50 protein-coding genes and 1 tRNA gene (1 of these 51 only partly in view) are annotated in these 57,012 nt (G+C 60.1%); 31 read left to right on the top strand and 20 right to left on the bottom strand.

Features of this window, described 5'->3' with window-relative positions; translation table 11 throughout:
- Positions 1–129: 129 nt before the first annotated feature.
- The 6 genes from ACQRBV_RS16575 to ACQRBV_RS16600 form a co-directional block, all read right to left on the bottom strand.
- Positions 130–501 (bottom strand): glutathione S-transferase N-terminal domain-containing protein, encoded by a 372-nt coding sequence (locus ACQRBV_RS16575; RefSeq protein ID WP_060755959.1) that lies wholly within the window; start codon positions 499–501, stop codon positions 130–132.
- A 102-nt stretch (positions 502–603) separates the two neighbouring features.
- Positions 604–1,149: a GTP cyclohydrolase I FolE gene (gene folE / locus ACQRBV_RS16580; RefSeq protein ID WP_003175229.1), complete on the bottom strand. Its 546-nt coding sequence runs from the start codon at positions 1,147–1,149 to the stop codon at positions 604–606.
- A 302-nt stretch (positions 1,150–1,451) separates the two neighbouring features.
- The gene (locus tag ACQRBV_RS16585) at positions 1,452–1,832 is read right to left on the bottom strand and encodes a DUF1090 family protein (RefSeq protein WP_411984946.1); all 381 of its coding nucleotides are present in this window, start codon (positions 1,830–1,832) and stop codon (positions 1,452–1,454) included.
- A gap of 204 nt (positions 1,833–2,036) precedes the next feature.
- A complete protein-coding gene (locus tag ACQRBV_RS16590; protein WP_090369615.1) occupies positions 2,037–2,594 on the bottom strand; it encodes a Smr/MutS family protein in 558 nt (185 codons plus the stop codon).
- A gap of 75 nt (positions 2,595–2,669) precedes the next feature.
- Entirely contained in the window at positions 2,670–2,990 is a 321-nt protein-coding gene (locus ACQRBV_RS16595; protein ID WP_060755956.1) for a hypothetical protein, read from the bottom strand.
- Between the two features lie 140 nt (positions 2,991–3,130).
- A complete protein-coding gene (locus ACQRBV_RS16600; protein WP_060755955.1) occupies positions 3,131–3,721 on the bottom strand; it encodes a cysteine hydrolase family protein in 591 nt (196 codons plus the stop codon).
- A 238-nt stretch (positions 3,722–3,959) separates the two neighbouring features.
- Between ACQRBV_RS16600 and prmB the strand changes: the two genes are divergently transcribed.
- Positions 3,960–4,868, top strand: coding sequence for a 50S ribosomal protein L3 N(5)-glutamine methyltransferase (gene prmB, locus ACQRBV_RS16605; protein ID WP_060755954.1), 909 nt, complete (start codon positions 3,960–3,962; stop codon positions 4,866–4,868).
- A 75-nt stretch (positions 4,869–4,943) separates the two neighbouring features.
- On the opposite strand, the gene ACQRBV_RS16610 is transcribed toward prmB, so the two are convergent.
- Both ACQRBV_RS16610 and ACQRBV_RS16615 read right to left on the bottom strand, forming a co-directional pair.
- The gene (locus tag ACQRBV_RS16610) at positions 4,944–5,750 is read right to left on the bottom strand and encodes a hypothetical protein (RefSeq protein ID WP_060755953.1); all 807 of its coding nucleotides are present in this window, start codon (positions 5,748–5,750) and stop codon (positions 4,944–4,946) included.
- Positions 5,751–5,849: 99 nt separating this feature from the next.
- Positions 5,850–6,812 carry an alpha/beta hydrolase gene (locus tag ACQRBV_RS16615; RefSeq protein ID WP_090369623.1) on the bottom strand — a complete coding sequence of 321 codons (963 nt, stop codon included), beginning with the start codon at positions 6,810–6,812 and terminating at the stop codon, positions 5,850–5,852.
- A gap of 143 nt (positions 6,813–6,955) precedes the next feature.
- On the opposite strand from ACQRBV_RS16615, the gene aroC reads away from it, so the two are divergent.
- The 4 genes from aroC (at position 6,956) to ACQRBV_RS16635 (ending at position 10,288) form a co-directional block, all read left to right on the top strand.
- Positions 6,956–8,047, top strand: a complete 1,092-nt coding sequence (gene aroC / locus ACQRBV_RS16620) for a chorismate synthase (RefSeq protein ID WP_060755951.1) — start codon at positions 6,956–6,958, stop codon at positions 8,045–8,047.
- A 73-nt stretch (positions 8,048–8,120) separates the two neighbouring features.
- Positions 8,121–9,284: an MFS transporter gene (locus ACQRBV_RS16625; RefSeq protein WP_411984947.1), complete on the top strand. Its 1,164-nt coding sequence runs from the start codon at positions 8,121–8,123 to the stop codon at positions 9,282–9,284.
- The gene (locus ACQRBV_RS16630; RefSeq protein ID WP_411984948.1) at positions 9,281–9,811 is read left to right on the top strand and encodes a 1,2-dihydroxy-3-keto-5-methylthiopentene dioxygenase; all 531 of its coding nucleotides are present in this window, start codon (positions 9,281–9,283) and stop codon (positions 9,809–9,811) included. The genes ACQRBV_RS16625 and ACQRBV_RS16630 overlap by 4 nt, the downstream gene beginning before the upstream one ends.
- A gap of 207 nt (positions 9,812–10,018) precedes the next feature.
- Positions 10,019–10,288 carry a response regulator transcription factor gene (locus ACQRBV_RS16635; RefSeq protein ID WP_060755948.1) on the top strand — a complete coding sequence of 90 codons (270 nt, stop codon included), beginning with the start codon at positions 10,019–10,021 and terminating at the stop codon, positions 10,286–10,288.
- A gap of 60 nt (positions 10,289–10,348) precedes the next feature.
- On the opposite strand, the gene ACQRBV_RS16640 is transcribed toward ACQRBV_RS16635, so the two are convergent.
- Positions 10,349–10,627, bottom strand: coding sequence for a DUF3509 domain-containing protein (locus ACQRBV_RS16640; RefSeq protein WP_060755947.1), 279 nt, complete (start codon positions 10,625–10,627; stop codon positions 10,349–10,351).
- Between the two features lie 393 nt (positions 10,628–11,020).
- On the opposite strand from ACQRBV_RS16640, the gene ACQRBV_RS16645 reads away from it, so the two are divergent.
- The 5 genes from ACQRBV_RS16645 (at position 11,021) to ACQRBV_RS16665 (ending at position 16,756) form a co-directional block, all read left to right on the top strand.
- Complete coding sequence (locus ACQRBV_RS16645; protein ID WP_411984949.1) at positions 11,021–12,847, top strand: long-chain-acyl-CoA synthetase; 1,827 nt, start codon at positions 11,021–11,023, stop codon at positions 12,845–12,847.
- A gap of 96 nt (positions 12,848–12,943) precedes the next feature.
- Entirely contained in the window at positions 12,944–13,459 is a 516-nt protein-coding gene (locus ACQRBV_RS16650; protein WP_060755945.1) for an ankyrin repeat domain-containing protein, read from the top strand.
- A 41-nt stretch (positions 13,460–13,500) separates the two neighbouring features.
- Positions 13,501–14,031 (top strand): hypothetical protein, encoded by a 531-nt coding sequence (locus tag ACQRBV_RS16655; protein WP_090369635.1) that lies wholly within the window; start codon positions 13,501–13,503, stop codon positions 14,029–14,031.
- 67 nt (positions 14,032–14,098) lie between these two features.
- A complete protein-coding gene (locus ACQRBV_RS16660; protein ID WP_003172956.1) occupies positions 14,099–14,290 on the top strand; it encodes a PLDc N-terminal domain-containing protein in 192 nt (63 codons plus the stop codon).
- Positions 14,291–14,665: 375 nt separating this feature from the next.
- Positions 14,666–16,756 (top strand): LTA synthase family protein, encoded by a 2,091-nt coding sequence (locus tag ACQRBV_RS16665; RefSeq protein WP_205343449.1) that lies wholly within the window; start codon positions 14,666–14,668, stop codon positions 16,754–16,756.
- A gap of 57 nt (positions 16,757–16,813) precedes the next feature.
- Here ACQRBV_RS16665 and ACQRBV_RS16670 read toward each other — a convergent pair whose 3' ends face one another.
- Positions 16,814–16,966 (bottom strand): DUF3309 family protein, encoded by a 153-nt coding sequence (locus tag ACQRBV_RS16670; protein WP_015885095.1) that lies wholly within the window; start codon positions 16,964–16,966, stop codon positions 16,814–16,816.
- 327 nt (positions 16,967–17,293) lie between these two features.
- Between ACQRBV_RS16670 and ACQRBV_RS16675 the strand changes: the two genes are divergently transcribed.
- Together ACQRBV_RS16675 and csrA are read left to right on the top strand one after the other, a co-directional pair.
- On the top strand, positions 17,294–18,109 hold the full coding sequence (locus ACQRBV_RS16675) for an SDR family oxidoreductase (protein ID WP_411984950.1): 816 nt from the start codon (positions 17,294–17,296) through the stop codon (positions 18,107–18,109).
- A gap of 127 nt (positions 18,110–18,236) precedes the next feature.
- Positions 18,237–18,434, top strand: a complete 198-nt coding sequence (gene csrA / locus ACQRBV_RS16680) for a carbon storage regulator CsrA (protein WP_411984951.1) — start codon at positions 18,237–18,239, stop codon at positions 18,432–18,434.
- A 7-nt stretch (positions 18,435–18,441) separates the two neighbouring features.
- On the opposite strand, the gene ACQRBV_RS16685 is transcribed toward csrA, so the two are convergent.
- The 4 genes from ACQRBV_RS16685 to ACQRBV_RS16700 form a co-directional block, all read right to left on the bottom strand.
- The gene (locus tag ACQRBV_RS16685; RefSeq protein WP_411984952.1) at positions 18,442–18,669 is read right to left on the bottom strand and encodes a YheU family protein; all 228 of its coding nucleotides are present in this window, start codon (positions 18,667–18,669) and stop codon (positions 18,442–18,444) included.
- A 62-nt stretch (positions 18,670–18,731) separates the two neighbouring features.
- Positions 18,732–19,916: an osmoprotectant NAGGN system M42 family peptidase gene (locus ACQRBV_RS16690; protein WP_090369643.1), complete on the bottom strand. Its 1,185-nt coding sequence runs from the start codon at positions 19,914–19,916 to the stop codon at positions 18,732–18,734.
- A gap of 23 nt (positions 19,917–19,939) precedes the next feature.
- Positions 19,940–21,673 (bottom strand): N-acetylglutaminylglutamine synthetase, encoded by a 1,734-nt coding sequence (gene ngg, locus ACQRBV_RS16695; protein ID WP_060755939.1) that lies wholly within the window; start codon positions 21,671–21,673, stop codon positions 19,940–19,942.
- 3 nt (positions 21,674–21,676) lie between these two features.
- Positions 21,677–23,449: an N-acetylglutaminylglutamine amidotransferase gene (locus ACQRBV_RS16700; protein WP_411984953.1), complete on the bottom strand. Its 1,773-nt coding sequence runs from the start codon at positions 23,447–23,449 to the stop codon at positions 21,677–21,679.
- Between the two features lie 308 nt (positions 23,450–23,757).
- Here ACQRBV_RS16700 and ACQRBV_RS16705 point away from each other — a divergent pair, with 308 nt between their 5' ends.
- Positions 23,758–28,584, top strand: coding sequence for an NEL-type E3 ubiquitin ligase domain-containing protein (locus ACQRBV_RS16705; RefSeq protein WP_411984954.1), 4,827 nt, complete (start codon positions 23,758–23,760; stop codon positions 28,582–28,584).
- A gap of 7 nt (positions 28,585–28,591) precedes the next feature.
- Here the strand turns inward: ACQRBV_RS16705 and mnmC are convergent, their stop codons facing one another.
- A complete protein-coding gene (gene mnmC, locus ACQRBV_RS16710) occupies positions 28,592–30,565 on the bottom strand; it encodes a bifunctional tRNA (5-methylaminomethyl-2-thiouridine)(34)-methyltransferase MnmD/FAD-dependent 5-carboxymethylaminomethyl-2-thiouridine(34) oxidoreductase MnmC (RefSeq protein WP_411984955.1) in 1,974 nt (657 codons plus the stop codon).
- A gap of 156 nt (positions 30,566–30,721) precedes the next feature.
- On the opposite strand from mnmC, the gene pap reads away from it, so the two are divergent.
- The 3 genes from pap to ACQRBV_RS16725 all read left to right on the top strand — a co-directional run bounded on the left by pap (position 30,722) and on the right by ACQRBV_RS16725 (position 34,798).
- Entirely contained in the window at positions 30,722–32,230 is a 1,509-nt protein-coding gene (gene pap / locus ACQRBV_RS16715) for a polyphosphate:AMP phosphotransferase (protein ID WP_205343456.1), read from the top strand.
- A 356-nt stretch (positions 32,231–32,586) separates the two neighbouring features.
- Positions 32,587–33,771 carry a thiolase family protein gene (locus ACQRBV_RS16720; protein ID WP_411984956.1) on the top strand — a complete coding sequence of 395 codons (1,185 nt, stop codon included), beginning with the start codon at positions 32,587–32,589 and terminating at the stop codon, positions 33,769–33,771.
- A gap of 70 nt (positions 33,772–33,841) precedes the next feature.
- Complete coding sequence (locus ACQRBV_RS16725; protein ID WP_104994376.1) at positions 33,842–34,798, top strand: DMT family transporter; 957 nt, start codon at positions 33,842–33,844, stop codon at positions 34,796–34,798.
- Here ACQRBV_RS16725 and ACQRBV_RS16730 read toward each other — a convergent pair.
- The gene (locus ACQRBV_RS16730; protein WP_411984957.1) at positions 34,795–36,177 is read right to left on the bottom strand and encodes a class II fumarate hydratase; all 1,383 of its coding nucleotides are present in this window, start codon (positions 36,175–36,177) and stop codon (positions 34,795–34,797) included. The genes ACQRBV_RS16725 and ACQRBV_RS16730 overlap by 4 nt on opposite strands.
- Positions 36,178–36,358: 181 nt before the next feature.
- Between ACQRBV_RS16730 and ACQRBV_RS16735 the strand changes: the two genes are divergently transcribed.
- From ACQRBV_RS16735 to ACQRBV_RS16765, 7 genes are all read left to right on the top strand, one after another.
- A complete protein-coding gene (locus ACQRBV_RS16735; protein WP_060755932.1) occupies positions 36,359–36,877 on the top strand; it encodes a DUF2059 domain-containing protein in 519 nt (172 codons plus the stop codon).
- Between the two features lie 6 nt (positions 36,878–36,883).
- Positions 36,884–37,180: a BolA family protein gene (locus ACQRBV_RS16740; protein ID WP_060755931.1), complete on the top strand. Its 297-nt coding sequence runs from the start codon at positions 36,884–36,886 to the stop codon at positions 37,178–37,180.
- 118 nt (positions 37,181–37,298) lie between these two features.
- On the top strand, positions 37,299–38,240 hold the full coding sequence (locus tag ACQRBV_RS16745) for a rhodanese-related sulfurtransferase (RefSeq protein WP_104994374.1): 942 nt from the start codon (positions 37,299–37,301) through the stop codon (positions 38,238–38,240).
- A 36-nt stretch (positions 38,241–38,276) separates the two neighbouring features.
- Positions 38,277–38,879, top strand: a complete 603-nt coding sequence (locus tag ACQRBV_RS16750) for a DsbA family protein (RefSeq protein WP_178126907.1) — start codon at positions 38,277–38,279, stop codon at positions 38,877–38,879.
- Positions 38,872–40,689, top strand: a complete 1,818-nt coding sequence (locus ACQRBV_RS16755; RefSeq protein ID WP_411984958.1) for an ABC transporter ATP-binding protein — start codon at positions 38,872–38,874, stop codon at positions 40,687–40,689. The genes ACQRBV_RS16750 and ACQRBV_RS16755 overlap by 8 nt, the downstream gene beginning before the upstream one ends.
- 71 nt (positions 40,690–40,760) lie before the next feature.
- Complete coding sequence (locus tag ACQRBV_RS16760) at positions 40,761–43,223, top strand: EAL domain-containing protein (RefSeq protein WP_411984959.1); 2,463 nt, start codon at positions 40,761–40,763, stop codon at positions 43,221–43,223.
- Positions 43,224–43,301: 78 nt separating this feature from the next.
- Positions 43,302–44,075 (top strand): TenA family transcriptional regulator, encoded by a 774-nt coding sequence (locus ACQRBV_RS16765; RefSeq protein ID WP_218580644.1) that lies wholly within the window; start codon positions 43,302–43,304, stop codon positions 44,073–44,075.
- 21 nt (positions 44,076–44,096) lie between these two features.
- Here the strand turns inward: ACQRBV_RS16765 and ACQRBV_RS16770 are convergent, their stop codons facing one another.
- Entirely contained in the window at positions 44,097–45,023 is a 927-nt protein-coding gene (locus ACQRBV_RS16770) for a GGDEF domain-containing protein (protein ID WP_411984960.1), read from the bottom strand.
- Between the two features lie 303 nt (positions 45,024–45,326).
- Complete coding sequence (gene lldD, locus ACQRBV_RS16775) at positions 45,327–46,457, bottom strand: FMN-dependent L-lactate dehydrogenase LldD (protein WP_060755924.1); 1,131 nt, start codon at positions 46,455–46,457, stop codon at positions 45,327–45,329.
- A gap of 101 nt (positions 46,458–46,558) precedes the next feature.
- Between lldD and ACQRBV_RS16780 the strand changes: the two genes are divergently transcribed.
- The 5 genes from ACQRBV_RS16780 to ACQRBV_RS16800 all read left to right on the top strand — a co-directional run bounded on the left by ACQRBV_RS16780 (position 46,559) and on the right by ACQRBV_RS16800 (position 52,742).
- The gene (locus ACQRBV_RS16780) at positions 46,559–47,443 is read left to right on the top strand and encodes a LysR family transcriptional regulator (RefSeq protein ID WP_090369672.1); all 885 of its coding nucleotides are present in this window, start codon (positions 46,559–46,561) and stop codon (positions 47,441–47,443) included.
- 85 nt (positions 47,444–47,528) lie between these two features.
- Positions 47,529–47,604 (top strand) — tRNA-Asn (locus ACQRBV_RS16785).
- Positions 47,605–48,253: 649 nt separating this feature from the next.
- Positions 48,254–50,941, top strand: coding sequence for a phosphoenolpyruvate carboxylase (locus tag ACQRBV_RS16790; RefSeq protein WP_411984961.1), 2,688 nt, complete (start codon positions 48,254–48,256; stop codon positions 50,939–50,941).
- Between the two features lie 64 nt (positions 50,942–51,005).
- Positions 51,006–52,061, top strand: coding sequence for an NAD(P)-dependent oxidoreductase (locus ACQRBV_RS16795; RefSeq protein ID WP_411984962.1), 1,056 nt, complete (start codon positions 51,006–51,008; stop codon positions 52,059–52,061).
- A gap of 27 nt (positions 52,062–52,088) precedes the next feature.
- Positions 52,089–52,742: an RraA family protein gene (locus tag ACQRBV_RS16800; protein ID WP_060755848.1), complete on the top strand. Its 654-nt coding sequence runs from the start codon at positions 52,089–52,091 to the stop codon at positions 52,740–52,742.
- Positions 52,743–53,372: 630 nt separating this feature from the next.
- Here ACQRBV_RS16800 and ACQRBV_RS16805 read toward each other — a convergent pair.
- Positions 53,373–54,377, bottom strand: coding sequence for a GlxA family transcriptional regulator (locus tag ACQRBV_RS16805; protein ID WP_411984963.1), 1,005 nt, complete (start codon positions 54,375–54,377; stop codon positions 53,373–53,375).
- A 122-nt stretch (positions 54,378–54,499) separates the two neighbouring features.
- Between ACQRBV_RS16805 and ACQRBV_RS16810 the strand changes: the two genes are divergently transcribed.
- The 3 genes from ACQRBV_RS16810 to ACQRBV_RS16820 are packed head-to-tail and all read left to right on the top strand — an operon-like array spanning position 54,500 to position 56,339.
- Positions 54,500–55,321, top strand: coding sequence for an alpha/beta fold hydrolase (locus ACQRBV_RS16810; RefSeq protein ID WP_411984964.1), 822 nt, complete (start codon positions 54,500–54,502; stop codon positions 55,319–55,321).
- Positions 55,322–55,362: 41 nt separating this feature from the next.
- Positions 55,363–55,995, top strand: a complete 633-nt coding sequence (locus ACQRBV_RS16815; protein WP_104994367.1) for an FMN-dependent NADH-azoreductase — start codon at positions 55,363–55,365, stop codon at positions 55,993–55,995.
- Between the two features lie 26 nt (positions 55,996–56,021).
- Positions 56,022–56,339, top strand: a complete 318-nt coding sequence (locus ACQRBV_RS16820; RefSeq protein WP_244699848.1) for a YciI family protein — start codon at positions 56,022–56,024, stop codon at positions 56,337–56,339.
- A gap of 154 nt (positions 56,340–56,493) precedes the next feature.
- Here ACQRBV_RS16820 and ACQRBV_RS16825 read toward each other — a convergent pair whose 3' ends face one another.
- A protein-coding gene (locus ACQRBV_RS16825; protein WP_161550002.1) for a protein-glutamate methylesterase/protein-glutamine glutaminase crosses the window boundary here: on the bottom strand, positions 56,494–57,012 show its end. 564 nt of this gene lie beyond the right edge of the window; the window shows 519 of its 1,083 coding nt (coding positions 565–1,083); its start codon lies beyond the right edge, outside the window — the gene reads right to left on this strand; its stop codon occupies positions 56,494–56,496.

Genomic DNA, 57,012 nt, shown 5'->3' on the forward strand with positions numbered 1-57,012 from the left:
GTCAGGTTCAGAAACCGTGACTGACACACCGCCATCGGGAGCAAGCCCCCTCCCACAGTGACAGCGTTAAGCTTTAACTGACTGGTGTTAGGGCAAGCCCTCTCCCACTATTTGATCGGTATCGGTCAGTCAGATCGCGGCGAAACGCTTGTCCAGGTAATCGATGATCACCTTGGAGTCATACATCCAGGTGGTCTCGCCGTTTTCTTCAATGCGCAGGCACGGCACTTTGATCTTGCCCCCTTGTTCCAGCAAGGTCTGGCGGTCGTGCTCGTTATTCTTCGCGTCCTTCAACGCCACCGGCACATTCAGGCGGTGCAGGGTGCGACGGGTCTTCACGCAGAACGGGCAGGCATGGAACTGATACAGGGTCAGGTCCTTGGCGGCGGCGTTGACCTTGGCCTGTTGTTCGGCAGGGCGCTGCTTTTTGCGCGGACGGGTAAGCAAGTCACCCGCGATGATGACGTGGCCGAGGCCCACTCGAAGTGCTTTGACGAACATGGCTGAAACCTCTTGCCCGATACAGAAGGGGCCGCAGCTTACCTGAATTTCGCGGGCGAAAAAAAACCGGCGATGAATGCCGGTTTTTTCTTACCCAACCTGTTATTTAATCAGGCTGAGGAATTCGCTGCGGGTGGCCGCGTTTTCGCGGAATTCACCGAGCATCACCGAAGTGATCATCGAGGAATTCTGTTTCTCCACACCGCGCATCATCATGCACATGTGCTTGGCCTCGATCACCACCGCCACGCCAAGGGCGCCTGTGACTTGCAACACGGCATCGGCGATCTGGCGGCTGAGGTTTTCCTGGATCTGCAGGCGACGCGCATACATGTCGACAATCCGCGCGACCTTCGACAGGCCCAGCACTTTGCCGCTCGGGATGTAGGCAACATGGGCCTTGCCGATAAACGGCAACAGGTGGTGTTCGCACAGCGAGTACAACTCGATGTCCTTGACCAGCACCATTTCGCTGTTGTCAGAGCTGAACAAGGCACCGTTGGTGACTTCTTCCAGGGTCTGTTCATAGCCGCGGCAAAGGTACTGCATCGCCTTGGCGGCACGCTTTGGCGTGTCGAGCAGGCCCTCGCGGGAAACGTCCTCGCCGAGCTGGCCGAGGATCGCGGTGTAATTCTGTTCCAATGTCACAGAGCTTTATTCCGTATGGGTTCTAGAAGGGTACGGTTTCTGCCTGTACCAAAAATGTTTACCAATCAAGCGTTGGTTCATACCTGCCATTGGGCACATGGTAGCGTAAGTGTGGCGGCAGTTGTATTGCCCTTCAATGCGACGAGCGTCGCGTGCAGGGTTTGTCGGTCCGAAAACCCCTTCTGCATGCGTCCGGATGCCCGTTTTTCGGTGCGGTAGCGTGACGCACCTGCTGCTCGTGACCAGCCAGTTTGCAGTTGAAAAAAAGCCCGCAATCGCGGGCTTTTCAGATGACTCAGGGCTTATTTGAAAAGGCCGCCGATGGCATTGATCGCATCGGCGGCCTTATTCACGTTTTGCTGTCGCTGTGGGTCGGTGTTCACTTGGGCTTGGGCGTTATAGCCGGTATTGCTGCAGGTTTTGTTTGTCTGCGTCAGCGCGGCTTGAAATGCGCTGGCGCGCAACGTATCGCCCTTGGCATTCGCCGCGTTGAGGTTCGCCTGCAGGTCGCGGATCTGTTGTTGGCAGGAGGCGACATTGGCGTTGTTGGTGTTGCTGTTGGTGTTTGCTCCACCCAGAGCAGACGAGAGCGCGCCCGTCAGTGCGGTCAAGTCAGCGGCATGGATGGGGAGGCAGATCAGACTCAGCAGTGCTGCGGATGGAGCGAGCTTGGAAAGACGCATGGCAAACCTCAATGTTTAATCGTCCGCACAAGCCTGGGCACCGAGCGGGTGCAGGACGATATCCATAAGGTGAGCGCTCGGTTGGAGCGAAATACTATTTGGTCAATTTTTGAGCTTCAACATTCGATTTTCGTAAATGTGCGGCCTTTCACGTTATCCGGCCGCTATGAAAAACGAACAACTCAGGGTTTTCGCCTTATCCGGTTACTCGTCGCGCCCTTCCATCATGGTGCGCTTGAGCATCACATACACCGCGCCGGCGCCGCCGTGGCGGGCCTGGCATGAGGTAAAACCGAGTACTTGGGGGTGCTGGCGCAACCAGGTGTTGACGTGGCTCTTGATCATCGGACGCTTGCCGTCGAGCCGCACCGCCTTGCCGTGGGTGACGCGCACGCAACGGATTTCGAATTTCGTTGCTTCGGCCAGGAAGGCCCAGAGGGTTTCGCGAGCTTTTTCGACGTTCATGCCGTGCAGGTCAAGGCTGCCTTCGAACGGGATCTGCCCGACCTTGAGCTTGCGCATCTGGCTTTCCTGCACGCCGTCGCGGGCCCACATCAACTCGTCTTCGGGGCCGACATCGATCACGAACTGGTCAGACAGACCGTCGACGGTAGTGGCATCGGTGCGCACGGTCGCGGCCTGGCGCAACTTGGCAATCTGCGCCCGGTCGGTCTTGGGTTTGCCGGTGTCGGCGCGGTCGTGCTTGATCGGCTTGACGCCGCGCAGCTCGTTTTTGAACAGGGAAAAATCGTCGTCTTGCATGTCGGCCTCCGCGAAGGGCGGGCAGTTTACCTAAATCGCGGCGGCCAGGGCGCAGGAAACGCTATCCAAGCGCCATCAGTCGTGCTTTTTCATCAGGTGTGCAGCGATGTTCAGAGACAAGGGTTGGCGCATCCGTCGACGGCTGCGACGCCACAACCACACGCCCAACCACAGCACCAACAGGCCGGTGACCAACAAGATGGCCGAACCGCCAGGGCTGGTATTCAGCTCACCCAGGGCGGGTGAGTGCCCCGACAAACCGGCACCACCAGCGCCGGCCAACAGCAGACCTACTATCGCCAACAGCGCGGCAAAGCCGGCGACCAGGCGCAGACGCCAGTTGCTCGGGCCCTTGGGGCGCAAGCGACGAGCATCAAAACCATCGGATATCTTCATTCCGACCTTTCCTCCAGGGTATCGGCCCTTCGACCGGAAGATACACAACTTGTTCCTGGGAGAGAGGTAAATGCGCCAAATGAGAGGGCATTGCGGATGAGCGGGGCGATTAATACGCCACGCCGCTCATCAGATGTCGATCAGATCAGATCTTTGGTCAACGCCAAGGTCGCAAAGTTGTCGGCCATGATGGCCATTTCGGTCTGTTGCACGTGCTCGGCACTCAGGACGCCACCTTTGTAAGGCAGGTCGCGGGTGGCGCAGGCGTCTTCCACCAGGGTGCAGCGAAAGCCCAGGTTCTTGGCGGCGCGCACGGTGGTGCTGACGCTGGAGTGGCTCATGAAACCGCAGACGATCAAGTCCAGGGAGCCGAGGTCCTGCAGGTGTTTCTCCAGGCCGGTCCCGTGGAAGGCGCTGGGCAACAGCTTGCCGATAACGGTTTCGTCACCGAGCGGTTCCAGGCCCGGAATGAATTCGCCGCGCTCGCCTTGCGGGTCAAAGAGGCCGCCGACGGTACCCAGGTGGCGCACATGCACGATCGGGCGCCCGGCGTTGCGGGCTGATGACACCAGTTGCTTGATATGACTGACGGCTGCATCCATGCCGGAGAGGGCAAGCGGACCGCTGAGGTATTCCTTTTGGGCGTCGATGATCACGAGGGTCGCATGATTCAGGTTGGCTGCTGCATAACCACGACCGCTGAGTTGAAACATCGTCTTTGGAACGGACATTCTGGGGCTCCTGTGAGGGGGGCTTTTGTGACATTGTCCACTGGCTGAGCGGTTCTGTGAATCGCTACCATCGTAAGGTACGCCGTTGTTGACGTGCAGCGATGTCAAGAGGGTGGCTTGTTGAGTCCAATGATGGCAAATGGGATGAAATCCGACGGGTGGTGAGGTGTTTTCGTACATCGAAGGGACAGGCGAAGGCTGTTAGAATCGCCAGTCGTTTTTTCCAGGAGTCTGCCCCGTGATTACATCCCGCCTGCGCACTTTGCGCGACCATATCCGTTGGGCTGTCAGCCGTTTCCATGGGGAAGATCTGTTTTTCGGCCATGGCACCGACAATGCCTGGGACGAAGCCCGGCAATTGGTGCTCGGCGCTTTGCACCTGCCCTGGGAAATTGCCGACAGCTACCTGGACTGCAACCTCGAAGAAGAGGAAATCTCCCATGTGCAGCGTTTGTTGCATCGCCGCATCCACGAGCGTCTACCCACGGCTTACCTGCTGAAAGAGGCTTGGTTCTGTGGCCTGTCGTTTATTGTCGACGAGCGCGTGTTGATCCCGCGCTCGCCGATCGGCGAACTGATCGAAAACCGCTTCGAACCCTGGTTGGCCCAGCCACCGGCGCGCATTCTCGACCTGTGTACGGGCTCCGGCTGCATTGGTATTGCTTGTGCTTATGAATTCCAGGAGGCCGAGGTGGTGCTGGCCGACTTGTCTTTTGAGGCATTGGAAGTCGCCAACCAGAACATCGAGCGCCATGGCGTCGATGAGCGTGTCTACACCGTGCAAGGGGATGGCTTTGACGGCCTGCCGGGTCAGCGGTTCGACCTGATCGTGTCCAACCCACCGTATGTGGATGCTGAAGATTTTGCCGACATGCCGGAGGAATACCAGCACGAGCCGGAGCTGGGCCTGGCTTGCGGTGATGATGGCTTGAACCTGGTGCGGCGCATGCTGGCCGAGGCGGCGGACCACTTGACCGAGAAGGGCTTGCTGATCGTCGAGGTCGGCAACAGCCAGGTGCACGTCGAGGCGTTGTACCCGGAAGTGGACTTCGCCTGGCTGGATTTCCAGCGCGGTGGCCACGGCGTATTCATGCTCACGGCAGAACAGTGCCGGGCGCATCAGGCAGTGTTTGCTGCCAGGGTCTAAGCCGGTCAGTGTGAACCCGATCAATGTGGGAGGGGGAAAGCCCCCTCCCACTGTTTATTGCATTTCATCCCGCTGTCAGCGGTGCGTGGCAATCCAGATCAGCAAGCCCGCCTGAAACACGGTAAACGCAACCAGACAAGTGATGGTGAAGCGCAACCCGCTGTCCTCACGCTTGAACTTGGTGACCTTCTCCTCTTCCTTGCGCAACTTCACTTCATGCTCGGCCAGGTTGTGCTCGGCCTGTTGCAGCATCTGTGCGGCCTCGAGAATCTCCACGAACTGCACCTTCTCGGTGTTCCAGCTGTCGAGCACTTCGCTGACTTTGCCCGGCTGCACGTTACCTTTGAGGTGCTGTACGTCGGCATAGGCCACGTCAAAACCCTGGATGCGCAGGAAATGATCACGGCGCAGGCGCGTGGCTTCATTCAGGGCGTCTTTGTTGGCCAGGTCCACGCCGTCGACGCGGTAGTGTGACCACTTCTTTTTGGCCCATGCCGCGCCCTGGGCGACCAGGAAACGGCCGAGGCCACGGTTGGCCGGTTCGATTTCCAGGCTGTTGCCCGGGCCGAAGTGCACGCGGTGGGTATCGTGATCGACCCAGATATCCAGGTGGTTCTGCTCACGGCGCACGCGTTGCGCCGGCAACTGGATGACCATGCGCAACAGGCTGCGATGTTTGTCGTGGCGCTCGGCATAACCGAACTGCACAAAGCGCAAGGGCCGTGCGCCGGTCGCGCGGTCCGTGGTCAGCGGCGCCAGGCGCAGCATCTTGAAATGTTCGGCCTGTACGTCCGCCCACGGCAGCGCCGCCGCCTCGACGGCCTCGGTTTTTTCAGCCGGGGTGTCGGCGGTAGGTTCTGGTGTAGCTTCGGTGGTTGTCATGCGGTGCGATCCTGTCCAAGCCTTGCGAGTCGGCAGTCTTTTTACTGTCGACTCTGGGCTTATCGGCCGCGTTCTTCAGGACTGGAGGCAAATAGTCGCTTAACGGGGCCCAAGTCCGTCGATAAAGCGCACGATGCGCTGGCCCAGCTCGGCCGCGAGGGGCAGTTGCGGGTCGTTGTAGGACTCCAGTTGTTCCTTCACATCCTTGGGGATGATGCGCATCACGTGGTTCATCCCCTCGATTACCGTGAGTTGCGCGTCCGGCTTGGCTTTTTTCAACAGTTGGGCATCGGCGACGCCGACCTGAATGTCGTGGGTGCCCTGGATGATCAGCGCCGGCATCTTCAATCTGGCGAACGCGGCCGAAGGATCGGCGCGGAACAGGCTGATCAGGTAAGGCTGCACGCTGGGTCGGAAAATACCTTCCAGCGGGCGAGGCACATCGGCATCCACTTGACCGGCCTTGAGGTGATCGAGGATCTCATTACTGCGCAGCAGCAGGGCCGGAGGTAGATGGTTGGCCAGTTGCTGGCGAATCACCTGGTCGACCGGCCGGGCGCTGCCGGAGAGGGAAATGACGCCCGCCGGGTCAAGTTGCGGCGCGGCGAGGGCGGCTACCAGTGCACCTTCGCTATGGCCCAGCACGATCAGCGGGCCCAGGCGGGTGTCGTGCTTGAGCAGCTTGCCCCAGGCCACGGCGTCGGCCACATAGGCGTCGAGGGTCAGGTTGCGCTCGTCCGGGGTTGCGGCGAGGCTGGCGGCCACCCCGCGCTTGTCGTAGCGCACGCTGGCAATGTTATTGCGGGCCAGCACCCAGGCCAGGCGCTTGAGGCTGTCGTTGCGTGCGCCGTCGGCGCTGTTGCCGTTGCGGTCAGTGGGGCCGGAGCCGGCGATGATCAGTACCACCGGCACCGGCTTGTCGGATTTGGGCAGCAGGAGCGAACCGAATAACTCGCCGCTGCCGGTGTCCAGGCTGATAGGCCGTTGCAGCACGACAGGGGAGGCGGCGAAGCCAAGGCTGGAAAACAGGGTGAGGGTCAAAAGCAAAACTCGTAGCATCATCGCGCCATTATCAGGAAGGTGCCGGTTGGACCAACGTCTACCGGTAAGGTTTCGAGGATGAACTAGTCCGATAGCCTGCGTATACTGGCCGCCTTAAGTTATTACGGTTGACTTGATTCAACTGATTTCACGGAGCGCCCTGCATGTCCGGCAATACCTTCGGCAAGCTGTTCACTGTCACCACCGCGGGCGAAAGCCATGGTCCGGCGTTGGTCGCCATTGTCGACGGCTGCCCGCCTGGCCTCGAGCTGTCCCTGGAGGACTTGCAGCGTGACCTGGACCGTCGCAAGCCCGGCACCAGCCGTCACACCACCCAGCGTCAAGAGCCCGACGAAGTCGAAATCCTTTCCGGCGTCTTCGAAGGCCGCACCACCGGTTGCGCCATCGGCCTGTTGATCCGCAACACCGACCAGAAGTCCAAGGACTACTCGGCGATCAAGGATCTGTTCCGCCCGGCCCACGCCGACTACACCTACCATCACAAATACGGCGAACGCGACTACCGCGGCGGTGGCCGCAGCTCGGCCCGCGAAACCGCAATGCGCGTGGCGGCCGGTGCCATCGCCAAGAAATACCTGGCCACCCAGGGCATCGTCATCCGTGGCTACATGAGCCAACTGGGCCCGATCGAAATCCCGTTCAAGACCTGGGACAGCGTTGAAGACAACGCCTTCTTCAGCCCCGACCCGGACAAGGTGCCGGAACTGGAAGCCTACATGGACCAGTTGCGCCGCGATCAGGACTCCGTCGGCGCCCGGATCACCGTGGTCGCCGAGGGCGTCAAGCCGGGCCTGGGCGAGCCGATCTTCGACCGCCTGGACGCCGAGCTGGCCCACGCCCTGATGAGCATCAACGCGGTGAAGGGCGTGGAAATCGGCGCCGGTTTCGCCTGCGTATCCCAGCGCGGCACCGAGCATCGTGATGAACTGACGCCGCAAGGTTTCCTGAGCAACAACGCAGGCGGCATCCTCGGCGGTATTTCTTCCGGCCAGCCGATTGTTGCGCACCTGGCGCTCAAGGCCACATCGAGCATCACCACGCCTGGCCGTTCGATCGACGTGCACGGCAACCCGGTGGACGTGATCACCAAGGGCCGTCATGACCCGTGCGTGGGCATCCGCGCCACACCGATCGCCGAGGCGATGATGGCCATCGTGCTGATGGACCACCTGCTGCGCAATCGTGGGCAGAACGCCGATGTACAGGTGAGTACCCCGGTGCTGGGCCAGCTGTGACGTCCAGTGCTGTTGAGCGAGCTTCCTGTGGCGAGCGAGCTTGCTCGCGCTGGGCCGCGAAGCAGCCCTACGCATGAGTCCCGTCCTCCCATACTGGCGCCTCTCCAGCTTCTACCTGTTCTATTTCGCCCTGCTTGGGGCGACGGCGCCATTCCTGGCGTTGTACTTCGATCACCTGGGGTTCCCCAGCGCACGGATCGGCGAATTGGTGGCCATCCCCATGTTGATGCGCTGCGTGGCGCCGAACCTGTGGGGCTGGCTCGGCGACTACAGTGGCCGGCGGCTGGCCATCGTGCGGTTTGGCGCGGTGTGCACCCTGGCGAGCTTTTCACTGATATTCGTCAGCAAGACCTACGCCTGGCTGGCCATGGTGATGGCGCTGCATGCGTTCTTCTGGCACGCGGTACTGCCGCAGTTTGAAGTGATCACCCTGGCCCACCTGCAAAAACAGACCTCGCGTTACAGTCAGATCCGCCTGTGGGGCTCCATCGGCTTCATCTTGACCGTGGTCATCATGGGGCGCCTGTTCGACTGGCTGAGCCTGGATATTTACCCGGTGGTGGTCGTGGTGATCATGGCCGGCATCATCGGCGCCAGCCTGTGGGTGCCCAACGCGCAGCCAGCCGCCCAGGGCAACCGCCTGGCCGGTGACGGGTTTCTCAGGCAATTGCGCAGTCCCGGGGTGCTGGCGTTTTATCTCTGCGTGGCCTTGATGCAAATGAGCCACGGGCCGTATTACACCTTCCTCACGCTGCACCTTGAACACTTGGGCTACAGCCGAGGTGTGATCGGCCTGCTGTGGGCGATGGGGGTGGTCGCCGAAGTACTGATGTTCCTGGCCATGAGCCGCATCCTCGCGCGCTTTTCGGTACGCCGGGTGCTGCTGGCCAGTTTCCTGTTGGCAGCGCTGCGCTGGTTGCTGCTGGGGACGCTGGCTGAGTTTTTCTGGGTTCTGTTGCTGGCGCAAGTGATGCATGCCGCCACGTTCGGCAGTTTTCATGCCGCGGCGATTGCCTTTGTGCAACGCAGCTTCGGCGACCGCCAGCAAGGCCAGGGCCAGGCGCTGTACGCAGCCTTGGCCGGCACGGGCGGGGCGGTCGGCGCGCTGTATTCCGGTTATAGCTGGAATCTGTTGGGGCCGACCTTCACCTTTAGTATTGCCAGCGTCGCGGCCCTGGCCGCTGCCGTTATCATGGGCCTTCGATTGCAAGAGCCGAACCAAGGAAGCGTGCAATGAGTTATGTAGCCGTCTACCCCGTCGCCACACCCGATACCCCGAACAAGGTGCTGACCCACTTTGACGATATCCGCTCGACCCTGGCTGAACACGGCGTGAGGTTCGAGCGCTGGCAACCTGGCGTCATTGAAAAGGGCGCCAGCGAAACGGCCATGATCGCGGCCTATCAGCCCCAGATCGACACCCTGGGCTATACGGGCGTAGAGGTGGTCAGCGTGACCCGTGACCACCCACAGAAGGATGAGTTGCGCGCCCAGTTCCTTGACGAGCGCCGTTACAGAGAAGATGAAGCGCGTTTCTTCATTGCGGGCCAAGGCCTGTTCAGCCTGCACATTGGCGACTACGTGTACGGTGTGCGCTGTGAAAAAAATGACCTGCTGGTGGTCCCCGCCGGCGTGCCCCATTGGTTCGACATGGGGGACAACCCGCACTGTGTGACGCTGCGCTTGTTCAACACGGTTGAAGGGCAAGTGCCTGATTTTACCGGTGACACCCTTGCGCGTCTTTTTCCAGGGCTGGATGACTAACCACCAGTATTTGAATGTTCAACCCCGGTAAGTTTGAAATTGCTGTGGGAACAAGCTTAATTACTTGTAAGGTTTGGCTGTTTATTTTGTGTTCTGCGCTTTCATTCCATTCGTTATGTAACTCTCTCCGGATTCGATGTTTATGTCGCCTGTCAATGGGAGGAATCCGAAGGGTGACAGGGATTCTGTAAACGAAAGGAGAGAGCAATGAGTGGCCCCGTCAAGTCAGGTCACCCGCTGGTCAGCCTGCCGACGGCGATCAGAAAGCGCATGAGTTTGTCCGGCAAACCTTTGACCCCAGCGGAACTGGAGATCCTGCGCTGGGCCTCGGAGGGCAAGACGGTCTGGGAGATCAGCCAGATCCGCGCCACTTCCGAAGCGACGGTGAAATTCCACCTGCGCAACATCTATGGCAAGTTGGACGTGACCAACCGGGTACAGGCGATGAACGAAGCCGCCCGCCAGGGCTTATGCTGACGCACAGCAAAAAGGGCCGCGACGCTGGATGGCGTCGCGGCCCTTTTTTATACGTGGGGTTTATGCCGAATGGTAAGTCGGCAGGGCAAAGCGGTTCTGGCTTTGCAGCATCGAAATCTGCGGCAGCTCACTGGCTTGTTCGGCCAGGTCACGGCGAATAGCGCTGATCACCCAGGTCAGTTGATCGGCGGTGTGCAGCTGCTGATAGGAAATCGAACGCTTGACCTGTTTGCCTTCGCTGTTGCGCAGGGTCAACAGGATACCGCCATCGGGACGCGGCTGAGTGGTGACTTCGTATTGGGAGAATACAGAGGCGAATTTGTCTTGGATCAGGCTCATGTCTATCAGCTCCGTTGGCTCAAGTGGGCAAGCATGGAGTGATAGGTGCAGTGATTGTGCCAGTATTGCGATGATTAAAAAGTCTTTATAAATCAATGATTTATAAAATTTATAGATTTTCGGTTTCGTGCAATTTGCATGAATGGCCATCGTGCATCCTGCATTTTGCGTTATCGAGGCCGAACATTTCGTACTGCGCTTACGGTTAATGACTGCTGGCTCGCCGCAAAATTCCGTTTTTGTGTCTTGCCTGGCCGGGATACAAAACTTTTCAAATCCTGCGTGTACACCCACAGAATCGCTGGCGTATTTTCCTGCAAGACGTTTGGGCTCCTGCCTACAGGAGCAGCGTTGTTGTGGGTCAGACCAAGAATAAGAAAAAGGACGTCCGCCATGAGCCATCAGCAAGACGACATGATCACCTGGGGCATGATGCTGCGTAAGGTGCCTGCCATTGTTCGAGCCCTGCCACGGGTGGTGCGGGGCATGCGTGCGGCGAATGTCACTGACCCCCGAAAGCCTTGCGGGCTCGGTTGGCATTTCGAACAGGCGGTGCTGCGCAATCCACACGGCGCCGCACTGTTGTACGGCGACAGTGTGCTCAGTTACAGCGAAACCAACCGGCGCGCCAACCGTATTGCGCACCACCTGCGCGCCCAGGGCGTCGCCAAGGGTGATGTGGTTGCCGTGTTTATCGAAAACCGTCCCGAATTGCTCCTGACCGTGCTGGCCGTGGCCAAGCTGGGCGGGGTTTGCGCCATGCTCAATACGTCCCAAACCCAGGCGACGCTGGTGCACAGCCTGAACCTGGTAAGCCCGGTGGCGATCGTCGTGGGCGCAGAGTTGGTGGCCGCTCACACGGCGGTGCGTGATCAGGTAGCGATCGAAGCGGCCAGGACCTGGTTTGTCGCGGATCAAGCCACGAGCGCGGTACCGGATGGCTATGTTGACCTGATGGCCGCCAGCGTCGGCTGTTCGGTGGACAACCCCGACAGCACCGGGCACATCTTCTGCAACGATCCCTGCTTCTATATCTACACCTCCGGGACCACCGGTTTACCCAAGGCCGGGATCATGAAACACGGGCGCTGGACCAAAACCGCCGTCAGCTTCGGCAGCATTGCCCTGGACATGGGCACGGACGACGTCCTGTATTGCACCTTGCCGCTGTATCACGGCACCGGCTTGTGTGTGTGCTGGGGTTCGGCGATCGTCGGGGCGTCGGGGTTCGCCATTCGCCGCAAATTCAGCGCCAGCCAGTTCTGGGACGATGCGCGCAAATTCAACGCGACCACCCTGGGCTATGTCGGTGAGCTGTGCCGTTACCTGCTCGACCAGCCGCCCAGCGCGCAAGACCGCGACAATCGGGTGACCAAGATGGTTGGCAACGGTTTGCGTCCGGGGGTGTGGGCGCAGTTCAAGCAACGCTACGGGGTTGAGCACGTCTGTGAACTGTATGCCGCCAGTGATGGCAACATCGGCTTCACCAATGTCTTGAATTTCGACAATACCATCGGTTTTTGCCTGCAGCACTGGGCGCTGGTGGACTACGCCCACGACTCGGGCGAGCCGCTGCGTGGCCACGATGGCTTGATGCGCAAGGTGCAAACGGGCGGGCAGGGGTTGCTGCTGGCCAGGATCGATGAAAAGTCGCCCTTCGACGGCTACACCGATCCGGAGAAAAACCGCAAGGTGGTGCTCACCGACGTGTTCGAGAAGGGTGACCGCTATTTCAACACGGGTGACTTGTTGCGCAGTATCGGCTTCGGCCATGCGCAATTCGTCGACCGCCTCGGCGATACCTATCGCTGGAAGGGCGAAAATGTGTCGACCACCGAAGTGGAGAACGTGCTGCTGCAGCACCCGCAGATCGCCGAAGTGGTGGCCTACGGCGTCGAGATCGAAAACACCAATGGCCGTGCGGGCATGGTCGCGATCACGCCCAGCGAGTCCTTGGCGTCATTGGATATGCGTGAGTTGCTGCAATTCGCCCACGGCCAGTTGCCACACTATGCAGTACCGTTGTTCCTGCGGATCAAGGTGCAGATGGAAACCACCGGCACTTTCAAATACCAGAAGGTCAAGCTCAAGGAAGAGGCCTTCGACCCTGGCAAGTCGGGCAATGATCCTGTCTACGCGTGGCTGCCGGGTTCGGACTGCTACGTGCCGATGACCGGGCAATTGCTGGCGCAGATTCAGGGTGGCCAGTTCCGCTATTGATTCTGCCTATGAGGGCTTTTGACAAAAAAGCCATGACCGTGAGGAACTCAGCCGCCACACTGGCACCCTATACAGCACCCCTTATGGAGCCCTCGCATGTCAGACCACGCCAAACAAATGACCGAAGACGAAGCCGCCGAATTTGCCGAACAGGTCTTCGATGTGGCCCGCAAAGGCGATGCCGCCATGCTCGCGGCGTTGCTGGCGAAAGGCTTGCCGGCCAACTTTCGCAACCATAACGGCGACACGTTGCTGATGCTCGCGGCCTACCATGGTCATGCCGAGGCGGTTAAGGTGCTGCTGGAATTCAAGGCTGACCCGCAGATCGCCAATGACAAGAACCAACTGCCGATCGCCGGCGCAGCGTTCAAGGGCAACCTGCCGGTGGTCAAGGCGCTGATCGAAGGCGGCACGCCAGTGGATGCCGCGTCCTCGGACGGCCGCACGGCGTTGATGATGGCGGCGATGTTCAATCGCGTTGAAATGGTCGATTACCTGCTCGGCCAGGGCGCTGACCCCAAGGCGGTCGATGCCCAGGGCGCGACCGCGCTGGCGGCGGCGCAGACCATGGGGGCGGTGGATACGGCGGCGCAGTTGCAGAAACTGGTGTAGGCTACGCGCCCTCGAAAACCCGCCCGCCACAGGATCCGCCCATGAAAACCGCCCTCGTCGAACTCATCAGCAAAATCAGCGCCGGCGTCATGGGCGAGGACGAAGTGGCGCGCATCGCCAACGAGGCGGCCCAGGCCTACGCCGACCCTGTGGCTTTTCTGGCCGCCAACCCGGATATCAACTACGACGATACGTTTCCTATCCCGTTGGGTGAGTGGGTGGTGGTCGGCAGCCTGCCGGAGACTGCACTGTTCCAGGCCGACACCTACGGCGACCTGTTTGCGCAGATCGTTGCCTCGTTCGGTCCGGGCGTGCCGTTCAACCTCAAACCCAAGCAACTGGCCAAGACCGACGATCTCACCGCGCTGAACCGCATTCAGATCCAGATGAGTGCCCTCAGCCAGGAAGAGGGCGGTTACGTGCTGATGAATTTCAGCCAATTGCTCGATGACGAAATCCAGGCGGTGCTGGTGTACGGCAACGACCTGCCACGGGTGCTGGAACTGTGCGCGCAAGTGGGGATCAAGGCCGAGCCGTCCCTGGAAGCCCTGCGCGTTGCCGTACACGTCTGAAATAAAACGGAACCCCTGCCAGGGCTGACTATCCTACAAGTGCATGCCCTCACTTAGGAGCGACACCATGGGTTCCACTTTTAATGGCCTGATCGGCCTGATCATTCTGGCGCTGGATATCTGGGCGATCATCAACGTGTTCAAAAGCGGCGCGAGCACGGGCGCCAAAGTGTTGTGGATCTTGTTGATCCTGTTGCTGCCGGTATTGGGCCTGATCATCTGGGCAATTGCCGGGCCGCGCGGCAACGTGCGGATCTGACAAGTCACTCCATTGGAGTGGCCACAGTCCATATATGGCTACAGTGAATAATGTGGGAGGGGGCTTGCTCCCGATGGCGGTGTTTCAGTTAACACATTCGTTGACTGTTACACCGCCATCGGGAGCAAGCCCCCTTTTGCTTTCCCAGTAGTTGGGAAATTTGTGTGTCGAAATATTCGGTGCACGAAATTTTCACATCTCATCCAAGACAATTCGCCGGCTTCATTTCCCATCCAAAGGCTCTATTTCGAGTGCCATTCACGGTGGGGCAGTGGTGCGCGTTCAGTAATTAATAGCCTTGCCGCCGTTGATCGGGCACCATTCGCGCCACTGCATTACTTCGAAACTTAAACTTCCAATGGGTCCTGAAACGACATGGCAAACCCGGACGCCCTGAATCAGCAGCGAGCTTCAAATCGCCTGCTGCAACCGACCGTCAAATCCCATCTGGCGTACACACTGCTTTGCGCACTGGTCATGATGGTGATGTTCTCCCTGCTGCGCCTGGCGCTGCTGGTCTACAACCGTGAGATGATCCTCGATACGCCGGCCTCGACCTTCCTCGAAGCGTTCGCCAACGGTACGCGCTTCGACATCCGCTTTGTGATGTATGCGCTGGTGCCGCTGCTGCTGGCGTTGTTCAGCGTGCGAGCCATGGCGGCGCGGGGGTTCTTCCGTTTGTGGCTGACCGTCGCGTCCAGCATTGCCCTGTTCCTGGGCCTGATGGAAATGGACTTCTATCGCGAATTCCACCAGCGCCTCAACGGCCTGGTCTTCCAATACGTGAAGGAAGACCCGAAAACCGTGATGAGCATGCTCTGGTACGGTTTCCCGGTGGTGCGTTACCTGCTGGCCTGGGCCGTGGGTACGCTGATCCTGAGCATGGCCTTTAAAGGTGCCGACCGCGCAACGCGCCCCCGTGGCCCGTTCAGCGGCGGCAGCATCGGCACGCGCCAGGTGGCGCCGTGGTACACCCGCATTGCGGTGTTCGTGGTCTGCCTGTTGATTGCTACCGTCGCCATTCGCGGCACCCTGCGCCAGGGCCCGCCGCTGCGTTGGGGGGATGTCTACACCACCGACTCGAATTTCGCCAACCAGCTGGGTTTGAACGGCACCCTGTCGCTGATTGCCGCCGCCAAGGCGCGTTTCTCCGAAGAGCGTACCAACATCTGGAAGGCCACCCTGGACCAGCCGCTGGCGACCCGGACCGTGCGCGACATGTTGCTGCTGCCGGCCCATGAGAAGCTGGTAGACACCGCCAGCGCCGCCGTGCGCCGTGACTTCACGCCACCGGCCGAGAAGACCCTGCCGATCAAGAACGTCGTGGTGATCCTGATGGAGAGCTTTGCCGGTCACTCGGTAGGCGCCTTGGGTCGTCCGGGCAATATCACGCCGTACTTCGACAAACTGTCCAAGGAAGGCTTGCTGTTCGATCGCTTCTTCTCTAACGGCACCCACACCCACCAGGGTATGTTCGCCACCATGGCCTGCTTCCCGAACCTGCCGGGTTTCGAATACCTGATGCAGACACCCGAAGGCAGCCACAAGCTATCGGGCCTGCCGCAGTTGCTCAGTGCCCGCAAGTTTGACGACGTGTATGTCTACAACGGCGATTTCGCCTGGGACAACCAGTCGGGCTTCTTCAGCAACCAGGGCATGACCAACTTCATCGGGCGTAACGACTTCGTCAACCCGGTGTTCTCCGACCCGACCTGGGGCGTGTCCGACCAGGACATGTTCAACCGTGGCCTGGAAGAGTTGAAAGCCCGCGAAGGCGGCAAGCCGTTCTACGCACTGCTGCAAACCCTGTCCAACCACACGCCGTACGCGTTGCCGACGCCATTGCCGGTAGAGAAAGTCACCGACCGTGGCAGCCTCAACGAGCATTTGACCGCCATGCGTTACTCCGACTGGGCCTTGGGCCAGTTCTTTGAAAAAGCCCGTAAAGAGCCGTACTTCAAGGAAACCCTGTTCGTAGTCGTGGGCGACCACGGTTTTGGTAACGAACAGCAGATCACCGAGATGGACCTGGGCCGCTTCAACGTGCCGATGCTGATGATTGCACCGGGCATGCAGGAGAAGTTCGGCGTGCGTGACCACACCGTGGGCACCCAGATCGACATCGTGCCGACCATCATGGGCCGCCTCGGCGGTGACACCCTGCACCAGTGCTGGGGCCGTGACTTGCTGAACCTGCCGGAAGGCGACAAAGGCTTCGGCGTGATCAAGCCATCGGGCAGCGACCAGACCGTGGCCTTGCTCACCGACGACCGAGTGCTGGTATTGCCTAAGGAAATGCCACCGAAGCTGTGGCAATACGAGTTGGGCGAAAACCCGACCGGCAAAGTCATTCCGGATTCGCCGGATGAGGCGGCGTTGAAGCAGAAGCTTGAATCGTTCCTGCAAACCGCAACCAAGAGCCTGCTGGATAACACGGCAGGTGTGGTGGATGGCAAGCCGGACTAATTAACCGGCAATAAAAAAAAGAGGCCTCTATATGAGGCCTCTTTTTTTGGGCGGCGCTTATATGCGACCGAGCAACAGCAACACCAGCAGAACGACCAGCACGACACCCAGGATACCCGATGGGCCATAGCCCCAATTACGCGAGTGAGGGAACACCGGCAAGCCGCCGACCAACAGCAGGATCAGGATAATGATCAGAATGAGGCTCATGTTTTCTTCCTTATTGGCCTTGGGTAAAGACCGGTTGTTTAACGAGAGGCCCGCCAGTTGTTCACGGACGCCTTGATAACTCCGACTGTGCCCCTTTAAAGAAAATTCCCTGGTTCTTTAAAGCATTTTGCAAACTTTCTTATTTCTTTTAATACGCTCGCAAATAGCCAGGCTTAGTTGAAAAAGATTGAACTTACCCGTTAAGCCGGCCTCGTACCCGCTCGCCGGTTTGCCCGAGGCATTCATCAATTGGATGGTGCGTGGGTACGCGAAAAACCTTCGCTACACTGCCGGGCACTACTTCCGAGAACACAAGGCAACTTCTCTATGCAAAATCGCATGATGATCACTGGCGCCGGGTCTGGGCTGGGTCGTGAAATCGCTCTGCGCTGGGCCCGTGAAGGTTGGCAGTTGGCCTTGTCGGATGTCAGCGAGCCGGGCTTGCAGGAAACCCTCAAGCAGGTGCGCGAGGCCGGTGGTGATGGCTTCACCCAGCGCTGTGATGTGCGTGACTACAGCCAGCTCACGGCGCTTGCCCAAGCGTGCGAGGTGAAGCTCGGCGGCATTGATGTCATCGTCAATAATGCCGGGGTCGCGTCGGGCGGCTTCTTCGCCGAATTGTCCCTGGAGGATTGGGACTGGCAGATTGCAATCAACCTGATGGGCGTGGTCAAGGGATGCAAGGCGTTCCTGCCGCTGTTGGAGAAGAGCAAGGGCCGGATCATCAACATCGCCTCGATGGCGGCGCTGATGCAGGGGCCGGCGATGAGCAACTACAACGTGGCCAAGGCCGGTGTGGTGGCGCTGTCGGAAAGCCTGCTGGTGGAACTCAAGCAGCAGGAAGTGGGCGTGCATGTGGTGTGCCCGTCGTTTTTCCAGACCAACCTGCTCGACTCTTTCCGGGGGCCGACCCCGGCGATGAAAGCGCAGGTGGGCAAGTTGCTGGAAAGCTCGCCGATCTCGGCGGCGGACATTGCCGATTACATCTACCAGCGCGTGGCCGCAGGTGAATTCATGATTCTGCCCCATGAGCAGGGGCGGATGGCCTGGGCCTTGAAGCAAAAGAACCCGCAATTGCTCTACGACGAAATGACGCTGATGGCCGACAAGATGCGGGCCAAGGCGCAAGCCATTAAGGGCTGATTAGCGTGCGGTCTGTCAGGCAAATTACCTGTTGATGTAGGTAGTGCCTGATTTGACCGCAAGCCATTGCTGGGCCCTATTCAAGCGCGCATGGTCAAGGTCCTGTCACTCCAAAAGGACAACCGCCATGCTGGTCTTAAGCCGCGCCATAGGCGAAATCATCTCCATCGGCGATGACATCGCTTTGCATATCCTCGAACTGAACGGTACCCAGGTGAAATTCGGTATCGCGGCGCCCGTGGGCGTCAAGGTGCACCGTGCCGAGGTCTACCAGAAGATGCTCGAACGCCAGGCAGCCCAACCCCACACCGCTATCAACCCCTGAAACGTCCTCAGTCGAACAGATGCTTGGGCACATCGTGCTTGAGCATCAACTGGCATTGCTCGCTCTCGGGGTCGAATACGATCAGCGCCTGGCCCTTGGTCAGGGCTTGACGTACGCGCAGTACGCGGGTTTCCAGCGGCGTGTCGTCGCCATTGTCGGTGCCGTCGCGGGTGACGAAGTCTTCGATGAGCCGGGTCAGGGTGTCGACTTTAAGTGCATCGTAGGGAATCAGCATACAAGCCTCAGAGGTAGGGTCCCGGCGATCCTACTGCGCCGGGGCCCTGGTTACCAGCAGCGTCAGGACTTCTGACCGACCAGGCTGTCCACCGACGGCACGCGAGTGTCGCTCTCCATCTGCGTCTCGTGTTCCAGCTGATGGCTGAACCTGTCCAGAGAGCCCTGGGCCGGTTGTGCATCGCTGGCGAATACCGGCGGGCTGAGAATATAGGCGCCCAACAGGCGGCTGAGCGCGGCCAGGCTGTCGATGTGCGTACGTTCGTAGCCGTGGGTGGCGTCGCAGCCGAAGGCCAGCAGGGCAGTGCGGATGTCGTGGCCGGCGGTGACGGCCGAGTGGGCATCGCTGAAGTAGTAACGGAACAAGTCGCGGCGCACCGGCAGCTCGTTGTCATTGGCCAGGCGTAGCAGGTGGCGAGACAGGTGATAGTCATACGGCCCACCGGAGTCCTGCATCGCAACGCTCACGGCGTGCTCGCTGGAGTGCTGGCCGGGTGCGACCGGCGCGATGTCGATCCCCACGAATTCACTGACATCCCAGGGTAGGGCGGCCGCCGCGCCACTGCCGGTTTCTTCGGTGATGGTGAACAGCGGGTGACAGTCGATCAGCAACGGTTCGCCACTGTCGACGATGGCCTTGAGGGCGGCGAGCAAGGCCGCGACGCCGGCTTTATCGTCCAGGTGGCGGGCGCTGATATGCCCGCTCTCGGTGAATTCGGGCAATGGGTCGAAGGCCACATAGTCGCCCACGCTGATGCCCAGCGAATCGCAGTCGGCGCGGGTGGCGCAGTAGGCGTCCAGGCGCAGTTCCACATGGTCCCAACTCACCGGCATTTCATCCACTGCGGTGTTGAAGGCGTGTCCGGAGGCCATCAGCGGCAATACACTGCCGCGAATCACACCGTTGTCGGTAAACAGGCTGACCCGGCTGCCTTCGGCAAACCGGCTCGACCAGCACCCCACCGGCGCCAGGCTCAGGCGGCCATTGTCTTTGATCGCCCGTACCGCCGCGCCGATGGTGTCCAGGTGCGCGGAGACGGCGCGGTCCGGGCTGTTTTTCTGACCCTTCAGGGTGGCGCGAATGGTGCCGCGCCGGGTCATTTCGAACGGAATGCCCAGTTCTTCCAGGCGTTCGGCGACGTAGCGCACGATGGTGTCGGTAAATCCGGTCGGGCTGGGAATGGCGAGCATTTCCAGGAGGACTTTTTGCAGGTAGTTCAGATCCGGTTCGGGGATGGTTCGGCTCATAAAGACTCCTAAGGTCGGATCGTTCAGCTGTGGGGAAACAGCAAGTCCACAAATTTTTGCGCAGTGGGTTGCGGCTCATGGTTGGCCAGGCCGGCGCGCTCATTGGCTTCGATAAACACGTACTCGGGCTGGTCTGCCGCGGGCACCATCAGGTCCAGGCCCACCATTGGGATGTCCAGGGCACGGGCGGCTCGCACGGCGGCATCCGCCAGGGTGGGATGCAGGATCGCGGTGACATCTTCCAGGCAGCCACCGGTGTGCAGGTTGGCCGTGCGGCGCACCGCCAGGGTCTGGCCAGGTGGCAGGATGCTGTCGTAGTCATAGCCGGCGGCATGCAGTGTGCGCTCGGTTTCGCCATCGAGCGGGATCTTGCTTTCGCCATCGGTGGCCGCTTGGCGGCGACGGCTTTGGGCCTCGATCAAGGCGCGGATGCTGTGGTGACCATCGCCGGTGACTTCGGCCGGGCGGCGGATCGCGGCGGCGACCACTTCAAAGCCGATCACCAGAATGCGCAGGTCCAGGCCCTGGTGAAAGCTTTCCAGCAGCACCCGGCTGTCGAACTGGCGTGCCGCCTCGATGGCCTGTTGCACGTCTTCGATGGTCTGCAAGTCCACCGCCACGCCCTGGCCTTGCTCGCCGTCCAGCGGCTTGACCACGATGCGCTGGTGCTCATCGAGAAACTCGAGGTTGTCATCGGCACTGCCGGCCAATTGTTGTGCCGGCAAGTTCAAACCCGCCGCCTTGAGTACTTTGTGGGTCAGGCTTTTGTCCTGGCACAAGGTCATGCTGATCGCGCTGGTCAGGTCGCTGAGGGATTCACGACAGCGCACACGGCGCCCGCCATGGCTGAGGGTGAACAAGCCGGCCTCGGCATCATCGACCTGTACATCGATGCCCCGGCGATGGGCTTCTTCGACGATGATCCGTGCATAGGGGTTGAATTGCGCCTGCGGACCCGGCCCCAGAAACAATGGTTGGTTGATGCCATTCTTGCGCTTGATCGCAAACGTGGTCAGCGCCCTGAAACCCAGCTTGGTGTAAAGGTTCTTGGCCTGGCGGTTATCGTGCAGCACCGACAGGTCGAGATAACTCAGGCCACGGCTCATGAAATGCTCGACCAAGTGGCGCACCAGCACTTCACCCACGCCGGGGCGAGTGCACTGCGGGTCGACCGCCAGGCACCACAGGCTGCTGCCGTGTTCCGGGTCGTGAAAGGCTTTCTGATGATTGAGGCCCATCACGCTGCCGATCACCGCGCCGCTGTCTTCGTCTTCGGCCAGCCAATACACCGGGCCACCTTGGTGGCGGGGCGTGAGACGGGCCGCGTCGACGGGCAACATGCCGCGTCCCTGGTACAGCAGGTTGACCGCCTGCCAGTCGGCATCGGTCTGTACGCGGCGTATGCGAAAGCCGCGAAATACGCGGGTGGCCGGGCGATAGTCGGTGAACCACAGGCGCAGGGTGTCGGAGGGGTCGAGGAACAATTGTTGCGGGTCGAGCCCGAGAATCTGCTGAGGCGCGGCCACGTACAACGCGATATCGCGCTCCCCAGGCTGCTCCTTGAGCAGTTCTTCGGCCAGGCTGGCGGGGTCGGGAAACGTATGGCCGATCAGTAACCGGCCCCAGCCGCAATGCACGGCAATCGGTTCAGCGTGGTGCGGGTTGCCATCCTCGGCCAGTCGGGCTTGCAGGCGCTCGTAGGACGGCGCCTGGCCCTTGAGCAAACGTTGGCTGTAAGCCGCTGCATGGGGTTTCATCGATCAGATTCCTTGTTCGCTGAGCCACAGGTTCAGCGCCGCCAGTTGCCACAGTTTTGAACCGCGCAACGGGGTCAGTTGACCTTGCGGGTCGGTGAGCAGGCGGTCGAGTGTGGCCGGGTTGAACAGGCCTCGGTCCTGGCTGGGGTCGAGCAGCAGGTCGCGCACCCAATTGAGGGTGTCACCCTGCAAATGCTTGAGACCCGGCACCGGGAAGTAACCTTTCTTGCGGTCGATGACTTCGCTGGGGATGACGCGGCGCGCCGCCTCTTTCAACACCTGTTTGCCGCCATCGGGCAATTTGAACTGGCCTGGCACGCGAGCCGACAGTTCCACCAGGCGGTAGTCCAGGAACGGCGTACGCGCTTCCAGGCCCCAGGCCATGGTCATGTTGTCGACGCGTTTGACCGGGTCGTCCACCAGCATCACGGTGCTGTCCAGGCGCAGCGCCTTGTCCACTGCGGCATCCGCCCCCGGCATCGCGAAATGCTCGCGCACGAAGTCGCCCGCAGCGTCGTTGGCGGTCAGCCATTTCGGGGCGACGGTGGCGGCGTAGTCGTCGTAGCTGCGGTCGAAGAACGCCTCGCGGTAGGCACTGTAGGGATCGCTGGCGCCGTCCACCTGCGGATACCAGTGGTAACCGGCGAACAACTCATCGGCGCCCTGGCCGCTCTGCACCACTTTGCAATGCTTGGCCACTTCCCGCGACAGCAGGTAGAAGGCGATGCAGTCGTGGCTGACCATCGGCTCGCTCATGGCACGGAAGGCCGCGGGCAGTTGCTCGATAATCTCGCTTTCGGCGATGCGCAACTGGTGGTGGTGGGTGTTGTAGTGCCGGGCGATCAGGTCCGAGTACTGGAACTCGTCGCCACGCTCGCCGCCGGCATCTTCAAAACCGATGGAGAAGGTCGACAGGCCCTCTACGCCGACTTCGCGCAGCAGGCCGACGAGCATGCTCGAGTCGACGCCGCCGGAGAGCAGCACACCGACATCCACGGCGGCACGTTGGCGGATCGCCACGGCTTCGCGGGTGCTGTCGAGGACGCGGTCGGTCCAGTCTTCGAGGGTGAGGTTACGTTCATCTTCACGCGGGCCGTAGGGCAGGGTCCACCAGGTTTTCTGCTCGGTCTTGCCGTTGGCGTCGATGCGCATCCAACTGGCCGGTGGCAGCTTTTCAATGCCGGCCAGCAAAGTACGCGGCGCCGGCACCACGGCGTGGAAATTCAGGTAATGGTTGAGTGCCACCGGGTCAAGGATCGGGTTGATGTCACCGCCCTTGAGCAAGGCCGGCAACGCCGAAGCAAAGCGCAAGCGCTGACCGGTGCGCGACAGGTACAACGGCTTCACGCCGAGACGGTCACGCGCAATAAACAGGCGCTGGGCATCCCGCTCCCAAATGGCAAATGCAAACATGCCATTGAGCTTGGGCAGCAGCGCTTCGCCCCAGGCGTGATAGCCCTTGAGCAGCACCTCGGTGTCGCCGCCGGAGTAGAAGGCGTAGCCCAGGGCTTCCAGTTCTGCCCTGAGTTCCGGGAAGTTGTAGATGGCGCCGTTGAAGGCCAGGGACAGGCCCAGATGGGCGTCGACCATCGGTTGGGCCGAGCCGTCCGACAGGTCCATGATTTTCAGGCGACGGTGGCCAAGCGCAATCGGGCCCTGGGCGTGGAAGCCCCAGGCATCCGGCCCGCGCGGGGCCAAGTGATGGGTGATGCGTTCTATTGCTGCCAGGTCGGCAGGTTGATGATCAAAACGTAGCTCGCCAGCTAATCCACACATAAATTCCTTACCGGTTTTTCCGTTGGGGAGACTAAAAACTCACAGCGCCGTGAGGGCGCATACTCTGAAACTGACCCGAGGCATTTGTGGGAGTTTTAGACCGATAAGTTATAAGGCAAATGGCCGCGATCGGTTTTTGCCCGGTCCTTGTCGGGCGCGGTGTGCAGCGAATTGGCGTCAAATAACGCAAGTTTGCATAGAAAATCTGCATTGATCGCACAGGACAATGCAGGGGTATTCGAATCTGTTTTCCTGTATTTCGCGCTTATCGTATCCATCGTTATTCAACGCAAAGGAAGACGTTGTCGATGGTGCCGAGACGCGAGTTGCTCAATGCCGCAAAGCCTGTGACCCAAGCCGAGATGGAAGCTGCCCTGCTGGAGATGACCGGCGACCTGGGCAAGGCCCGGGCGCTGCAGGCCACGCTGCCGCATTGGCTGCTGGAGGCCAAGTCCACTACTCTGCGAGCGATCGAACAAACCCACCGTGACAGCCAGGAGGCGCGCCTGCGTGCTCAGCAACGGCTCGGGCGCCTGCAGTCGCTGGACAGGTTTTGCATTGAGCGATTACGCACTTTTTTACTGGGCAAGGGCGTAGCGGGCGTGGAAGTGGAGCGTGACACGCTGGAGCTGTCAAAACGCAGCTTGTCGGGCGTCGGCGCGGACCTGGGAGGCGCCCTGCAAGAGACCGTGACGGTCGAGACCCTCAGCCTGGTGCAGGCGGCGATGAAAAACTTTTCCGAGAGCCAGGCCGAACCTGGTGGCTTGTCCGCTTCGGCGCTGCTGCGCAGCGCGGCTACCGGGCAGGCCATCGCCGGCATGACGGTTACCGAGTTTGTCGGCTACTGCCGTGAGCTGGATCTGGGGGCGGCCTACCAGGCTCACGTGCGCAGCGTATTCAACCTGCGGGGGCCGGGCGCCGATGGGCAGGGTTTCAATCGGACAATCTTTGATCTTGGCGAATCCAAAAGCCTCGACCTGCAAATGGACCTGCATATCGCCTATGCCAAGGGTTACCTCGGCGAGCCGACCTACGACGGGTTGCTCAACCTGATCAAGGCTGACCAGCCGGCGGATGAATCGCACAGTTCGATTCCGGCCAATGAGCCGTGGATCTGGCAAGGCCTGAATATCGACGGCGTCTGCCTGTGGGGCGTCATGTTGTTCAGCCGGGAGCCCCCCGGCCAATTGCCGACCAGGCATTTTGTGGTCTACATGCCCAACGAACCGCTGCGCCCATGGTACGAATACGCGCACCTGGAGGACTTCACGCTTTATCTGAGCCTGATGTTGCAAGCGCAGTCTTACCGCAAGACGTTCGGGGCTTATCTGGATGAGTCTGAGCGCCTGGAGTTTTTCCAGCGCTACGATACGGCGCGCAAGGTCGGCCCGTTACGAGTGATCCCGATACAGGTACGGTTGTCGGATTTCCTGGTTCAGGCCTGTATCGGCAAGATCCAGCTCGATGCCCTGGTATTGGCGGTGCCCAAGGCCGAAGTGGATGAAGAGGCCTGGCAGCAACGTCTGCAAACCTATCTGGATATCGGGCTGAACGCGCTCAACGTAGCCGGTTTTGTCGTCCCGGTACTGGGCCAACTGATGATGGGCGTGGCTGTCGGCCAACTGCTCGGCGAGGTGTTTGAAGGCGTCGAGGACTGGACTCACGGCGAGAAGGACGAGGCGCTCCACCACTTGTTCAACGTGGCGGAAAACATTGTGGGCATGATGCTGTTCGCCGCAGGCGGGAAAGTCGTTGGCAGCCTCAAACGCCAGCTCACCCGGTCTTCGCGGTTCTTTGAAAAAGTCGAGCCCATCGCCTTGCAGGATCAGAGCTCGAGGCTGTGGCGCCCGCGGCTGGCGCCGTACAGTCAGCCGCCGGAAATGTTCCAGCGCGGATGGGACGTCGACTCCAGAGGCATCTACCAGGCCAACGGCAGTGCCTATGCGAACATCGATGGCGCGCTGTACGCGATCAGCTTTGATCCGGCCATGGGCAAGTGGCGCGCCCTGCACCCGCGACGACCTGAGGCCTGGCGCCCGCCCCTGGAGCATAACCGGCAGGGTGGCTGGCAGCACGCATTCGAGCGTCCGCAGGACTGGCATTCGCCCTCTTATAACCTGAGGCGGATCGATCCCTCCTTGAGTGCAGTACCCGAGGACCCGTTGAACAGCCTCGCGGCCATCACCGAACTGGCACTGGCCGACGTGCAACATCTGGCCCTGGAGCACGAACCCTTGCCGGAGCGTGTTCAGAACGCCGTAGCGCGCTGGCGCCTGCATCATAAAATCGGCGCGCTGGCCTATACGCTTGAGCAGGGCGCGCGCGCCGATGCTGCCACCGCCCGTGTGCAAATGCTCGCCTTGCCGTTGATGCCGGGGTGGCCCAAGGGGCGCTTTTTTGAGGTGCGCGACGAGCCGGGCAATGTGCTCGAAAGCCTGGCGTTCCGGGAACCCTTCGACGATGAGGGCCTGCCTGTTCCTATCAGCGAGCAACAGCTCAAGGAGGGTCAGGTGATGGACGTGCTGCTGCAAGCGCTCAGCAGTGAAGAACGTACACAGCTGCTTGGGCAAACCGTTGCGCGGGAACAGGCGCCCGAGGTGCTTCGAAAGCAGCTGCTGGCGACCGTCAACACACAGCATGCGCAGTTGCACCGTCGTCTTTATCAGGATTACGAAGGCATTGCTCAGGGGGAACTGGAGCCTTTGATCGCGCTATATCCCCAGTTGCCACGTCGAGTGGCCAGGGAGCTGGCCTCCCAGGCCCGCACGACTGATCGCCGGGTCTTGCATGAGAGCGGCCGCGTTCCGTTGCGCCTGGCGCGCAAAGCCCGACAGGCTCTGAATAAATTGCACGAGGACCAGGCACTGATGGGCCTGGTTTGGCCGCAATTGGCCAACGCGGGGACGCGACGTATCGCGCTGGGCACGCTTGAGCGTTTGCCGGGTTGGCCGCGGGATTTTTCGTTCCAGGTGCGCGAAAGGTATTTGACCGGACGCCTCCTTGAGCAGGTCGGGCCTGCCGGAGCGGCAGTGCGCCGTACGATCGTCGAGTCCGCCGAGGGTTTTCAGGTGTTTGACGAGCAAGGCCATAATCTCGGCGCGCACATCACCGGCCCGGACGGTTTGTATCAGGCAATCGTCGATTGCCTGTTGGATACCCAGCGCACTGCCTTGCGCCTGGCCGGCGCGCGCACCGGCAGTCAACTGCGCAGCCAACTGCGTTTCAAGTCCCAGGGCGAACGACATCGCGTGAAGGGCTACCTGTGGCCAGAGCGGGGCATGCCTGAAGCCGCGCCGACGTCCTGTATTCAAGCGCAACTGAGGACGCCCGCCGCGCATCCGCCGGCGCTGGTGCGTAAGCTTAAAAAGTTGTATCCGCTTTTGAGCGACGTGGAAGTTTCACGATTGATCGAGGGCGCCGGCCACGACCACGTGTCCCGGGCCATGAGGGTGGAGGCGCTTGAAGGTGACTTCGCTTCACTGCACGGTGCGCTGAAAACCTGGAGCAATCAGCGGGCACCGAGTAACAGCGAAGCGATTGCGCCCTGGGATCAGCGCCTGAGCCGGCTCCAGGCCATGAACCTGATCGAGCGGTGCTGGCGGCGGATGAGCCTGGCGCGCGACGAGCACGGCTTGCGTGTGCCAACCCTTGAACTCGACGGCATGCTGTTGGGAGGCTTGCCGACGTTGCCGTCGTCCATTCAATTCGAGCATGTTCAGCGTTTGTCGTTGAGAAATATGCGCCTGGGCGATGACGTTGCGTATTTTCTCAAGCACTTCAAGGCGGTGCACACCCTCGACCTGACACAGAATCACATCACGCGGCTGCCCGAAGTACTCGGGCAAATGCCGCAGTTGGTGCGGTTGCACATGGCCAACAATCAGTTGCAGTTGACTGAACACACCCTTCGCAAGCTGGCCGGCCTGCGCAACCTGCACTCGCTGAACCTGAGCGAAAACCCGCTGATTGACGTGCCGCAAGTGGGGAAGATGCTCGACCTTCGCGAACTGCTGCTGCGCAATTGCAAGCTCACCGACTTTCCCGAGGGTTGCCGGCGGTTGCCGTGGCTGGAGCATGTCGACTTGCGCCAGAACGAAATCAAGGTATTGCCGGACTGGTTGTTCACCATGCCCCGACGGTTTACCGAGGCATTCAACCTGCGGCTCAACCCGCTGTCATTCTCCAGCCGACTGGCGCTGAAGAATTATCGGCTCAACCACGGCACCGGCATGGGTTTCCTTGAGGATGACCTTGTGCGCTTGAGCGAACAGCGCGCCCGGGAGCTGTGGTTAGGCGATGACGGGGTGAGCCATTACGCTGAAAAGAACCGGGTGTGGCAAGGCCTCGCGGATGAGCCGGGCTCCGACGGCCTGTTCAACTTGCTTGCCGAACTGGGCGGCACAGCGGATGCGCACTTTGTACATGAAGACCTTGATCGGCGAGTGTGGCGCGTGCTGATGGCCGCCGCCGACGACGAGGATTTGCGTGAGGAGGTATTTCAGCGCGCCGCCACACCGCTGCGTTGCGATGATGCGGCGGCCAACAATTTCAGCACACTGGAAGTGCTCACGGAGATCAGCGACGCCACGCGCTTGATCGAGGGCCGGGTACTGACGGCCAAACCGTTGCTGAAACTGGCCAGGGGATTGTTTCGACTGGACCAGTTGGAAGGTATCGCACGCCGCCACAGTGACAGCAACCCTGCGGTAGATCCGCTGGAAGTCAGCCTCGCTTACCGCACTGGGCTGGTCGACCGCTTCCACCTGCCGGGGCAACCCCTGCATATGCGATTTGCGCGCCTGGGTGGGGTGACGCTCAGTGCGCTGGACAGCGCCGAGCAGCAAGTCAAGACGGCTGAAATGTCGTCGAGCCTGTTGAATTATCTGGTCGAGCTGCCGTTCTGGACAGACCATCTGAAGCGCGTCTTCGGCAGCCGTTTCGAGCGTTTGAATGAGCCGTACAACCGGCGTGTGAACGAGGTGTTCGACTTGAGCCTGACGCTGAGTGACATCGATTATCGCGACCAGATGAACGTGATCCTGCATGAGCAGGAGCAGGCCCAGGCGGCCGAGATCCGGCGCCTGAGCGAGGATGCCTTGCGCATCGATGACCTGGGAATCTGCCCCTTGCCCTGAGAGGCGCTCAGCCTGCTTTTGCGCGAATCAACGCGCGCACGGCAAAGCGGTTCGGATGGCAGGCTTCGGCGATACTGGTGGCAACCGGCAGTGGCTCGTCATTGATCCAGGCCGCAAGCAGTTCTGCGGACAGTGGCGCGGTGATCAGGCCGCGAGAGCCGTGGCCGCTGTTGACGTACAAGCCGTCGAGCCAGGGGCAGGGCGCATCCGGAACCTGGCGGGCGTCTTTACGCAATATGCCGTAGGCCCGGTCAAACGCCGCGCGATCAACCAGCGGGCCGACGATGGGCAGGTAGTCCGGGCTGGTGCAGCGAAAGGCTGCGCGACCCTGCAGATGGGCAGGGTCGAGAGCTTCGGCACGCAGGCGTTGGGCGAGGTCTGCGCTGATGTCCTGGAGCAGCGCCAGGTTGCCGGCGTGATCGGCGGCCGTGGGCGTGAGGTCATCGTTCTTGAAGTCGAAGCTGGCGCCCAAGGTGTGTTCGCCCAGGCGCGGCGGGGCCATATAGCCTTCGGCGCACACCACCGTCTTGAGTGCGGCGCTCTCGACAGTTTGCGGCAAACGGGTGATTTGCCCGCGGATGCGCTTGAGCGGCAGGTCGGCGAAGCGTTGGACTTCGGCCGCACCGGCCAATACCACCACCGGTGCACTGGCCAGCAGCTGTTCACCGCCCCAGGCCTGCCATTGACCATCGACCTTGCGCAGTTCGAGCGCCTCGTGAAGGGGCTGCACGCTGATGCCAGGCTGACGCGCTTGCCAGTCACACAGGGCGGGCGGGTGTACCCAACCGCCTTCGGGGTAAAACAGCGCGCCGTGTGCCAGTGCCACTCCCGCCTTGGCTTGCGCCTGTTCCCGGTTCAGCGGGTGCAGCAACTGCGGGGCAAACGCATTGGCCAGTTGCGCCTGGCGCTGACCTTCCTTGGCATCGAAGGCCAGTTGCAACACACCGCAGTCATCCCAGTCCACCCCGCGCTGCAGATGTTCCAGCAAACGACGGGTGTACCCGAACCCGGCGACGATCATCTGGGACAAGGCAGTGCCGTGGGCCGAAAGCTTGAGGTAAAGCACGCCTTGCGGATTGCCGGAAGCCTCCTGGGCGAGTGCCTCATGGCGCTCCAGCAGGTGCACCTGCCAACCGCGTGCAGCCAGGCTGGCGGCGGTGGCGCAACCGGCCAGGCCGCCACCGATCACCAGGGCTTTACGTTCGCCTTGAGAACGCGACGGTCGCGCGAACCAGGGCTTGGTTGCCGGTGGTGGGGGGGCATCGCTGGGCCAACCGAGAAATTCCCCGCGCAGGATCTCCCACTTGTGGCCGATACCCGGCGTGCGCTTCATCTTGAACCCGGCGGCATTGATCAGACGGCGCACCCAGCCGGTGCTGGTGAAGGTGCTGATGGTCGAGCCCGGCGCGGCCAGGCGTGCCAGTTCGGCAAACAACTCGGCGGTCCACATCTCTGGGTTTTTCGCCGGGGCGAAACCGTCGAGGAACCACGCATCGATCTGCGCGTCCAGTTGCGGCAATTGTTCCAGTACATCACCGATCAACAGCGTCAGGGTCACGCGGCCATTATCCAGCACCAGGCGCTGAAAACCCGGGTGGATGGCGATGTACTGCGCCAGCAGTTGTTCGGCGAACGGTTGCAGTTCGGGCCAGAGGGCGAGGGCACGTCGCAGGTCGGCGTGGCTGAGGGGGTATTTTTCCACGCTGACGAAATGCAGCCGTGCACCGGCTGCCGCGTGCTGCTCGAACAGTTGCCAGGCGCACAGGAAATTCAAGCCGGTGCCAAACCCGGTTTCACCAATCACCAGATGCCCGCCTACCGGCAAGGCGGCAAAGCGCTCCTGCAAGCGGTTTTGTTCAAGGAACACATAACGGGTTTCTTCAAGGCCCGACTGATCGGAGAAGTACACATCGTCGAACACCCGCGAGTGCGGGCGGCCTTGGTCATCCCAGTCGAGCTGGGCGTGGGTGATGGGAGTCATGGGCAGCTCATAAAAAAACAGCAGGCGAAGGCAAGGCGGCCATTCTAGCCGATCACGGGGCGTTGAATTGACCCAAGGCAAGTGCACATCGAATTTCCTCCCGCGCACTGCAGCCCAATCCGCTAGTCTTGAGCCATCTTGAAACGGAGCTGCCCCATGTTCGAATCCGCCGAAATCGGTCACGCCATCGACAAAGACACTTACGACGCCGAAGTGCCGGCGCTGCGCGAAGCGTTGTTGGAAGTACAGTATGAACTGCAGCAGCAGAAGCGTTTTCCGGTGATCATACTGATCAACGGCATCGAAGGCGCCGGCAAGGGCGAGACGGTCAAGCTGCTCAATGAGTGGATGGACCCGCGCCTGATCGAGGTGCGCACCTTCGACCAGCAGACCGATGAAGAATTGGCCCGGCCTCCGGCCTGGCGCTACTGGCGCCAGTTGCCTGCCAAGGGGCGCATGGGGGTGTTCTTCGGCAATTGGTACAGCCAGATGCTGCAAGGCCGGGTGCACGGCGAGATCAAGGACGCCCGTCTCGATCAGGCCATTGCCGGTGCCGAGCGCCTGGAAAAGATGCTCTGTGATGAAGGGGCACTGATCTTCAAGTTCTGGTTTCACCTGTCCAAGAAGCAGATGAAGGCTCGCCTCAAGGCTCTGGCGGATGACCCATTGCACAGCTGGCGCATCAGCCCGCTGGACTGGCAGCAATCCAAGACCTACGACAAGTTCGTGCATTTCGGTGAACGTATCCTGCGCCGAACCAGTCGCGACTACGCGCCGTGGCATGTGATCGAAGGGGTCGATGCCCATTACCGCAGCCTCACGGTGGGCAAGCTGCTGCTCGAAGGGTTGCAAAACGCCTTGAAGCTGGCCAAAGGTAAATCCAGCGGCATGAACCCGGCGCCCTTGATCGCTTCGGTGGACAAGAAGAGCGTGCTGGACGCCCTCGATCTGACCCAGCGTCTGGAAAAAGAAGATTACGAAGAACAGCTGATTACCGAACAGGCGCGTTTCTCCGGCCTGATGCGCGACAAGCGCATGCGCAAGCACGCGTTGGTCACCGTGTTTGAAGGCAATGATGCGGCGGGCAAGGGCGGGGCGATCCGTCGTGTGGCGGCGGCGCTCGACCCACGCCAATACCATATCGTGCCGATTGCCGCGCCCAGTGAGGACGAGCGCGCCCAGCCTTACCTGTGGCGGTTCTGGCAGAAAATACCGGCACGCGGCATGTTCACCGTGTTCGACCGTTCCTGGTATGGCCGCGTACTGGTGGAGCGCGTCGAGGGTTTCTGTTCGCCGGCCGACTGGATGCGTGCCTACGGCGAGATCAACGACTTCGAAGAGCAACTGCGCGACGCGGGCGTGATTGTGGTCAAGTTCTGGCTGGCCATCGACAAGGAGACGCAGTTGGAGCGCTTCCAGGCCCGTGAAGATATCCCTTTCAAACGTTTCAAGATCACCGAGGACGATTGGCGCAACCGCGACAAGTGGGACGACTACCGCGCCGCCGTTGGCGATATGGTCGACCGCACCAGCACCGAAGTTTCGCCCTGGACCCTGGTGGAGGCCAATGACAAGCGCTGGGCGCGGGTCAAGGTGCTGCGCACGATCAACCGGGCGCTGGAAGAAGCGTTCGCCAAATCCGACAAGCACGACAAGAAACGGTAGTGAGCGGGCAAGCCCTAATGCCAGTCAGTTAAGGATTAACGCGGTCACTGTGGGAGGGGGCTTGCTCCCGATAGGCCGCGCAGCGGCCTCAAAAATGGGCCTGCTACGCAGTCCATCGGGAGCAAGTCGAATCGTCGCACCGCCCCTCCCACAATTTATCTATCAAACCCAGCAACTGTGATGTTTCAGAAAGACCGCGTGTCTGGTTTTGGGGCGGCTGCGCCACCCAGCGCGGGGCAAGCCCGCTCACTACACCATCATGGTTTTGCATACGCGGGGTGAATGATCGTCGCGGTTGGGAGGGCCTGGATCTATCCTCGATGGCTCTCCCAATAATGACAAGATCGAGGTAGCCCATGCGTGAAGTAGTGATCGTCGACAGTGTGCGAACCGGCCTGGCCAAATCCTTTCGCGGCAAGTTCAACCAGACCCGTCCCGATGACATGGCGGCCCATTGCGTCAACGCGCTGCTCACACGCAATGGCATCGATCCGGCGAGTGTGGAGGATTGCATTGTCGGCGCCGGCTCCAACGAAGGCGCCCAGGGCTACAACATCGGGCGTAACGTGGCGGTGCTCTCGCAGTTGGGCACCGGGACGGCAGGCATGACCCTCAACCGGTTCTGTTCGTCGGGTTTGCAGGCGATTGCCATTGCGGCCAACCAGATCGCTTCGGGTTGCAGCGATATCATTATTGCCGGTGGCGTCGAGTCCATCAGCCTGACCATGAAAAGCGTCAACACCGATCACCTGATCAACCCGTTGCTCAAGGAGCAGGTGCCGGGTCTGTATTTTCCCATGGGCCAGACCGCCGAGATCGTCGCGCGCCGTTATCACGTCAGCCGTGAAGAGCAGGACCTGTATGCCCTGCAGAGCCAGCAGCGCACGGCCCAGGCCCAGGCTGAGGGTCTGTTCAGTGATGAAATCGTGCCGATGGCAGTGAAGTACAGGGTTGAGGACAAGCACACGGGTGAAGTGCAGGTGCTCGAGGGGGTGGTTGACCGTGATGATTGCAATCGTCCGGACACCACGCTGGCCAGCCTGCAAGGCTTGAAACCGGTATTTGCCGAGGATGGATCGGTCACGGCGGGCAACTCGTCGCAGTTGTCCGACGGCGCCTCGATGACCTTGGTGATGAGCCTGGAAAAAGCCTTGGCGCTGGGGCTCAAGCCCAAGGCGTTTTTCCGTGGGTTCACGGTGGCGGGCTGTGAGCCGGACGAGATGGGCATTGGCCCGGTGTTCTCGGTGCCCAAGCTGCTCAAGGCCAAGGGCTTGCAGGTGGCGGATATCGACCTGTGGGAACTCAACGAGGCGTTTGCCTCGCAGTGCCTGTATGCGCGTAATCGCCTGGAAATCGACAATGCCAGGTACAACGTCAACGGCGGTTCGATCGCCATCGGGCACCCGTTCGGCATGACCGGTTCGCGGCAGGTGGGGCACCTGGTGCGTGAGTTGCAACGACGCAATCTGCGTTATGGCATCGTGACCATGTGCGTGGGCGGCGGCATGGGCGCGACCGGGTTGTTCGAAGCGGTGCGCTGATCTTCGCTACACAAAGTGCATCGGGTGCCCCTAGAATGCGGCTCCACTCCCTCTGGCTTCTGGGGCACTCATGCACATCTCTTCCGGCCGCTGGGTCTATGGTTTTCTCCTGACCCTGCTGACCGCGCTGCTGTGGGGCATTCTGCCCATCAAACTCAAGCAAGTGTTGCAGGTCATGGACCCGATCACCGTCACCTGGTTTCGCCTGACGGTGGCCGGCGGTTGTCTGTTCGTCTACCTCGCCCTCACCAAACGCTTGCCCAGCCGCCAGGTGCTCGGCCCCAGGGGCGGCTGGCTGGTGGTCATGGCGGCGTGCGGCCTGGTGGGCAACTACGTGCTGTATCTGGTTGGCCTGAAGATGCTCAGCCCTGGTACCGCACAACTGGTGGTGCAGATGGGGCCAATCTTTCTGATGGTCGCCAGCGTGTTTGTGTTCAAGGAGCGCTTCAGCCTGGGGCAGGGGCTGGGCCTGGTGGTGCTGATCATCGGCTTTGGCCTGTTCTTCAACCAGCGCCTGGACGAACTGCTGACGTCCCTTGGGGCCTACACCGCCGGGGTGCTGACCATCCTGCTGGCCACCACCATCTGGGTGTTCTACGCCCTGGGCCAGAAACAACTGCTGACGGTGTGGAATTCGCTGCAGGTGATGATGGTGATCTACCTGTTCTGTGCCTTGCTGCTTACACCCTGGGCGCATCCACTGGAAGCGCTGGACCTGAGCCCGCTGCAAGGCTGGCTGTTGCTGGCCTGCTGCATGAACACCCTGGTGGCATATGGCGCTTTCGCCGAGGCGTTGGCCCATTGGGAAGCGTCCAGGGTCAGTGCGACCCTGGCGCTCACGCCCCTGGTGACATTTGTCGCGGTGGCCCTGGCCGCGTGGTGGTGGCCGGACGCTGTGCAGGCCGAAGAGATCAACGCCCTGGGCTATGCCGGGGCGTTGGTGGTGGTGCTGGGCTCGGCGACGGTGGCGTTGGCTCCGTCGTTGCTCGCCGGGCTCAAGGCCCGGCGCTTGCGCATGGCCTCCTAGTTGCCGAGCATGTCCTCAGGGCGGACCCATTGCTCGAACTCTTCATCGGTAAGGTAGCCCAGCTCCAGCGCGGCCTCCCGTAGTGTGAGGCCTTCGGCGTAAGCCTTCTTGGCGATCTCTGCCGACTTGTCATAGCCGATGTGCGGGTTGAGTGCCGTGACCAGCATCAGCCCGCGCTCCAGGTGCTCGGCCATCTGCGTAGCGTCAGGCTCGAGACCGGCGACACAGTGCTCCTGGAAGTTATTGCAGCCATCGGCCAGCAGGCGGATCGATTCCAGCAGGTTGTGGATGACCACCGGTTTGTAGACGTTCAACTGCAAATGCCCTTGGCTGGCGGCAAGGCCGATGGTCACGTCATTGCCCAGTACCTGGCAGGCCAGCATTGTCAGCGCCTCGCACTGGGTCGGGTTGACCTTGCCCGGCATGATCGAGCTGCCCGGCTCGTTGGCCGGCAACTTCACTTCGGCCAGCCCGGCGCGGGGGCCGGAGCCCAGCAGGCGCAGGTCGTTGGCGATTTTCATCAGCGCCACGGCCAGGGTTTTCAGCGCGCCGTGCAAGGTCACCAAAGGCTCATGGCCGGAGAGGGCGGCGAACTTGTTGGGGGCCGTGACGAACGGCAAGCCTGACAACGCCGCCAGCTCGGAAGCAATCGCCTCGCCAAAACCGTGGGGCGCATTGAGCCCGGTGCCGACGGCGGTGCCGCCCTGGGCCAGCTCGCACACGGCGGGCAGGGCGCCACGGATCGCGCGTTCGGCGTAGTCGAGTTGGGCAATAAAGGCCGAGAGTTCCTGGCCGAAGGTGATCGGCGTTGCGTCCATCATGTGGGTGCGACCGGTTTTCACCAGCTTCATATGCCTGGCCGCTTGCTCCGCCAAACCGCCGGAAAGATTGGCGATGGCGGGCAGCAGCCGTTGATGCACGGCCTGCACGGTGGCGATGCTCATGGCCGTGGGGAAGCAGTCGTTGGAGCTCTGGGAGCGGTTGACGTGGTCGTTGGGGTGCACCGGGCTTTTACCGCCACGCTTGTTGCCCGCCAGCTCGTTGGCACGGCCGGCGATGACTTCGTTGGCGTTCATATTGCTCTGGGTGCCGCTGCCGGTCTGCCACACCACCAATGGGAATTGATCGTCATGCTGCCCGTCGAGCACTTCGTCGGCGGCCTGTTCGATCAGGCGGGCGATATCGGCGGGCAGGTCGCCGTTGCGGTCGTTGACCCGTGCAGCGGCCTTCTTGATCAGGGCCAGGGCGTGCAGCACCGCAAGCGGCATGCGTTGTTCACCGATGGCGAAATTCACCAGCGAACGTTGGGTCTGCGCGCCCCAGTAAGCGTCCTCCGGGACATGAACTTCCCCCAGGCTGTCGGTTTCGATACGGCTCATCGGGCACACTCCTTCAGGTTCGTTTGCGCAGTTTAGGCTGTGATCGGCCGGGCGGGTTCCCTAAAAGACTTTTCATCGGCAAATCCACGTCCGACAAGGGGCGGGGTTGAGCCATAAGGTTTTTTAGGCGCAGAATGGGCGCCCTTGGGGTCTTACCTCGCCTGCTAGAAAAGGAAACTCGATGACTCGTCTTCGTGCCATCTGTACCGCGGTTGCTCTGGTTTGCGCCAGCGGCCAGGTTCTTGCCGATACCGCCAGCCACAACGCCAGTGCCGAAGCCTTCCTTACCCTGGCCCACGCCGACAAGCTGGGTACCCCGGTGTACATGCAAGTGCAGCAAATGTTCGCCCAGCGTTTCGAACAGACCAAGGCGCCTGCCGCCAAGCAGTCCGTACTGGACAGCTACCAGGCCAAGGCCAATGCCGCCCTGGACCAGGCCATCGGCTGGCCGAAGCTGAAGCCGGACATGGTCAAGCTCTATACCAGCAACTTCAGCGAGTCCGAGCTCAAGGACCTGGTCGCTTTCTACCAGTCGCCACTGGGCAAGAAAGTCCTGGAAAAAATGCCGCAACTGACCCAGCAATCGGCCCAGATGACCCAGGCCAAGCTGGAAAGCGCCGTGCCGGTCGTGAACAAGCTGTTGGAAGACATGACCAACGAGCTGATGCCGAAAGCCGCCGCACCGGCCAAGAAGAAGTAAGCAGGAATGACCATGCAACAGCGTATCGAAACGGCGCTTGCCGCCCTGGGCTCCGATCATCTGAGTGTGCTGGATGAAAGCCACATGCACAGCCGCGGGTTGCAGACCCACTTCAAGGCCGTGCTGGTCAGCCCGCAGTTCGAGGGGCTCAACCGCGTCAAGCGCCACCAGAAGGTCTACGCCACCCTGGGTGATCTAATGAGCGAGTTTCATGCGCTGGCGCTGCATACCTACACGCCTGACGAATGGGCGAAAATCGACGCAGCCCCGGCCTCGCCGACCTGCGCCGGCGGGCATGATTAATGAGCGGGTGTCTCTGACACCGGGCATTTGTTAGAATCCGCAACGCGCCGCTTAGCCGGCGCGTTTTTTTTGCATCCGGTTCACCCTTTACGAGGGTAGCCACCTGGAGAGAACACCCATGACTCAACCGATTGTCGTGGCGGCACTGTACAAGTTCGTCACCCTCGAAGATTACGTCGCTCTGCGCGAACCCCTGCTGCAGGCAATGGTCGACAACGGCATCAAAGGCACCTTGCTGATCGCCGAAGAAGGCATCAACGGCACTGTTTCCGGCAGCCGCGAAGGCATCGATGGCCTGATCGCCTGGCTGAAGAACGATCCGCGCATGGTCGACATCGACCACAAGGAATCGTACTGCGACGAGCAGCCGTTCTACCGCACCAAGGTCAAGCTCAAGAAAGAGATCGTGACCCTGGGCGTCGAAGGCGTCGATCCGAACAAGAAAGTCGGCACCTATGTGGACCCCAAGGACTGGAACGCGTTGATCAGCGACCCGCAAGTGCTGTTGATCGACACCCGTAACGACTACGAAGTCTCCATTGGCACCTTCGAAGGCGCGATCGACCCGAAAACCACCAGTTTTCGCGAATTTCCCGACTACATCAAAGCCAACTTCGACCCGGCCAAGCACAAGAAGGTCGCGATGTTCTGCACCGGCGGCATTCGGTGTGAGAAAGCGTCGAGCTATATGCTCAGCGAAGGCTTCGATGAGGTCTACCACCTCAAGGGTGGCATCCTGAAGTACCTCGAAGAAGTGCCCCAGGAAGAAACCAAATGGCAGGGCGACTGCTTTGTATTCGACAATCGCGTGACGGTCCGCCACGACTTGAGCGAAGGCGACTACGATCAATGTCATGCCTGTCGCACGCCGGTAAGCGTCGAAGACCGTGCGTCCGAGCACTATGTGGCCGGCATCAGTTGCCCGCATTGCTGGGATAAGCTGCCGGAGAAGACCCGTCGCAGTGCGATCGACCGGCAAAAGCAGATTGAACTGGCCAAGGCCCGCAATATGCCGCACCCGATTGGCTTCAACTACAAGCAAACCCCTTCCGAGGCCTGAGCCATGTCCGCGCGCCTGCTCTATGTAATGGACCCGATGTGTTCCTGGTGCTGGGGCTTTGCCCCGGTGGCCGAGGCGTTGGTGGAGCAGGCCCAGGCTGCCGGCGTGGAGCTGCACCTGGTGGTGGGTGGCTTGCGCACCGGCAGCGGCGCGGCGCTGGAGCCTACGACCCGGCGCTACATCCTGGAGCACTGGCAGGCGGTTACCGAGGCCACCGGCCAGCCGTTCAAGCTTGAAGGCGCATTGCCCGACGGTTTCGTCTATGACACCGAGCCTGCGTGCCGCGCCATCGTCACTGCCCGCAGCCTGGCGCCGGATTGCGCGTGGAAGCTGCTGGGGCTGATCCAGCGTGCGTTTTATGTCGAGGGCCGCGATGTGACCCTCGCCAGTGTGCTGGTGGAGTTGGCGGAGAAGGCGGGCATCCCGCGCATCGAGTTTGCCGGTGAGTTTGACCGCGCCGAGCAACACGCGGCGACGGCCGCCGATTTCACCTGGGTGCAGGACCTGGGCATCGCCGGTTTCCCGACGCTGCTGGCCGAGCGCAATGGCCAGTTGGCCCTGCTGACCAATGGTTACCAGCCGCTGTCCGAGCTGTCGCCGTTGCTGGCTCGATGGCTGGAGCGAGCAACCTGTGCATGACCAGCCTGACCTCGAGCCGAGCAAACGCACTGATCGCCTGACCTGGGCGGAAATCCGTCGCCTGGCCCTGCGTCACAAGAAATCCTTGTGGCTCGCCAATGGCGTCGCCGTGCTGGCGACCCTGTGCAGTGTGCCCATTCCGTTGCTGTTGCCGCTGCTGGTCGATGAAGTACTGCTGGGCCACGGCGACGCCGCGCTCAAGGTGATGAACCACGTCTTACCGCTGGGCTGGCAGAAAGCCGCCGGTTATATCGGCCTGATGCTGCTGGTGACCCTGCTGCTGCGCTGCGGTGCGCTGGTATTCAACGTCGTGCAGGCGCGGCTGTTCGCGCGGCTGGCCAAAGACATCGTGTACCGCATCCGCGTGCGCCTGATCGAACGGCTCAAGCGCATTTCCCTCGGCGAATATGAAAGCCTGGGCAGCGGCACGGTCACCACGCATCTGGTCACCGACCTCGACACTTTGGACAAATTTGTCGGTGAAACCCTCAGCCGCTTCCTGGTGGCCATGCTCACTCTGGTGGGCACCTCGGCCATTCTGGTGTGGATGCATTGGCAACTGGCGTTGTTGATCCTGCTGTTCAATCCGCTGGTGATCTACGCCACGGTGCAGTTGGGCAAACGCGTCAAACACCTGAAGAAGCTGGAAAACGACAGCACCTCACGCTTTACCCAAGCACTGACCGAAACCCTGGATGCCATCCAGGAAGTGCGCGCCGGCAATCGCCAGGGCTTTTTCCTCGGGCGCCTCGGCCAGCGTGCCCTGGAAGTGCGCGATTATGCGATCAATTCCCAATGGAAAAGCGACGCCTCCAGCCGCGCCAGCGGGTTGTTGTTCCAGTTTGGTATCGACATCTTCCGGGCCGCGGCGATGCTCACCGTGTTGTTTTCCGACCTGTCGATTGGCCAGATGCTCGCCGTGTTCAGTTACCTGTGGTTCATGATCGGCCCGGTGGAGCAACTGTTGAACCTGCAATACGCCTACTACGCGGCGGGTGGGGCGCTGACGCGGATCAACGAGCTGCTAGCGCGCGCCGATGAGCCGCAATATGCCGGTGGCGAAGATCCGTTTACCGGGCATGAAACGGTCGGTATTGAAGTGCGGGGCCTCAATTTCGGCTACGGCGAAGATTTAGTCCTCGACCAGCTTAACCTGAGTATTGCGCCCGGAGAGAAGGTCGCCATCGTCGGTGCCAGTGGTGGCGGCAAGAGTACTTTGGTACAACTGCTGCTGGGCTTGTATACCCCGCAGGCGGGCAGTATCCGTTTTGGCGGCGCCACCCAGCAGGAGATCGGCCTGGCAATCATTCGTGAAAACGTTGCGGTGGTGCTGCAGCATCCGGCGTTGTTCAACGATACCGTGCGCGCCAACCTGACCATGGGCCGAACCCGTTCCGACCAGGCCTGCTGGCAGGCATTGGAGATCGCCCAGCTGGATGCTACCGTCAGGGCGTTGCCCTTGGGCTTGGACAGCGTGGTGGGGCGCTCCGGCGTGCGCTTTTCCGGCGGCCAGCGCCAGCGCCTGGCGATAGCGCGGATGGTGCTGGCCGAGCCGAAGGTGGTGATTCTGGATGAGGCGACCTCCGCCCTGGATGCCGCCACCGAGTACAACCTGCATCAGGCGCTGGCGCGGTTTCTCAGCGGGCGTACTACACTGATTATCGCCCATCGCCTCTCGGCGGTGAAACAGGCCGATCGGGTACTGGTGTTCGATGGTGGGCATATCGCCGAAGATGGCGACCATCAGCAATTGATTGCCGATGGTGGGTTGTACGCCAAGCTGTATGGTCACCTGCAACAAGTGCGTTGAGTTAGCTTAGGCTGTGCTGTCGGGGGCGGATTTTCGCGTGCGTATTCAGCTGTGCATGTGCAAGGGACTTCATGAAGCAAAAACGAACTCTCGGAACACCACGGTTGTTGGGCATTGTCTGGCCTTTTATTGCCGTTGTGCTGTTCCAGGCATTGTTGGGTTGCGTCAGTCTCTACGTGCTTTCAGCGGTGCGTGGCTATGTGGCTGGCGAAAGTCTTTGGTCCAAGGGGCAGAAAGATGCCATCTATTACCTGACCCTCTACGCCGATAATCGCGACGAAGCCACTTACCTCAAGTATCAGCACGCTATCGCCGTGCCACAGGGCGGGCACGAGCTGCGCATTGCCCTCGACCGTCCCGTCCCCGACCTCACCGCGGCGCGCCTGGGTATTCTCAAGGGTGGCAACCACCCGGATGACGTTTCCAGCCTGATCTGGCTGTACCTCAACTTTCGCCATTTCAGCTACCTGGAAAAAGCCATCGCACTGTGGACCGTGGGCGATGGCTATCTGGTGCAGCTGGATGAACTGGCCCAGTCGATGCACCGGGCGATCAGCGCCAATCAAGTCAGTGGCGACAACGTGCGCGACTGGAAGGCGCACATCATTGCGATCAATGACGGCGTGACCCCGGCGGCCAAGGCATTCAGCGATGCCTTGGGCGAGGGCTCGCGGATGATTTTGCGGCTGTTGCTGATCACCAACCTGGCCACCGCGTTGGGGCTGATTGTTCTGGCGCTGCTGCGTACCCACAAGCTTCTGGCCCAGCGCCATGCCTTCGCCAATGCCCTGCAAGTCGAGAAGGAGCGGGCGCAGATCACCCTGGAGTCGATCGGCGACGGGGTGATCACCACCGACGTCGATGGCGCCATCACCTACATGAACCCAGCGGCGGAGGCGTTGACCCACTGGAAAAACGCCCAGGCCCAAGGCCTGCCCCTGGCGGCGTTGTTCAAACTGCTGGACGAAAGCGCCGAGCCCGACGGCTTTACCCTGATCGAGCGCATCATCAAGGGCCGGCTTGGTGGCGGCAGCGAACATTCCAAGCTGATCCAGCGCCTGGACGGCAGTACGGTGTCGGTGACGCTGGTGGGGGCGCCGATCCGCAGCGCCGGCAAAGTCAGCGGTGCGGTACTGGTGCTGCACGACATGACCCAGGAGCGCCAGTACATCGCCAACCTGTCGTGGCAAGCGACCCATGATGCCTTGACCGGCCTGGCCAACCGTCGCGAGTTCGAGTACCGCCTGGAGCAGGTGCTGCAACAAGTGGGGCGCCAGCAGGGTGGGCGGCATGCGTTGATGTTCCTCGACCTGGACCAGTTCAAGCTGGTCAACGACACCTGTGGTCATGCGGCCGGTGACGAGCTGCTGCGTCATATTTGTGCGCTGCTGCAGTCGGACCTGCGCGAAGGCGACACGCTGGCTCGGTTGGGCGGCGACGAGTTCGGCATCCTGCTGGAGAACTGTCCGGCGCCGGTGGCGGAAAGAATCGCCGAAAGCCTGCGCCATACCGTGCAGAGCCTGCATTTTGTGTGGAAGGGACGGCCCTTCATGACCACCGTCAGTATCGGCCTGGTGCACATCTCACAAACCCCGACCACCCTCGAAACGTCGTTGCGGGCGGCAGATATGGCGTGCTACATGGCCAAGGAAAAGGGCCGCAACCGAGTGCAGGTCTACCATGCCGATGACTCGGAATTGTCTTTGCGTTTCGGTGAGATGGCCTGGGTGCAGCGCCTGCACATGGCGTTGGAGGAAGACCGTTTTTGCCTGTACTCCCAGGAAATCTCGCCGCTGGGCCATACCGACGCCGGCAGTGGGCATATCGAAATCCTGTTGCGACTGCACGATGAAGGGGGGCGCATCATCTTGCCCGACAGCTTTATCCCGGCCGCCGAACGTTACGGCCTGATGACATCGCTGGACCGCTGGGTGGTCGAGAACGTGTTCAAGATCATCGCCAAGTGCATGCATGAGCGTCCGGGCCGGCCCATGGCCATGTGTGCGATCAATCTGTCAGGCATTACCATTGGTGATGACGATTTCCTGGGTTTTTTACATGAGAAATTCGCGGCTTATAACATCCCGCCTGAAATGATATGTTTTGAAATAACCGAGACGAGTGCTATTGCCAATCTCGGCAGTGCAATCCGTTTTATTAATGAACTCAAAGCCTTAGGTTGCCATTTTTCCCTCGATGACTTTTGCGCCGGAATGTCCTCATTCGCTTATCTCAAACATTTACCTGTAGACTTCCTGAAGATCGATGGAAGTTTCGTAAAGGATATGCTGGACGACCCGATTAACCGCGCCATGGTCGAAGTGATCAATCACATCGGCCACGTCATGGGTAAGCGCACAATTGCCGAGTTTGTTGAAACCACGCACATCGAACAGGCGTTACTTGAGATCGGTGTGGATTACGCTCAGGGCTACCTGATTGAACGCCCGCAATTGTTTACCTTTGATAGCTTGCAGTGTCGACCTGTGCGTCCGCAGCCTCTGTTATTCAAGGCGCCCGGCACATTCCGCTGAAACATTTGCTGGTCTGTACTATCACACTAAAAAAGGAGCCCTACAGTGATCGACACATTCAACAGAACCGGCCCGCTTATGGAAGCCTCGAGTTACCCCGCCTGGGCGCAACAATTGATCCAGGACTGTAGCGAGAGCAAGCGCCGAGTTGTCGAGCACGAACTGTACCAGCGCATGCGCGACAACACGCTCAGCGCCAAGACCATGCGCCACTACCTGATTGGTGGCTGGCCGGTGGTGGAACAGTTTGCCTTGTACATGGCACAGAACCTCACCAAGACCAAGTTTGCCCGCCATCCTGGGGAGGATATGGCGCGACGTTGGCTGATGCGCAATATTCGCGTGGAACTGAACCACGCTGACTATTGGGTGAATTGGGCGCGTGCCCATGGCGTGAGCCTGGAGGAGTTGCAGGCGCAGAATGTACCGCCGGAATTGCATGCCCTGAGCCACTGGTGCTGGCATACCAGTTCGTCCGATGCGCTGATCGTTGCAATTGCCGCAACCAACTATGCCATCGAGGGGGCGACTGGGGAGTGGTCCGCCGTGGTGTGTTCGACCGGTGTGTATGCCGCCGCCTTCCCTGAGGAAGACCGCAAGCGTGCGATGAAGTGGCTGAAGATGCACGCCCAGTACGACGACGCCCACCCCTGGGAAGCCCTGGAAATCATCTGCACCCTGGCCGGGATGAACCCGAGCAAGGCCTTGCAGGTCGAGTTGCGCCAGGCCGTCTGCAAGAGCTACGACTACATGTACCTGTTTCTGGAAAGCTGCATGCGGTTGGAAAAAGACAACGACAAGATGCTCGCGGCCGTTCGCGAGCGGCCGGCACGCGTCGCCAGCGAGGCGTGATGCAAGCGTGATGGCGGGGGCTTACCCCGCCATCGCCAAGCGGTTACGGCCTTCGCGCTTGGCCACGTACAAAGCGTTATCGGCCCGGCGCAGCAGGCTTTCAGCCGACTCGGCGGCCAACAAGGTTGAGCAGCCGAGGCTCACCGTCAATTCGATCCGCGTCCCCTCCACCCAGTAATCCTGTGCCTGTGCTGCCTGGCGCAAACGCTCGCCGACCATGGCGGCAGCCTCTCGGCCGGTATTCGACAGCAGGATCAGAAACTCTTCCCCGCCAAACCGAAACACCATGTCCACGTTGCGCAACTGGTTTTTGATCGTGGTGGCGATTTCGCGCAGCACGCTATCGCCAGCCGCATGACCGTGGGTATCGTTGATTCGCTTGAAGTGGTCGATGTCCAGCATCAGCAAGGACAACGGGCTCAGGTGCCGCTTGGCCATGTCGATCTCCCTTTGCAGAGTCTGGTCCATGGCGATTCGGTTACCGGTTTCAGTCAACGGGTCACGCAGGGCGCTGCGCGTGGCTGCGCGGTAGAGCAGGGCGTTGCGCATCGGATAGAGCAGGGTCGCCAGCAGGGATTCGAGCTGGTGCAGTTCGTCTTCCATGAAGCGCTGGTTGCGGCGAAAGATCAGTTCACCCAAATGCTCGCCTTCGTGGCTCAGGCTGTAGCTCACCGAATGATGACCGCGATGGCCGAACTCCAGGCGCAGGTCGCTGGTTGCGTGACGGTACAGCAGGGCATCCACGGGGACCAGGCGCTGGATTTCGCGAAAGAACAGGCCGAGGATACGCTCCGGCTCCAGGCTGACCTGCAATTGCTGGTTCAGTTGCTGGCGCAGTTGGTTAAGGGTAATGGGACGCTGCGGCCGAAGGGAGGGTTGACCAAACCCCAGACGTTGCAATTTGGCACTGTCGAAGTCAATTGCGTTGGTCTGGGTGGGTGTTTTCATAGTTGGACGGCCTCTAAGCACTGAACTGTCTTACAGGCTGGATGAGAATGGCAGAAGCCAAGCGTCTTACTGTTCCGTCAGTTGCGTAAAACAATAGGAACAGTTTAAACCGCTTTAGTCCGGGTTATAACCCCGGGGCACTGCCGCACGTCTTGTCATCGCTTAACCTGCTTGTCAGGGATTAGAGCGAGATTCGTGCCAAATCCTTTTGGCTGTATAAAACGTCTTACAAATCAATTAATTGCTTTTATAACTCAGTGGGGTTGTCGCCTGCTTGCGTCAGTTATTTGGCTGACAACTGGCTTAGACCAAGGTCGTGCGGTCGATCTGCTCAATCGACGTGACCCCGGTCAGGGTCATGGCCACGCGCATCTCCTTGGCGAAGATATCCAGCAGGTTTTCCACCCCGTGCTGGCCGTCGGCAGCCAATGCATAGGCGGTGGCGCGGCCCAGCAGACACGCTTTGGCACCCAAGGCGAGCATACGCACCACGTCCAGCCCCGAACGGATGCCGGAGTCCACCAGCACGGTGAGGTCATCGCCGACCTTGTCGGCAATCGGTGGCAGAGCCTTGGCGGTGGACAGCACGCCGTCCAGCTGGCGCCCGCCATGGTTGGAGACCACGATGCCATCGGCCCCGAAGCTCACGGCGTCCTTGGCATCCTGCGGATCGAGGATGCCTTTGATGATCATCGGGCCTTTCCAGAACTCACGGATCCATTCCAGGTCTTTCCAGCTGATGGAGGGATCGAAGTTGTTGGCCAGCCAGCCGATGTAGTCTTCCAGGTGGGTGGGTTTGCCCAGGTACCTGGAGATATTGCCCAGGTCGTGTGGACGGCCGAGCAACCCCACATCGAACGCCCATTGCGGCTTGGTGACGGCTTGCAGCATGCGCCGCGACGCCGCGAATGGCCCGGACATGCCCGAGTGTGCATCGCGGTAGCGTGCGCCTGGCGTGGGCATATCCACGGTGAACACCAGTGTCGTCACCCCGGCCGCCTGGGCCCGTTCCAGCGCGTTGCGCATGAAGCCACGGTCCTTGAGGACATACAGCTGGAACCAGATTGATTGCGCGCTTTGAGACGCCACTTCTTCAATCGAACACACCGACACCGTCGACAGGCAGAAGGGGATGCCTTTATTGGCGGCTGCCTTGGCCGCCTGCACTTCGCCGCGCCGCGCATACATGCCGGTGAGGCCCACCGGGCTGAGGATCACCGGCATGTCCAGGGACTGGCCGAACAGGGTGGTCTTGAGGCTCAGGCTATCCACATTGCGCAGGACACGCTGGCGCAGGCTGATCTCGGCCAGGTCCGAACTGTTGGCGCGCATCGTGTGTTCGGCGTAGGCACCGCCGTCGATGTAGTCGAACAGGAAGCGCGGCAGCTTGCGCTTGGCGGCTGCGCGATAGTCGGAGGCGGACGAGATGATCATTGAAGAGGGGCTCCACAGGGCAAGGTGATTCAGGATAGGCAATAATCTGGCATGATAAAAACAACTTTTATCAATGGTAGCCAGTCGCAAAAGGAATACCGATGAACCTACGAGCATTGCGTGCCTTTGTCGAAGTGGTGCGCCAGGGCGGCTTCTCCCAGGCTGCCGAGGTGGTGTCGCTGACTCAGTCCTCCGTGAGCAAGGCCGTCAGGACGCTGGAGGATGAACTGGGCGCGCCGCTTTTTAATCGTCTGGGCCACCGTAACGAACTCACCGCCGCCGGTGAAATTGTCTACCGTCGCGCCCAGGTGCTGCTCGCCGAGAGCAATGACCTGGTGGCCGAGATCAATGACTTGCGCGGCCTCAAGCGTGGCCAGTTGCGCATCGGCCTGCCCCCGGTGGGTTGCGGCGTGCTGTTCGCGGCCATGTTCGCCACCTACCGCAGGCGCTACCCCGACATCGAAATCGAACTCACCGAGTACGGCAGCAAGAAACTGCGCGGGTGCCTGGAAGCCGGGGAGATTGACCTCGCGGCGTTGCTGCTGCCCACGGATGAAGGGTTCGACTTCCAACCCGTGCGCAATGAACCCCTGATGGCCGTGTTGCCCATGAACCACCCGCTGGCCCGGCGCAAGCGCATCGACTTCACCGACCTTGCGGATTCACCGTTCATTCTGTTCGAAGCCGGCTTCGCCCTGAACGCCAAGATCCTCGCCGCCTGCGAGCGCAAAGGCGTGACTCCCAAAGTCACGGCCCGCAGCGGGCAGATCGACTTTATCGTCGACCTGGTCTCGGCGGGCCTGGGCGTCGCGTTCCTGCCGCGCATGCTGGCGCACATGCATCAACCCACCGGTATCGCCCTGATCCCCTTGGACGAACCCCACACCGACTGGCACATCGCCCTGGCCTGGCGCGCCAGCGCCCACCTGCCGCCGGCGGCGCGTGCCTGGCTGGATTTGGCCAAGGAAATGGCCCATTCGGAGTAGGGCGGCGACCGGTTATCAGGATGAATTCGTCAAAACGCATCCCGATGCTTGACTTCTTCTTTTTAATCAGTAACATACGGCGCATTCCGCGATAGCTCAGTTGGTAGAGCAAATGACTGTTAATCATTGGGTCCCTGGTTCGAGTCCAGGTCGTGGAGCCAGATAGGAAAAGCCTGCAGCGATGCAGGCTTTTTTTTTGCCCTGGATTTCTTCGGGGTGATCAAAGCGCGCAGCGCGACCAGCGTGACTGCGTCTCTAATCCTGCGATTACATGAAAATCGCTGCAGTGGTTTCAACCAAGGTGCGCTGGGTAAAACCAGGGTTCGCGTCAATTGATCTGATTCTGATTGATATCCAAGGAGCCTGCGCTGTTTTTCATAAAGTCGTGTTTATGAAGAATAATTTAGGTTGCGCTTGCAGATCGTGCCTACGCGACATTTTTTCCGGGGCGAACATTGTTGAGTGGATGGATTTAAATTTCGAATAATCAGGATTTTAGAAAAAACATCGGCTCTGAAACAGAATTCAGTGCTGTGGTTTTTATTGGCTTCCTATTATTTTTTCCTAACCGTCTATTCCAAAAAGATCTTTTGTTGAAAATTTCGGAGCATGCTTTATTGCGCACAAATGTAACAAGTTGTTTCATTTTTTGCCGTTTTCGGCACCGATAAAGGGGCTTTCTGTCGGCGAACAGGTGAGTTCCGTTCGTTGCGGCGCAGTGGGTTGAGCCTGGGACAGTGATGATTTTGCGTGTGTCTGTTCGGCGCAATGCGAAACAAGGGATTTGTATAATTATCGAGGCTCGAACCCATGAATCATGTGATCAACTCCATACTGGAAAATGCGTCAACTCGCCCGTCACTCGGCCATACCAACCCCGCTTTACTGCATGACGTTCTATGGCGAGCACTTGAGCACGCACTCAAGGCAAACACGGACGACGCTTCCCAGACCCCGCACACCCGAGCCTGCCTGAGGATCTACGCCGAAATCGATACGCTGTCGTATCTGGACAAGGCTGATTCGAAATTGGCGGCTGCTTTGGGTAAGGCATTCTTCGAGTCCCGCTCCAGCAAAGACGTCGAGGCGTTCTGGAAGTTGTTGCTGATCAAGCAACTGCTGTTCGAATTGTCGGTCAGGAGTGTGGCGACCCAGATTGCTTCGCAAGCCAGCCTGCCCCGTCAGTTACTCACGCTCGACTCGCAGTTGATTGCAGCGCCGTCCGGGGTAAATATCAGCCTGGGGCTGCTGTGCAAAGAGACCGACCAACTCAAGCATTCTGTCGTGCTGGTCTTGCAGAAACTGGCACAACACGTTGAAGACCGTGGCCTCAAAAAGCCCCAAGTCACTGCGCAGCTTCTGCTGGAGTTGTACAACGCCGTATGGTCGGGCAGTAATGGCACTGATATCGAGTCGCAGATTTTTTACGCCGACAGTGTGTATGACGCGTTGCCCGACGTACATCACGCCCTGGGCCTGGCGCCGCGGGAAAAATGGCTGACCTTGTTTACCTGGTTATATGGCGACAAGGATGGTCGCCCCTATGACACCAACCAGCACACCGAAACGCTGGTTGTGGCCTTGGAAACCGCGCTGCGCAACCGCTACATCGCTGATATTGACAGCCTGATAAAGGACGGCGGTGCACAGCATCGCCTGGAAGATATTCGTGCACGTCTGGGCAAGGATCACCCCGAGCGTTTCGAACAGCCCGCCGAGCTGATCGAGGCACTGGGCAGCATCCGTTTTACCCAGCCGGTTGCCATCGACCGCCTGCTGCTGCGGGTGCATGCGTTTGGCTTTCACTACCTGGATATCGAGTTTCGTGAAAACGCCGAGATGTTCAGTAGCGTGGTCGATGAGATTCTTTCCAGTCAATGGCTGGAAACCATCGGCCTGGGCCAGGGCCGGCACTATCACGAGCTGGATGAGCGCGCGCGCCAGGCCGCGCTTGAGGTTGCGCTGGAAGGCGAGGAGGCTCAGGCTCCGGCTGCCCTGTGGCAAGGGTATCTGCAACGCACCACATCGATTTACACCAAGAAAGCTCAGCAATACGCCGGTCAGGACTACATTGCGCTGATGGAGCAGGACCCGAGTTATATCCGTATGCACGATGCGCGCAACGCGCTCGAGCGGTTTGAAATGATTGACCGTTACCGCGACCGCATGAAAATCCACGGGATCGCCGAGTACACTTCGGCCCTTAGCGCGCTGGAGGTGTTGTTCCTGATGAAGGCGGCCCAGGTGCGGGACGGTATAGACATCGCCCTGCAACCCGAAGACCTGGCAGGTGCCGAGCGCACGCTTGCCACGGTGCATGAGGTGTACGAAAACCCGGTGTACCGCCGGCATCTGGCAGCACGCGGCAACCGCCAATACATCACGTTTGGCCCCAGCGACACGGGCAAGCAAGGCGGCAAGGCCATGCACAAACTGAATATGGCGATTGCTAACCAGCACAAGTTGATCGCGGCCCGCTACGGTATCGAGGTGGTCGTCCACGTCATCATGGGGGGGGAACACGCGCGGTGTAATGGAGTGATTGCAGAGACCTTGCAGGAATTCGGCGCGTTGGAGGGGCCGGAAACCCGCTTTATGCTGGCCGGGTGTGCGGAGATGCGCGCTCATCTGCTGACCCGCAATCAGTCCGTCAACTTTCTCAGCCAGTTGTACCGTATGCACGCCGAGCCCCAGCCGAAACCGTCCGAAGAGGTCATTGCCGGGAGGATTCAACGTTGGGGGGAAGTGGTGCGCCGCTACCAGGCGACGTTCTTCGAGCATCCGGCGTTGCCCTCTCTGCTGCGTGACCTGGCGCGATTTGACGTGGTCAGGGCCACCGCCAAGGGCACCCGACCGCCTTCTCGGATCTTCAACATCAAGGTGTTCGAGTCGCGACCCGATGCCATTCGTGCGATTCCCTGGACCCGCGCCTTGCTGGCCGGTGGGTTGCACAGCGAACTGATCGGCGTCGGGCAGTTTGCGCAAGAGCCGGTAACGCACTTGTCGAAGGCCTTCAACGAGGATGAGAGCTTTCACACCTACGTCAAAGGCATGGCCTATGCCATTGCGCGAACCGACCTGAAATGCGCCTGGCTGACCTTGACCGGCAGCAACCCGGAGAAAGCCCACATCCTGGCGCTGGCTGAAGCCTTGAAGACCGAAGCCATCGGCACGGCTGAACAACTGCTGGCCAGCCTGCACCTGGAAGTGATTGAAGGTAAGCGCTTCGTGTACAAGGCCACCACCGGCACCGAGCCGGCGGATCCTTGGAAAATCAAGGAAAGCAGCTTGCTCAACTTGTGGCCTAGCCTCAAGGCAGAGGTCTACCGCAAGGAAAAGAACCTGAGAATCTATCGGTTGTTTCTTATCTACGCCAAAAGCAATCCCGCGTTCATCCAGTCCTCATCGCTGAATGATTTTTACAGCGGGTTCCTCGCGGCCGTGAGTACCGATGCAGGTCTGGTCGATCCCACCAGCGCCCACCATTTCAACTGGTGATTAGCCCCGATACCCAGGGCAGCCTGGGTATCGGCAGGCGCTACCCTCCAAGAGGATCAACTGTATGGCATTTACTATCCTGATACTCGATGCCCCCGGCCCGCCATTGCTGTTTGAGGAAGTCGATCGCTTTCTTGAGCTGGGCCTGAACGTCACTCTCAACCTGCACTATTTCGCGGATAAAGAGCGCATCCGGCAGCACTACACTACGCGTATTGAATATGCCGAGATCGACTGTCACGACGAGCCTGCCTTTATTGCCGCCGTGAGTCGAGCCAGGGGGTACAGCGTGTTCAAGACGCGTCTGAACATCCCCCTCGGTGCCAGCCTGATCCGTGCCGCCAGTTCGCCCGCGTTGGCCACGCCACTGCGCGCCATTGCCCAGGCCGGCGCCGGGGTTAACCATATTGATCGGCTCGAATGCGAGCAGTGCGGCGTTACGATACTCAACACGCCAGGCTCCAACGCGGTCGCTGTTGCCGAGTACGTCCTGGCCCAGGCGCTGTTTCTATCTCGTGATCTGGATTATTACAACGCCGAAACGCACAACGGCCATTGGGCAAAAGGCACCTTGGCACCTACCTCCGAATACGCCGAACTCACGCTTGGGCTGGTGGGCACCGGAAGCATTGCCCGGCAGGTGGCACGTAAGGCGGCGGCGCTGGGCATCAAGGTGATCGCTACCGGGTCCGAGCGTTTTACCGAACCGGTAGCGCGCAGCCTTGAGCTTGAGCGACGAGCAAGCCTTGCGCAGTTACTGGCTGATTCGCACATCGTCTCGATCCACGTGCCGCTCACCACGCTGACCCGCGGCTTGTTCGGCACCGCCGAGTTCGGGCAGATGCGCCAAGGTTCAATCCTCATCAATACCGCTCGCGGCGGGATCGTCGACGAACACCAGCTGGCAGCCTTCATGCGCCAGTTTCCCAGGCACATCAAGGCGGTCGCCATCGATACCTTTTCCCTGGAAAAAGACCGGTTCGACTCGCCACTGACCGACATTCCCAACGCGCAACTGACGCCGCATATCGCCGGCAATACCACCACGGCAATCAGGGTGGCGTCCCGTCAGATCGTCGACAAGATCCATGCATTCAGTGCCGCCGCCATCGTGCGTTAACCTACCGGACACAAGGAAGGCTACATCATGCAGACCTCTATTTTTACCCGTCTCAACGCCCTGAGTTGCACCGACCTCAGCGATGCAATGGACCGCCTGAAAATCGTTTGCCAGTGCACCGACATCATGCCTCTGGACCGGTCGTTCACCCTCACAGGCAAAGCCTGGACCCTGCGCTACGGCCCTATTGGCCTGGACGGCGGCTCGGTGGGTGACTACATCGACGACCTTGAGGCCGGCCAGGTGGTAGTGATCGACAACCAGGCGCGGCTCGACACCACCGTGTGGGGCGATTTGCTGACCTCTACTGCCGCCCGCAAGCAGCTGGCCGGGACGGTGATTGACGGTATCTGCCGCGATGTCGACCGTGCGTTGGAACTTGACTACCCGATATTTTCCCGGGGTAACTGGATGCGCACCGGCAAGGATCGCGTGCGTGTCGAAGCGATCCAGGCGCCCGTGACGCTGGGTGGCGTGCGGGTACAACCAGATGATTGGTTGCGCGGAGATGGTGACGGCTTGGTAGTGATTCCGGCCGGCTCACTGAGCCAAGTGCTGGAGGTTGCCGAAGAAATCCACCAGGCCGAAGAGCATATTCGTGCGGCTATCGAGGCGGGCGTTCCTTTACACAAAGCTCGCGCCGATTACGGCTACCACGCCTTGCAGACGCCGCGCCGCTGACTGGCCCGGGGCAGGAGCCGCAGCGGGTGCGGCTTCAGTTGATGCCGGCTCGAGCAACGACTTGGCTGGATGTGCATAAGGAGATTGATCGTTCCATGATTCGATGAGTTCAAATCTGATAGTGTCCTGAATATCAATATTCGAGGCAGTATCAATAATGGGCAATCATGCAAGTCGCTACGCGTTATTTGCTTTTCCTGTCTTCATGTTGTGCCAACCAGTACAAGCAGCATCGTGGCAAATTTGCAGTATGGAGTTACGTGTTACTGATGTATTGAAACATCCATACCCCAAGCTACAGGCGCAGATCCTGAAGGTGAGCCCTACATCGACCACGGCAGAGTGCCCGGAAGAGGGGGCGACCCTCACGTTTATCCCAGAAACTACTGATTACCAAAGCCAGATCCCACGCCGAGAGTGGCCCAAAAAAGGCCAGTCGGTGCGTGTGAACTACCGGTATCTGGATGGGACATGTAAAGGCGATGGCCATAGTCATGCGTGCCGTATTGAGCATTACCCATTAGCGGGTAGCTGAGTTGCAAGCGTTTTCCCGGTTCACTTCAAGTTCGCTGAACGGACGCGGCGGTAACTGCCCGATCTTGCTGATCCGCTCCGTCTCCAGTCTTGGGCTCAGGAGCAACGCCCTTTAGACCAGCGCTTGTAATCCGCAGGAGTCATCCCCGTAAGTTGAATGAAAGCCCGTCGGAACGAGGTATCTTCGTTGTAGCCACACTTGAGGGCCACTTGTTTAACGCTGGCTCCCGGTGTCTGAAGGAGGACGCAGGCCGTTTCTATCCTCACGCGGGTAATGATTTCTTTAGGCGACTCATTGGTCAATTTCTTGAGTCGCCGATGCAGTGTCCGCTCACTTAGATTCAATGTTTTGGCCAGCTCTTCAGCCGTCAGCCCGGGTTTGGCATGACGAATGATTTGCTCGGTTTCCAGAAGCAGCGGATTGGCACTATTGATAAAACCTCGGGGTGCATAAACCAGTTGAGGCAGAGGCAAGCTGTCGGTCACAGAGATATCTGCGGTCAACTTGGCGACATCGGCACCGGCCAAGCGCCTAATCACGTAGAGGGCCAGATCAATCCAGGATAACGGTCCTCCAGTGGTAATGATGCCGTCGTGCTCCTCCACCGCAGTGCCCCACACCGGCTGGGCTTTTGGAAATCGCTGTTTGAAAGCATGGTGCAGCCACCAGGTCGTGGTGCAGCGTCTGTTGTCGAGCAACCCAGACTCTCCCAGAACAAACGTACCCGCGCACGCCCCACCGACCAGTACGCCTTGTTGATGATTCACTTTGAGCCAAGCTGCCGCGTGTTTGAGGGAGTCGGAAGTGGGCGGCAACCTATCCGGCCCCAAGGCCATGCCAGTCACGAGCACAGCATCAAGAGGCCCCGCGCCATAAAAATCGGCATCAACGGGAATCAGTCTGCCCTGAGGATCCCTTAGCGACTTACCATCCGCACTGACGATGATCGTTTCGAATTCAACATCGATCTTGGCCCTCATTTCCGAAGCCAAACCAGGCGGTGGTGATTTCAGCGCCTGATTGGTCATCCAGAACAGATCAGCCAGCCCAGTGATGGCAGACATCAGGCTACCTTCCACAGCAACAATCGCAACGCGCATGGCAAATCCTGCTTTGGCAATCAAGTTGGCGAGTTTTGCATGAAGTGTGGCTTATTTGTTATCTAACAGTTCCCGTTGGGCCTACTTAAACTTTGCACAGTCAACTGCAAAGGCGCTCCGACATGAACCTGCCGCTCCACACGAAGCCTCACGAACAAAAACGCCTCGGTACGCTGAACTGGCTGAGCCGACTTGGCTTGGCCCTGGGTTTATCGCTGTTGTTCTCCGGTGGCCCGGCCATGGCCGCGTTACCTGATGGCACTGTGCGCAACATCGTGCTGGTACATGGCGCATTTGCCGATGGCTCGAACTGGACACCGGTGATCAAGCAGCTGAATGATATGGGCTATCACGTCACCGCCGTACAGAACCCGATGACCTCATTGGAAGATGACGTTTTGGCAACGCAGCGCGTACTTCGCCGACAACAAGGCGACGTGCTGCTGGTAGGACACTCATGGGCCGGCGCGGTTATAACGCAGGCCGGTAACGCCTCCAATGTAAAGGGGTTGGCCTATCTTTCCGCTTTAGTGCCCGACAGCGGTGAATCAGCAGCGGGCCTTCTGCAGCGACTGAATGCGCCTATGACTGGCCTGACACCCGATGCGCAGGGTTGGGTTTGGCTGGACGATCCCGTGCAGTTTCATCAAGTCATGGCGGCGGACTTACCGATGAAAAAAGCGCAGTTGCTTGCATCGGTTCAACAGCCTATAGCGGCAGCCTGTTTTGTCGGCAAGGTCCAGCACGCGGCGTGGCACGACAAGCCGAGCTGGTACTTGCAGACAACTGACGATAAGGCGCTTTTACCAGCGGTACAGCTGGCTATCGCGAAACAGATTGGAGCACAGACCTTATCAATCCGATCCAGCCACCTGTCCCTTGTTTCTCATCCCGATACGGTAGCCAAGTTCATCGATCAAGCCGCCAGAAAAGCCGGACGATGAAAAGTGCTCATACGTTTTCTACAGCAAGCAGGTCCTCAAGCATGAAAATTCTGCATATTGACTCGAGCATAATGGGCAGCAACTCCATAACCCGTAGACTTTCCTCAACCATCGTTGCACATCTTCAAGATAGCCATCGCGAGACGCATGTGGAGTACCGCGACCTGGTCGATGATGAGTTGAAGCATCTCACCGGTCCTATTGCAGCAGGATTCCGACAAACCGAGATCAATGATTTTACGGAGACCACTTTGCAGGAGCATCAACTGTCAGAAACTCTAGTCATGGAGTTCCTGGCGAGCGATGTGCTGGTCATCGGCGCTCCGATGTACAACTTTAACGTATCGAGCCAGCTAAAGGCTTGGCTCGACAGGATCGCCCAAGTCGGACGAACCTTTAAATACACAGAACAGGGTCCTGTAGGCTTGTCCGGCGGTAAACGCGTCATCGTGGTTTCGGCTCGTGGGGGCTTCTACTCGGAGGGGCCACTGCAAAAAATGGATTTCCAAGAAAGTTATCTCAGGGCATTTTTTGGTTTTCTCGGAATTAGTGATATCCACTTCGTCCGCGCCGAAGGCGTCTCCAGAGGTCAACAATTACGAGACCAGGGTGTTGAAAAAGCCATAGCTGCAATGCCCGCGGTCATTGCAAGCCTGTCAGCCCCTGCTCAATAACTCACCCAGTCTGGAGGCTTGAATTCATGCTGTTTGCTATCAAACTTACCTACCTTCGCCCTGTTGAGGAAATTCAAGCTCACTTGGAAGCCCACAAAGCGTGGCTGGTCAAATACATACAGTCCGGAATCATACTGTTTGCCGGCCCTCTCACCGATGAGAGCGGAGGCTTCATCCTTGCGTATGGTGAGCGCCACTCGGACATTCAACAAATAATCGCCGAGGACCCGTTCGATGTTTACAGGTTGGCAACTTTCGACATTCTGGGTTGTGATCCTGCAGTCCGCACGTCCGATTTCGCAGCCCACTGGGCCAGCGGAGCCAAGTCCATAGACTGTATTTAGCGCGGTGCTTGTCGCATAAGGCGTTTGCGAGTGAGCCCACGGAAAGGACGAGCCCCAGTGTTGGTCCCGACGAATCCCGTTATTACTCCGAGAAAAACCAGGCCAGCACCTGTCAACCCATCATGTGCCGTCGCCCAGGCAGTTACATCCAACTTCACTTATGCAGGATCGCCTGGTGAATATCCTGCAACGCCATGATGCGCTGGGCGGCGTTGAGTTTGATGGCTTCCTTGGGCATGCCGAATACCACGCAGCTGGCCTCGTCCTGGGCGACCGTCGCGGCGCCGGCGACGAGCATTTCCTTGAGGCCGCGGGCGCCGTCGTCGCCCATGCCGGTCATGATGATGCCGGTGGCGTTCTTGCCGGCGAATTTGGCCACTGAGCGAAACAGCACATCCACTGATGGCCGATGGCGGTTGACCAGCGGCCCGTCGATGACCTGAGTGTGATAGTAGGCGCCGCTGCGTGTGACCATCAGGTGCTTGCCGCCGGGTGCGATCAACGCCAGGCCAGGCAGGATACGGTCGTTGTTGCGCGCTTCACGCACTTCGATCTGGCACACGCTGTTCAGGCGCTCGGCGAAGGAGGCGGTGAACTTTTCCGGCATGTGCTGCACGATCACCATGCCCGGGCACACCCTCGGCAGTGCCGTCAGCACGGCCTCCAGCGCCTG

Source organism: Pseudomonas sp. R11F (assembly GCF_050312575.1).
Lineage (GTDB): Bacteria > Pseudomonadota > Gammaproteobacteria > Pseudomonadales > Pseudomonadaceae > Aquipseudomonas > Aquipseudomonas palleroniana.

Coding starts and splice junctions, on each gene's coding strand:
- ACQRBV_RS16585 (WP_411984946.1), bottom strand. CDS start 1,832: ATGCGTCTTTCCAAGCTCGCTCCATCCGCAGCACTGCTGAGTCTGATC.
- pap (WP_205343456.1), top strand. CDS start 30,722: ATGTTCGAATCCGCCGAAATCGGTCACGCCATCGACAAAGACACTTAC.
- mnmC (WP_411984955.1), bottom strand. CDS start 30,565: ATGACTCCCATCACCCACGCCCAGCTCGACTGGGATGACCAAGGCCGC.
- csrA (WP_411984951.1), top strand. CDS start 18,237: ATGCTGGTCTTAAGCCGCGCCATAGGCGAAATCATCTCCATCGGCGAT.
- ACQRBV_RS16660 (WP_003172956.1), top strand. CDS start 14,099: ATGGGTTCCACTTTTAATGGCCTGATCGGCCTGATCATTCTGGCGCTG.
- ACQRBV_RS16635 (WP_060755948.1), top strand. CDS start 10,019: ATGAGTGGCCCCGTCAAGTCAGGTCACCCGCTGGTCAGCCTGCCGACG.
- ACQRBV_RS16805 (WP_411984963.1), bottom strand. CDS start 54,377: ATGCGCGTTGCGATTGTTGCTGTGGAAGGTAGCCTGATGTCTGCCATC.
- ACQRBV_RS16640 (WP_060755947.1), bottom strand. CDS start 10,627: ATGAGCCTGATCCAAGACAAATTCGCCTCTGTATTCTCCCAATACGAA.
- ACQRBV_RS16595 (WP_060755956.1), bottom strand. CDS start 2,990: ATGAAGATATCCGATGGTTTTGATGCTCGTCGCTTGCGCCCCAAGGGC.
- ACQRBV_RS16655 (WP_090369635.1), top strand. CDS start 13,501: ATGAAAACCGCCCTCGTCGAACTCATCAGCAAAATCAGCGCCGGCGTC.
- ACQRBV_RS16795 (WP_411984962.1), top strand. CDS start 51,006: ATGGCATTTACTATCCTGATACTCGATGCCCCCGGCCCGCCATTGCTG.
- ACQRBV_RS16800 (WP_060755848.1), top strand. CDS start 52,089: ATGCAGACCTCTATTTTTACCCGTCTCAACGCCCTGAGTTGCACCGAC.
- lldD (WP_060755924.1), bottom strand. CDS start 46,457: ATGATCATCTCGTCCGCCTCCGACTATCGCGCAGCCGCCAAGCGCAAG.
- ACQRBV_RS16770 (WP_411984960.1), bottom strand. CDS start 45,023: ATGAAAACACCCACCCAGACCAACGCAATTGACTTCGACAGTGCCAAA.
- ACQRBV_RS16645 (WP_411984949.1), top strand. CDS start 11,021: ATGAGCCATCAGCAAGACGACATGATCACCTGGGGCATGATGCTGCGT.
- ACQRBV_RS16740 (WP_060755931.1), top strand. CDS start 36,884: ATGACCATGCAACAGCGTATCGAAACGGCGCTTGCCGCCCTGGGCTCC.
- ACQRBV_RS16705 (WP_411984954.1), top strand. CDS start 23,758: ATGGTGCCGAGACGCGAGTTGCTCAATGCCGCAAAGCCTGTGACCCAA.
- ACQRBV_RS16575 (WP_060755959.1), bottom strand. CDS start 501: ATGTTCGTCAAAGCACTTCGAGTGGGCCTCGGCCACGTCATCATCGCG.
- ACQRBV_RS16690 (WP_090369643.1), bottom strand. CDS start 19,916: ATGAGCCGAACCATCCCCGAACCGGATCTGAACTACCTGCAAAAAGTC.
- ACQRBV_RS16630 (WP_411984948.1), top strand. CDS start 9,281: ATGAGTTATGTAGCCGTCTACCCCGTCGCCACACCCGATACCCCGAAC.
- ACQRBV_RS16745 (WP_104994374.1), top strand. CDS start 37,299: ATGACTCAACCGATTGTCGTGGCGGCACTGTACAAGTTCGTCACCCTC.
- ACQRBV_RS16650 (WP_060755945.1), top strand. CDS start 12,944: ATGTCAGACCACGCCAAACAAATGACCGAAGACGAAGCCGCCGAATTT.
- ACQRBV_RS16765 (WP_218580644.1), top strand. CDS start 43,302: ATGGAAGCCTCGAGTTACCCCGCCTGGGCGCAACAATTGATCCAGGAC.
- ACQRBV_RS16600 (WP_060755955.1), bottom strand. CDS start 3,721: ATGTCCGTTCCAAAGACGATGTTTCAACTCAGCGGTCGTGGTTATGCA.
- ACQRBV_RS16590 (WP_090369615.1), bottom strand. CDS start 2,594: ATGCAAGACGACGATTTTTCCCTGTTCAAAAACGAGCTGCGCGGCGTC.
- ACQRBV_RS16725 (WP_104994376.1), top strand. CDS start 33,842: ATGCACATCTCTTCCGGCCGCTGGGTCTATGGTTTTCTCCTGACCCTG.
- ACQRBV_RS16730 (WP_411984957.1), bottom strand. CDS start 36,177: ATGAGCCGTATCGAAACCGACAGCCTGGGGGAAGTTCATGTCCCGGAG.
- ACQRBV_RS16610 (WP_060755953.1), bottom strand. CDS start 5,750: ATGACAACCACCGAAGCTACACCAGAACCTACCGCCGACACCCCGGCT.
- ACQRBV_RS16670 (WP_015885095.1), bottom strand. CDS start 16,966: ATGAGCCTCATTCTGATCATTATCCTGATCCTGCTGTTGGTCGGCGGC.
- ACQRBV_RS16615 (WP_090369623.1), bottom strand. CDS start 6,812: ATGATGCTACGAGTTTTGCTTTTGACCCTCACCCTGTTTTCCAGCCTT.
- ACQRBV_RS16820 (WP_244699848.1), top strand. CDS start 56,022: ATGCTGTTTGCTATCAAACTTACCTACCTTCGCCCTGTTGAGGAAATT.
- ACQRBV_RS16750 (WP_178126907.1), top strand. CDS start 38,277: ATGTGTTCCTGGTGCTGGGGCTTTGCCCCGGTGGCCGAGGCGTTGGTG.
- ACQRBV_RS16735 (WP_060755932.1), top strand. CDS start 36,359: ATGACTCGTCTTCGTGCCATCTGTACCGCGGTTGCTCTGGTTTGCGCC.
- ACQRBV_RS16625 (WP_411984947.1), top strand. CDS start 8,121: ATGAGTCCCGTCCTCCCATACTGGCGCCTCTCCAGCTTCTACCTGTTC.
- ACQRBV_RS16760 (WP_411984959.1), top strand. CDS start 40,761: ATGAAGCAAAAACGAACTCTCGGAACACCACGGTTGTTGGGCATTGTC.
- ACQRBV_RS16720 (WP_411984956.1), top strand. CDS start 32,587: ATGCGTGAAGTAGTGATCGTCGACAGTGTGCGAACCGGCCTGGCCAAA.
- ACQRBV_RS16780 (WP_090369672.1), top strand. CDS start 46,559: ATGAACCTACGAGCATTGCGTGCCTTTGTCGAAGTGGTGCGCCAGGGC.
- ACQRBV_RS16685 (WP_411984952.1), bottom strand. CDS start 18,669: ATGCTGATTCCCTACGATGCACTTAAAGTCGACACCCTGACCCGGCTC.
- ACQRBV_RS16790 (WP_411984961.1), top strand. CDS start 48,254: ATGAATCATGTGATCAACTCCATACTGGAAAATGCGTCAACTCGCCCG.
- ACQRBV_RS16665 (WP_205343449.1), top strand. CDS start 14,666: ATGGCAAACCCGGACGCCCTGAATCAGCAGCGAGCTTCAAATCGCCTG.
- ACQRBV_RS16810 (WP_411984964.1), top strand. CDS start 54,500: ATGAACCTGCCGCTCCACACGAAGCCTCACGAACAAAAACGCCTCGGT.
- aroC (WP_060755951.1), top strand. CDS start 6,956: ATGTCCGGCAATACCTTCGGCAAGCTGTTCACTGTCACCACCGCGGGC.
- ACQRBV_RS16700 (WP_411984953.1), bottom strand. CDS start 23,449: ATGTGTGGATTAGCTGGCGAGCTACGTTTTGATCATCAACCTGCCGAC.
- ngg (WP_060755939.1), bottom strand. CDS start 21,673: ATGAAACCCCATGCAGCGGCTTACAGCCAACGTTTGCTCAAGGGCCAG.
- ACQRBV_RS16815 (WP_104994367.1), top strand. CDS start 55,363: ATGAAAATTCTGCATATTGACTCGAGCATAATGGGCAGCAACTCCATA.
- ACQRBV_RS16675 (WP_411984950.1), top strand. CDS start 17,294: ATGCAAAATCGCATGATGATCACTGGCGCCGGGTCTGGGCTGGGTCGT.